Genomic DNA, 57,486 nt, shown 5'->3' with positions numbered 1-57,486 from the left:
ATGGGCACGACTGCACTGGAGCACCCCCCGGCCGGGGTCACAACTCGCGCCCGTCGGCGGCGGGTTGTGGGCCTGGTCATGCTGACGGTGGTCCTCGCGATCACGGGGGCGGTGTCATTGGCCGTCGGTGCGCGCGCCTTGAGTCCCGCGGAGGTGTGGCACGGACTGTTCGCGGCACCGGACCCCGACCAGCGGCTCACCGAGATCAGGCTCATCGTGCGGACCGTACGGGTGCCCCGTACGGTGCTCGCGATCGTGGCGGGCATCGCCCTGGGGGTCGGTGGTGCGCTGATCCAGGGGTACACCCGCAACCCGATCGCCGACACGGGCCTGCTGGGCGTGAACTCCGGTGGGTCGTTCGCCGTGGTCTCGGCGATCGCCCTGTTCGGGCTCACCAACCCGTTCCAGTACATCTGGTTCGCCTTCCTGGGGGCCGCGGTCGCCGGGGTCGTGGTGTTCGGGCTGGCGAGCATCGGCCGGGGCGCCGGCAACCCGCTGACGCTCGCGCTGGCCGGGCAGGGGGTCACCGTCTTCCTCGCGGCGATGACGACGGCGGTGGCGCTCTCGGACCAGAAGTCCCTCAACGCGCTGCGGTTCTGGAACGCGGGCTCCGTGGCCGGGGTCGGATTCGACGTCATCTGGCCGGTGACCGCGTTCATCGTGGTCGGACTGGTGCTGGCCGTGATCACACTGCCGACCGTCAACCTGCTCAACCTGGGCGACGACGTCGCGCGGGGGCTGGGTGTGAACATCGCGCTGAGCCGGACCGTCGGCATCGCCGCCATCACGCTGCTGGCGGGCGCGGCCACGGCGGCGTGCGGCCCCATCGCGTTCGTCGGGCTCATGGTGGCCCATGTGGCCCGGTACCTCACCGGTCCGGACTATCGCTGGCTGGTGCCGTACGCGGGTCTGCTCGGCGCCGTCGTCCTGCTGGTCTGCGACATCGTGGGGCGCGTGGTGGTGCGACCGAGCGAGCTGGACGCGGGCATCCTGGTCGCCCTGCTGGGCGCCCCGTTCTTCGCGGTCCTGGTGTGGCGCGGAAAGTTCAGGAACGCGTGAACGGGGCCGAGGTGAAGGTGAACGAGACGGACCGGAAGCCGTCGTTGACACCGGGCGTGCGGCTCGGCCGGGTGTCGTTCGTATGGCGGCCCTGGCTCGTCCTCGTCACGCTGCTGGTGGCGGCCGTGACGTTCCTGGTGTTCTGTGTGTCCATCGCCGTCGGGGACTTCCCCCTCGGCCTGTCCCAGGTGATCGCGACGCTGCTCGGCCGGGGTGAGCAGGTCGACGAGTTCGTCGTCATGGACCTGCGGATGCCGCGCGCCCTGGCCGGGCTCGTCGTGGGGGTCGCGCTGGGCGTGTCCGGGGCGATCACCCAGTCCATCGCGCGCAATCCGCTGGCGAGTCCGGACGTTCTCGGGATCACCGGCGGCGCCAGCGCGACCGCGGTCTTCCTGGTCACGGTGTCGGGCGGCACCGCCGCGGCGGTCGTCGACTCCGTCGGCCTCTCCGCGGCGGCGCTCATGGGCGGCCTGGGCACGGGTCTGCTGGTGTACTTCCTGGCCTGGCGGCGCGGGATCGACGGCTTCCGGCTCATCCTCATCGGCGTCTCGGTGAGCGCCGTGACGGAGGCGATCACGTCCTGGCTGCTGGTCACGGCCGACATCAGGGACGTGGCGCAGGCCCAGGCATGGCTGGTCGGCTCGCTCGACGACCGGTCGTGGGACGAGGTCGGGGTGGCGCTCTGGGGCACGCTCGCCCTGCTGATCGTCGTGACGTGCGTGGCGTTCCAGTTCAAGCCGCTGCACCTCGGGGACGACGTCGCCGCGGGCCTGGGCGTGCGCTACTCGGCGGTGCGGGCGGTTCTCCTGCTGTGCGCGGTCCTGCTGGCCGGCGTGGCGGTGAGCGCGGCGGGTCCCGTCCCGTTCGTCGCGCTGGTCGCGCCGCAGGTGGCGATGCGTCTGGCGCGCTGTCCCACGCCGCCCTTGGCGGCCTCCGCCCTGGTGGGTGCCCTGCTGCTGATCGGCTCGGACCTGGTCGCGCGCACGGCACTGCCCGTCAGTCTTCCGGTCGGCGTGGTCACCGCGGCGATCGGCGGCCCCTTCCTCGTCCATCTGCTGGTGCGTGCCAACCTCCGCAGATAGCCGGTACAGAAGTCGGGCAAGCCTAGAGAAGGGGGCCCTGTGGTCACTCAGTCCATCACCGGGATCGCGTCGCGGGTCGATGACGCCTCGCGGCTGGCAGCCAGCGGCGTCACGGTCGGGTACGGCGCGCGCACCGTCATCGACGACCTCGACGTGGCGATACCGCCAGGCGTGGTCACCACCATCATCGGCCCCAACGGCTGTGGCAAGTCGACCCTGTTGCGGACGCTGGCGCGCCTGCTCAAACCGGCCCGGGGAACGGTCGTACTGGACGGCGAGGACATCGCCGGGCTCAGGACCAGGGACGTGGCGCGAAAACTCGGCCTGCTGCCTCAGGCGCCGGTGGCGCCCGAGGGCCTGACGGTGGCCGACCTGGTCGCGAGAGGCCGCCATCCGCACCAGAGCTGGCTGCGGCAGTGGTCGTCGGACGACGCCGAGGTGGTGGAACGCGCTCTGGCCATGACCGGGGTGTCCGACCTGGCCGACCGCCCGGTCGACACGCTCTCCGGTGGACAGCGCCAGCGCGTCTGGATCTCGATGACCCTGGCGCAGGGCACCGATCTGCTGCTGCTGGACGAGCCGACCACCTACCTCGACCTGGCGCACGCGGTCGACGTCCTCGATCTGGTGAACGACCTGCACGAATCGGGCTGCACCGTGGTCATGGTGCTGCACGACCTCAATCTGGCCACGCGCTACAGCGACAACCTCGTGGTGATGCGCGAGGGGTCGATTCTCGCGCAGGGGCACCCGCGTGACGTGGTCACCGCCGAGCTGCTGCACGAGGCGTTCGGACTGCGGGCCAAGGTGATCGACGATCCGGTGGGCGACCGGCCGCTGATCGTGCCCATCGGTCGCACGCACGTTCAACTCTCCTAGTTCCCAACAAAGTTATAGGAGTTAGGCTAGGCTTGCCTTATCTCCATGCGATACGGTTTGCCTGCCCTCAGCCAGGGGGGTTGCGGACAGCGCGAGAGCAAGGGGATACCGAATGCTCCTCCAGGGAACGACGCGTAGGAAACCATGGCGCCGGGTGGCGGCGATCCTGTCCGCGGCGGCGCTCGGCGTCGGTCTCCTCGCGGGATGCGGCTCCGACTCGGACACGTCGGACAAGGCCGCCGACACCGGCTCGACCGCCGCGGCCGGCGCCTTCCCGGTCACCGTTGAGCACGCGTTCGGATCCACGACGGTCAAGGAAGCACCCCAGCGGGTCGTCTCCGTCGGCTACACCGACGACCAGACCATCCTGGCCTTCGGCATCAAGCCGGTCGGCATGACCGACCAGTACCCCAACCCCACGGGGCAGACCCCCGACATCAACACCCAGTGGCCCTGGGTGAAGGACAAGTGGGGCGACACCCGGCCCGAGGTCATCATGAAGAACGGTGACGCGGGCCCCAACTACGAGAAGATCGCCGCCCTGCGCCCGGACCTGATCATCGCCGTCTACTCCGAGATCGACCAGGCCGGCTACGACAAGCTGTCGAAGATCGCCCCGACGGTGGGCCGCACCAAGGCCGAGAAGGAGCCCTTCAGCGCTCCCTGGCAGGACAACGCCCTGCACATCGCCAAGGCCCTCGGCAAGGCCGAGGAGGGCGAGAAGATGGTGCAGGACATCCAGGGCAAGCTCGACGCGGCCAAGAAGGAACACCCCGAGTTCGCCGGCCGGACCGCCGTCGCGCTGTCCTGGTACGAGAACTCGGTGGCGCCGTTCACCTCCACCGACGTACGCGGACGACTGGTGACCGGCATCGGCTTCGACTACCAGACCGAGATCGACAAGGTCGCCGACGGCAGCTTCTACACCAAGCTCTCCCCCGAGCGCATCGACCTCGTCGACGTGGACCACATCTTCGTCATCAACGACAAGGCGGACACGGAAGCCCTGAAGAAGTTCAAGCTCTTCGCCAACCTCGACGCCGTGAAGAAGGGCAACGTGTCCTACCTGCTGGACAGCGAGGGCCCGGCCGTCGGCGCGGCCATCTCCCAGGGCACCCTGCTGTCCATGCCGTACGCCATCGACGAACTCGTCAAGTCGGCGGCACAGTGACGACGACGAACGGCACCCGTCGTCCCCGGCCCGCCCGGGGCGCCGTGTGAGCACGACCGGCACGCGTACCGCCCCGGAAACGCTGCGCACGGCGACCGGACGCGAGGCCACCCGATGGGTCGCGGAGCACTGCCGCGAGACGCCCTGGCTGACTCTCGCGACCGCGCTCACCACGGTGGCCGGGGCGGCGCTCCAAGTGCTCCCCGTACTGCTGCTCGGCCGGGTCGTCGACGGGGTCGTCGAGGGCGAATCGCGCTCGGTCCTCGTCACCGTCGGGGTGCTGATGGGGGCCGCCGCACTGCTCGGCGCGGCGGCCACCGCGGTGTCGACCTACCTGATCGGACGGCTGGGCGCGGATCTTCTCGCGCGGCTGCGCGAGGGCGCCGTCCGGGCGGTCCTGGGGATGCCGAGCGCGCGCATCGAGCAGGTCGGCCGGGGCGACGTACTGTCCAGGGTCGGTGACGACGTCGCCGTCGTCTCCCGCGGCATTCGCACGGCCGTCCCCACCATCTTCTCGGCGGGAGTGCTCGTCGCCATCGCCACGTTCGGCATGTTCGGACTGGACTGGCGGCTCGGCCTGGCGGGCGCCGGCGCCCTGCCCGCGTACGCTCTCGCCCTGCGCTGGTACCTGCCCCGGTCGGCCCCGCTCTACCGGGAGCAGCGCATCGCCCAGGCCGACCGCGCGCAGGCGTTGATCAGTGGCCTGAACGGAATCGACACCGTCCGGGCGTACCGCCTGGAGGGGGCCTTCCGCGAGAAGGTGACCCATGAGTCGTGGCGGGTGCGAAATCTCGGTATCGACGTCTTCCGGTTCTTCGGCCGCTTCGTGGGCAGGGAGAACCGCGCCGAGTTCATCGGACTCGTCCTGATCATCGTGGTGGGGTACGCCCTGCTGGAGGCCGATGCCGCCAGCCTGGGCGAGGTGTCGGCGGCCCCGCTCCTGTTCCACCGGCTGTTCACCCCGCTGGGCCTCATCATGTTCACCTTCGACGAGGCGCAGAAGTCGGGGGCGAGCCTGACCCGCCTGGTCGGGGTGCTGGGGGAGCCCACGGAGGGCCGGCTGGTGGGCGACGCGGCCGCCGCGCCGGCGGAGCGCGCACCGTTGCCGGTGACGGTGGAAGGGCTGACGTTCCGCTATCCCGGCGGCGAGGAGCCCGTGCTCAGGGACGTCGACCTGACGATCCCGGCCGGCGGCTCGCTCGCGCTGGTGGGGGCGACGGGCGCGGGCAAGACCACCCTGGCGGCACTGATCGCGGGCATCGGGACGCCTCAGGCGGGGTCGGTGCGCGTCGGGTCGACCGACCTCGCCGGTCTGGACGAGGCCGGGGCGCGGGCCCTGGTGAGCATCCTGACGCAGGAGACGCACGTGTTCTCCGGTCCGCTCGCCGACGACCTGCGACTGGCGGCGCCGGAGGCCACCGACGCCGCCCTGATGGACGCGCTGCGCACGGTGGGCGCCGCCGAGTGGGTCGAGGCCCTGCCCGACGGCCTGGGCACCATGGTCGGCGAGGGCGGCGAGCGCCTGGACGTCACCAAGGTCACCCAGATCGCCCTGGCCCGGCTGGTGTTGAGCCGGTCGCCGGTGGTGGTGCTCGACGAGTCGACCGCGGAGGCGGGCAGTGAGGGTGCCGCCGAGCTGGAGCGTGCCGTGCTGGCCGCGTGCTCCGGCCGGACCACGCTGTTCGTCGCGCACCGGCTGACCCAGGCCATGGCGGCGGACCGGATCGCCGTGCTGGACGCGGGACGCGTCGTCGAGCAGGGACGGCACGAGGAGCTGGTGGCTCTGGACGGCCGGTACGCGCGCCTCTGGCAGGCATGGCGAGAGGGTAGTTAGGTAAGCCTAAGTCAGATCGCTTGCTCTCATGTCCTTGGAAAGGGTGCTGAGTCTTCGATGGAACCGAGCGCTCGTCTCGTACGGCTTTCCCCCACCCGTCTGGCCGATGTGCGCCGGCGGACCGGCGACTACTCCGACAGGACCATCACCGAAGCGTGCGCGATCGGACTCGCCTACTGGGCGACGGGCCGGGGCCCCGACGGCATCGACCTCACCCCTGCCACCCTGTTCGCCGACGTTCTCGGCTGGGTCGACAACGGCGGTGCCCCGCCCGACGGTTGGGAGACCGGCCCCGACGGCCGGAGCATCACCGTCCCGGACGGTGTCGCGCCGGCCGACGCGCAGCTCGCACTGGACGACCTGGCCGACTTCCCGGACCGGCCTCTCGGCACCATCGCCCCGTCCGGGGTGGCGGCGCGGCTCGACCTCCTGGCCCGGTGGAACGACACCCGCGCCGACCGGGTCCGGCCGACCGTCGTGGAGATGTTCCGGGAGCAGGCGCGGACCAGGCCGGACGCCGTGGCGATCGTCGACGAGCACCGCACACTGACCTATCGTCAAGCGGCCGAGCTGTCGGCCCAGTTGGCTCACCATCTCATCGAACGGGGACTCACCTCCGAACAGGTCGTCGGCATCTCGCTGGGCCGCTCGGCCGACATGGTGATCGGGCTGCTCGCCGTGCTCCAGGCGGGGTGCGCCTTCGTGCCGCTCGATCCACAGTGGCCCGCCGCGCGCCGGGCCGTCGTCATCGAGGACGCCCGCGTCGTGGCGCAGCTCAACGACTCGGGCGAGCACGACCCGGCCGAACCGGAAGCTGTGGCCGTGGACCTCGGCGACTGGCGGTACGGCTCCCACCCCACCGAGGGGACCGGGATCACCGTCCCCGGCAACGCCCTGGCCTATGTGATCTTCACATCCGGTTCGACCGGGCGGCCCAAGGGCGCGATGATCCGGCACGAGGCGATCAGCGAACGCCTCCTGTGGCAGGTCGACGAGATCCTGGGCTTCGGCCACGACGACGCGTCGCTGTTCAAGGCGCCCCTGTCCTTCGACATCTCCATCAACGAGATATTCCTGCCGCTGGTGTCGGGCGCCCGGCTGGTGGTGCTGCGGCCCGGCGGCGAACGGGACCCGCACCACCTGCTGAGCGTGATCGCCGAGCAGCGCGTCACCTTCACGTACCTGGTGTCCTCCATGCTGGACGTGCTGCTGGAGATCGCGGGCGACTCGGGGCGGCTGGCCTGCCTGCGGCACGTGTGGTGCGGTGGCGAGGTGCTGACCCCGGAGCTGTACGAGCGGTTCCGCACCAAGCTGGACATCCCCATGTACCACGGCTACGGCCCGGCCGAGACCACGATCGGCGTCTCGCACGTCATCTACCGGGGCGCGGCGGAGCGCCTGTCGACGTCGATCGGCAGGGCCAACCCCAACACGCAGCTGTACGTGCTGGACGACGAACTGCGCCCGGTCCCGGTCGGCGTCGGCGGGGAACTCTATGTGGGCGGGTTCCTCCTGGGGCGCGGATACGTGGGCGCGCCCGGACTGACGGCGTCACGGTTCGTGGCCAACCCCTTCGCGGGCGACGGGTCACGGCTGTACCGCACGGGTGACCTCGCGCGCTTCGCCCCGGACGGGTCGCTGGACTTCCTGGGCCGCGCCGACAACCAGATCAAGATCCGCGGAATGCGGCTGGAGATCGAGGACGTCGAGGTCGGTCTCGCGGAGCACCCCGGCGTACGGCACACCTGTGTCGTCGCGAGGAAGAACACGGCGGGCGGCACCTACCTGGTGGGCTACGTCATCCCGGCCACCGGCCACGAGGACCTCCGGGCGGACGAGGTCAAGGCGTGGGCCGCCGGGCACATGGTGGAGTACATGGTGCCCGCCCACATCGTCGTGATGAAGGAGTTCCCGCTCACCGCCAACGGCAAGCTGGACCGGAACGCACTGCCCGAGCCCACGGTCGCGACGGGCCCGCTCGCACGGCCCACCACCGACAACGAGCGCGCGGTCTGCGCCGCGGTCGCCGCGGTGCTGCGGCTCGAAGAGGTCGGTGTCGACCAGGACTTCTTCCAGCTCGGCGGGGACAGCATCCTCGCCATCTCGCTCCTCGCCGCCCTGCGCGACGCGGGACTGCACGTCACGGCACGGCAGATCTTCACCCACGGCACCGTGGGGGCGCTGGCCGCCGTGGCGAGCCGCGAGGACGTCTCCGTCGTGGACCACCGCGACATCCCGACCGGGTCCGTCGTGGGATCGCCCATCGTGCAGTGGCTCGGGGAGACCACGGACGCGATCGACGGTTTCGTCCAGTCCGTCGTGCTCAACACCCCGGCGGACCTCACCGCCGACGCCCTCGACGCGATCCTCACCGCCGTCGTCCGGCACCACCCCATGCTGCGGGCCAGGCTGGTGCGCGGAGACCGCTGGAGCTTCGACATCCCGGAGGCGGACCTGGCCGTCGCCGCGTGGCAGGAGAGCGACCGTCCACTCGACGAGTGCGTCGCGCTCGCCACCGAGGGTCTCGACCCGGACGGCGGAGTGATGCTGCGTGCCGTGTGGCGCCGCGCCGCACGACAGCTCGTCCTGGTCGCCCATCACGTGGTGATCGACGGTGTGTCCTGGCGGATCCTGATGGACGACCTGTCCACCGCCCACAGGCGGTTCGCCTCGGGCGCGCCCGTCGAACTGCCCCCGGTGGGCACGTCGTTCCGGCGCTGGACCCAGCTGCTGGAGCGTGCCGCGTTCGACGCCGACAGCTCACCCTACTGGCGTCCCCTGCCCGCGGAGGACCAGCCGCTGGGCAGGCGGGCGCTGTCCCCGGCCGACACCGTCGCGACGGAACGCCTGCGGACCGTCTCGGTCGGCCCCGAGGTCACGGCCGAACTGCTGGGCGCCACGCCCGCGAAGTTCCACGCGGGCGTCAACGACGTACTGCTCACCGGTCTCGCCGTCGCCCTCGCCCGGTGGCGCCGCGACCTCGGCCAGGACCAGACGTTCGCACACATCGAACTCGAGGGCCACGGCCGCGAAGGACGGTTCGTCGCCGACACCGCCGGCTTCGAGCCCGACCTGTCCCGGACCGTGGGCTGGTTCACCACCCTGGCCCCGGTGGTCGTCGACCCCGGCGCGGCGGCCGACTTCACCGCCCCCGAGTACCTGACCGCGGCGCTCAAGGCGGTGAAGGAGGACCTCGCCCGGCTCCCGGACAACGGCGTCTCGTACGGCGCCCTGCGCCACCTGACCCGCACCGAGTTCGACACGCCCGCACCGCAGGTGCTGTTCAACTACCTCGGCCGGTTCGACGCGGGCTCCTCCGAGGACTGGCAACTGGCCCGCACCACGGGACAGCTGGGCGAACGGCGCGACCCGCGGATGCGCCTGCCGCGTCCACTGGAGTTCAACGCGATCGCCGAACCCGCCCCGGCCGGCGCCTACGAACTCGTCACCACGATCTCCTGGCCCGAGGCCATGTTCACCGACGAGGACATCGCCACCCTCGCCGAGTACTTCCGGGCGGCCCTGGCCGGACTCGCCGCCCTCGACCGGGGCGGCCACTCTCCGAGCGACTTCGCCCAAGTGCCGCTCACCCAGGACGACGTGGACGCCCTGGACGGCCCGGCGCTGCGGGACATCCTGCCGCTGACCCCGTTGCAGGAGGGCCTGTACTTCCACTCGGTCTTCGACGACGACTCGCCGGGAGCCTACGTCGAGCAGCAACTCCTCACGCTGGACGGCGAGGTGGACCACGGCCGGCTCGCGGCGGCGGCCACCCGGTTGCTCACCCTCTACCCGAATCTGGCGGCCCGCTTCGTCGCCCTCGCCGACGGCCGTGTCGTCTCCGTCCTGGAGAGCGGGGTGGAGGCACCCTTCACCACGCTGGACCGCCCCGGCATCACCGACGAGGAGATACGCGAGTACGCCGCCCGGGACCGCCGCGCCGGGTTCGACCTGGCCACCGGGCCGCTGATGCGGTACACGCTCGTCCGCGGGGGCCCCGGCCGTAACGTCCTGGTGCAGACGGTGCACCACATCGTCGCCGACGGCTGGTCGGTGCCGCCGATGCTCCGCGCGCTGCTGGCCGAGTACCACGCGCCGGGGTCCAGGTACCCGCTCGGCGGATTCGCCGACCACGCGCGACGGCTCGCCGGGCGCGACGACGAGGAGAGCGACCGCGTGTGGCGCGACGAGCTCGCCGGGCTGCCGGGCCCGTCGCTGATCGCCGAGGGGCACACCCCGTCCGACCGGTTCGCCGACACCGCCCTGGTGCCGGAGGCGGACATCGACGCGGCGGCCCGATCGGCCGGGGTGCCGCTGAGCGTCGCGGTGCACAGCGCCTGGGCCGTGACACTGGGCGGCATCCTGCACACCGGGGACGTGGTGTTCGGTTCCACGGTGTCCGGGCGGGACGCGGACGTGCCCGGCATCGAGGACATGGTCGGGCTCTTCATCAACACCATCCCCGTACGCGGCCGTTGGTCCGTGACCACCACCGCGCGCGACCTGCTCACCTCGATGCGGGAGCACCAGAGCGCGGTGCTGCCGCACCAGCACGTGTCGCTGTCGCGGATCGGCCGCCTGGCCGGCGCCGGCTCCCTGTTCGACACCCTGGTGGTGTTCGACGTGGCGGCCGACGTGGACGCCCTGCGCCGGCCCGGCGACACGCTGTCCATCGGCGCCATCCTCAACGAGGGCGCCCCGCACTACCCGTTGACCCTGGTCGTGGAGCGCACGCCCGGCGGCCGTCCGCGCTTCAACCTGATCCACGACCGTGACGTGCTGGGCGAACCGCGCGCAGAGGCGATCCTGCGGGCGTTCACCGGGACGCTGACCGGCCTGCTCACCCGGCCGGAAGCCACGGTCGAGGACCTCGCCCCGCAGGGCTCCCGGCCGCCCGCGCGGATCACCCCCACCACGCTGGCCGGACTGCTCGACGCCGCCGCGCGTCACGACCCGGCCGCCACCGCCGTCACCCAGTGCCGACTCGACGGCGGCACCCGGTCCCTGACGTACGGCGAACTGGCCGAAGCGAAGGACGAGTTGGCCGCCGCCCTGCGTACGGCTGGGGTCGGGCCGGGCAAGCGGGTCGCCGTCGCCGTCCCGCGCTCGGTCGAGCAGGTCGTCGCCCTGGTCGCCGTCGTCAGCGCGGGCGGCGCGTACGTTCCGCTGGACCCGGCGTACCCGGACGAGCGGCTGGAGTACATCCTCGCCGACGCCGTCCCACAGGCCGTCCTCGTGGACCGTGAACAGCGGGACCGCTTCACGCGGCTGCTGGCCGCGTCAGGCGTCCCGGCCCGTGTCCTCGTCCAAGGGGAGGAGATCCGGCCGGACGGCGAGCCGTCGCCGGCGGAGGCCGGCCCGCGGACGAGCTGGCACGACCCCGCGTACGTGATCTACACGTCCGGATCGACGGGCCGCCCCAAGGGCGTCGTCGTCCCGCACTCCAGCGTGGTCACCCTGCTCGCCAACACCCGGCCCGACCTGCGCTTCGGCCCGGACGACGTCTGGGTGCAGTTCCACTCCTTCTCCTTCGACTTCGCGGTCTGGGAGCTCTGGGGCGCGCTGGCGCACGGTGGTGAGCTCCTGGTCCCGGAGTACGGGCTGACCCGTTCCCCGGTCGACTTCCACCGCCTGGTCCGCGAGCGCGGAGTGACCGTGCTCAACCAGACCCCGTCGGCGTTCTACCAGTTCATCGAGGCGGACCGGCACGCCGGTGAGCCCCTGCCCGCACTGCGCCGGATCATCTTCGGCGGCGAGGCGCTCGATCCCCGGCGGCTGCGCGGCTGGATCGAGCGGCACGGCACGGCCTCGCCCGAGCTGGTCAACATGTACGGCATCACCGAGACCACCGTCCACGTCACCCACCGGGTGCTGACCGGCGAGGACTTCCGCACCGACCGCGACACCAGTCCGATCGGCGGCCCGATTCCCGGCCTGGTCACCCATCTGCTCGACGACCGGCTCCAGCCGGTGCCGCCGGGCCGGGTGGGCGCCATCTACGTCGCCGGTGACCAGGTGTCCCTCGGCTACCTGGGCAGGCCTGGGCTCACGGCGGGCCGGTTCGTGGCGAACCCGTTCGCGGACGACGGTTCCCGCATGTACCACACGGGCGACCTCGCCCGCCGCACCCTCGACGGCGAGCTGGAGTTCGTCGGACGCGCCGACGACCAGGTTCAACTCAAGGGCTTCCGTGTCGAGTTGGGCGAAGTGGAGGCCGCGATAAGGGAGCTCGACGGGGTGGTCGACGCGGCGGTCACCGTGGCGGACGGCGGCGACCACCTGGTCGCGCATGTCGTGGGCCCGACGCCCGGCGACCTCACCGAACGGCTCTCCGCCAAGCTGCCCCCGCACATGGTGCCGGGCAGGGTGCTCCCGGTCGACGCGCTGCCCTTGACGGTCAACGGCAAACTGGACCGCAAGGCCCTCGCCGAACGCGCCGCCGTGGCCGACTCCCCGGACACCGGCGACTCCGCGCTCGAAGCACTGGTCGACATCTTCGACGGGACCCTGCCCGTCGCCGCGGTGGACGCCGACACCGACTTCTTCGGCGCGGGAGGCGACAGCATCGTCGCCATCACCGTGGTCAACCGCGCCAGGGCACGCGGCCTGACGATCGCACCCCGGGACCTGTTCCTGCTCCGGACCCCCCGCGCGCTCGCCGAGCACCTGCGGACCACCGCACCGCGGGCCACGGCGACACCCGCGCCCGCCCGCCGCGCCGACGGCCCGATCACTCCGACGCCGATCATCCTGCGCCAACGCGAACTGGGCGGACCGCTCACGGGCTTCGCCCAGGCCAGGACGCTGGCAGCCCCCGAGGGCGCCGGGTTCGCCGACGCCGAGCGCGCGGCGAACGCCGTGGTGGCCGCGCACCCCGCCCTCCGGCTGCGGCTGCGCGTCGAGCACGGTGTGTGGACCCTGAGCACCGAGCCGGCCCGCGAGGTCACCGTCGTACGGACGGACGACCCCGACGCGACCACGGCGGCCGACGCCGCCGCCGGACGGCTCGACCCCGAGTCCGGGAACGTCGTCGCGTTCACCTGGCTGGAGGCCTCCACGACCCTGGTGGTCACCGTCCACCACCTCGCCGTGGACTCGGTGTCCTGGCTGATCCTGCTGGACGACCTGACCACCGCCCTGCGCGGGGAGCCCCTGCCCCCGCCCACCACGTCCTACGCCGAGTACGCCGAGGCGCTGACCCTCCACTCCGCCGAGGCGGTCGACGGCCTCGGCCACTGGCTCACCACGCTCCGCGCCCCCGCCCTGCTGCCCGCCGTCGAGCGGCAGCGCGAGACCTCGGCCGTCCTCCCACCCGACGTGACCGACCGCGTGACCCGCACCGCGCCCGCCGCACTCGGCATCGGACTCACCGAATTGCTGTGCGGCGCCCTGCGCACCGCGCTCACCCGTATCCAGCGGACGCCCGGCGATCTCGCGATCGAACTGGAACTGCACGGCCGGGTCCCGCTCCTCCCGCACCACGACTACACCCGCACGGTCGGCTGGTTCACCGCCATCGCGCCCGTGCGCCTCACGGCACACACCGACCCGGTCGCGGCGGCCCGCGAGGTCGCCGAGCGCCGACCGGACGAGAGCGCGCACATCGACTACGGTCGACTCCGCCATCTCAACCCGCAGACCGCGCCGCTGCTGAACACCCGCCCACAGGTGCTGTTCAACTACCTCGGCCGGGGCAGCGAGTCCCAGGCGCTGCGCATCACCGGCGGCGATCGGAACAGCCCGTACGCCGTCGAGGTCAACGCGTGGCTCGACGACTCCACCGGCAGCCTCCACGCCGCCTTCACCCTCGCCGAGGGCATCCCCGACACGATCACCGAGCACTGGCTGACCGCGCTGGAAGCCGTCGCGGACACCGCCGCGACGGCCGAGCGCACCGCACCGGTGACCCCCCTCCAGCGGGGCCTGTTCTTCCAGGCCCAGCTGGCGGGCACGGCCGGACACTACGTCGCGCAGAGCTGGTTCACCTTCGACCGGCGCCTGGACACCGGCGCGCTGTCCGAGGCCATGGCGTACGTGATGGCGCGGCACCCGGTCGTGGGCGCCGGCTTCGCCACCGACGACGACGGCAACCCGGTCCAGGTCCTCAAGGCGGGCCGACGCGTCGACGTCCGCACGGTCGACCTGGCCACGGACGCGGACGTCGAGGCCCTGCGCGCCCGGGACCGCGACACCGGATTCGACCCGGCGGACCCTCCGCTGATCCGGCTGACCGTGGTGCGTCTGCCCGACGACCGCGACGGCCTGCTGCTCAGCTACCACCTGCTGCTGTGGGACGGCTGGTCCCGCGAGATCGTCCTGCGCGACCTGTTCGACGCCTACCGGGCCGTCCTCGCGGGCGAACCGCTCGACCCGGCCCCGGCCACGCCGAGCTTCGAGGACCACGCCCGCGCGCTCGCGGCCAGGGACACCGCCGGAGCGGAACGCTTCTGGGCGGAGCACCTGGCCGGCCTCCCCGGCCCGACGCTGCTCGCCGGACCGGCACCGTCCCTGTCGGACGACCTGCCCCGCGCGCTCGTGCACACCCTGTCCGCCGAACAGTCCGATCTGCTCCGGGACGCGGCAAAGGCGCACGGCGTCACGCTGAACTCGGTGCTGACCGGGGCGTTCGGCCTCATGCTGGGCGCCCGCACCGGCCGCGGCGACGCCGTGTTCGGCGTGACCGTCTCCGGCCGGGAGGGCGAGGGGCTCTCCGACATCGTGGGCGTGCTGCTCAACACCGTGCCCCTGTGGACGCGGCCCCGGCCGGACCACACGGTCGGGGAGTACCTGTCCGCCGTGCAGGCGGCCCGTGTCGCGGCGATGGAGCACGAGCACCTCGGACTCGGGGAGATCCAGCGGGCCGGCGGTCACGACATCCTGTTCGACAACCTGTTCGTCCTCCAGAACTTCCTGGATCTGGACGCGTTCGACGAGATGTACGCCCGGCACGGCATCACCTCGGTCAAGGCCGACGACTCCACGCACTACCCGTTCACCTGGGTCGTCACGCCCGGAGACCGGCTCACGGTCAAACTGGAGTACCGCGACGACGACACCGGGCACGCCCGCCGTCTCCTCGACGACTACCTGCGCGTACTCGAAGACCTGACCCGCTCCACCGGACCGGTGGGCGCGCTGCCCGGCCCGGGCCCGGAACCCGAGCCCGCCGAACGCACCGACGTCGGCACGGACACCGTCGTCGACCGCTTCGACCGGGCGGCCGACCGCGCCCCGGCACGCGTCGCGCTCGTCGCCGACGGCGCCACGCTGACCTTCGCCCAACTGCGGGACCGCAGCCGCGCGGTGGCGGGCGTGCTCGCCGCGCGCGGCATCGGACCCGAGACGACGGTGGGCCTTGCGATACCGCGCTCGCTCGACTCGATCGTGGCGCTCTTCGCCGTGCTGCGCGTCGGTGCCGCGTACGTGCCGCTGGAGCTGGACCACCCGGACGAGCGCATCGGCGCCATCGTCGACGACGCCCGCCCGGCCGTCGTCCTCACCGTCAGCACCGTGTCGCCCCGGCTGGCCGGGCTGACCGCCGACCTGATCGAGCTGGACCGGCCACTGCCCGCCGCCGAGCCGTTCGTGACGTTCGCGCCCGACGACCCCAACCGCCTGCGGCACCCCGCGTACACGATCTACACCTCCGGATCGACCGGGAAGCCCAAGGGTGTCGTGACCGAGTACGCCGGGCTCACCAACATGCTGATCAACCACCAGCGCCGGATCTTCGAACCCGTGCTGGCGGAGCACGGCCACCGGGTCTTCCGGATCGCGCACACCGTGTCGTTCGCGTTCGACATGTCGTGGGAGGAACTGCTCTGGCTCGCCGACGGGCACGAAGTGCACATCTGCGACGAGGAGTTGCGCCGTGACGCGCCCCGGCTGGTCGCCTACTGCCTGGAACACGGGATCGACGTCGTCAACGTGACCCCCACCTACGCGCAGCAACTCGTGGCGGAAGGTCTCCTCGACGACCCGGAACGGCGGCCGGCCCTGGTGCTGCTGGGCGGCGAGGCCGTCACCCCCACGCTGTGGCGGCGGCTGGCCGAGACCGAGGGGACGGTCGGCTACAACCTGTACGGACCCACCGAGTACACCATCAACACCCTCGGCGTCGGCACCTTCGAATGCCAGGACCCGGTGGTGGGCGTGGCGATCGACAACACCGATGTGTACGTGCTGGACCCGTGGCTGCGGCCCCTGCCGGACGGAGTCCCCGGCGAACTGTACGTCTCGGGCATCGGCATCGCGCGCGGCTACCTCGGGCAGCCCGCCCAGACCGCGCACCGGTTCGTCGCCTGCCCGTTCGGCGAACCCGGCGAGCGCATGTACCGCACCGGGGACCTGGTGGTCCGGCGGCCCGACGGCAACCTGGCGTACCTGGGCCGCACCGACCAGCAGGTCAAGATCCGGGGGCACCGGGTCGAACTGGGCGAGGTGGAGGCCGTGTTCGCGGCACACCCGGCGGTGCGGTTCGCCGCCGCGGTCGCCCAGCCCGACCCGGGGGTCGACGGGGCGTACCGGCTGGCCGCGTACCTGGTCCTGGAGGGCGCCGAACTGGCGGCGGTCGCCGCCGAAGTCGGCGCCGGACTCCCGGACTTCATGCGCCCCACCCACTACGCCCGGGTCGACGGCATCCCGCTGACGGTCAACGGCAAGGCCGACACGAAGGCGTTGCCGGAGGCCAGGCCCCTCGGCGCGCTGACCACGGCGGGGGAGCGGGGGCCCGAGACGGAGACCGAGACCGTGGTGTGCGAGTTCTTCGCCGAGGCACTGGACCTGGACGACGACGAGGTGAGCGCCGTGAGCGACTTCGTGTCCCTCGGCGGACACTCCATGCTGGCGGTGCGGCTGAACGGGCTGCTCCGCCGAGAGTACGGCCCTGTGATCACGATCCGCGACCTGTTCACCCTGCGCACCCCGGAAGCGATTGCCCGCCACATCGATGACAACTCCTGACACGCGACGACCCCGCACCGGGTCCGACATCCTGCGCACCGCACTGCGCCGCAACATCGGTGCCATGGCCGGGGGCACCGTCCTCATGGGCATGTACCAGGCCGGTGAGACGGCCTTCCCGATCGCCCTCGGCCTGATCGTCGAACACACGCTGCGGGACCGGAGTCCCGCGGCGCTGGGCCTGTCCATCGCCGCCCTGGCGGTGATCATCACGACCGTGTCGCTGTCCTGGCGGTTCGGGATGCGCATCCTCCAGAAGGCCAACACGACGGAGGCGCACCGCTGGCGGGTGCGGGTCGCGGCCTGCGGGCTCCAGCCGGTGGCCAGGGACGCCGGCCTCAAGTCCGGCGAGGTGCTGACCATCGCCACCGAGGACGCCGACCAGACCGCCGACATCATCGAGGTGGTGCCGCTGCTGGTCAGTTCGCTGGTCGCGGTGGTGGTGGCGGCCGTGGCGCTGGGCCTGGCCGACCTCAGGCTCGGCCTGCTGGTGATCGTGGGAACGGTCGCGATCCTGTCGGTCCTGAGCGTGCTGTCCCGGCGGATCGGCACCAGTACCCAGGAACAGCAGGCCCGGGTGGCGCGGGCGGGCGCGAAGGTCGCCGACCTGATCACCGGCCTGCGCCCGCTGCACGGATTCGGCGGCAACCACGCGGCGTTCCGGTCCTATCGGAAGGTCAGCACCGAGGCGAGGCTCCAGGCCGTCACCGTCGCCAAGGTGAACGGCGCGTACGCGGGCACCGCGCTCGCACTCAACGCGGTCCTGGCCGGCGCGGTGACGCTGATGGCGGGCTGGCTGGCGTTCAACGGCCGCATCAGCATCGGAGAGCTCGTCATGGCCGTGGGCCTGGCGCAGTTCATCATGGAACCGCTCAAGCTGTTCTCGGAGATGCCCAAGTACGTGATGATCGCGCGCGCGTCGGCCGAGCGGATGGCGCTCGTGCTCACCGCGCCACCGGTGACGACGCCAGGGCAGGAGCGCCCCGCGGCGGGCGGGGACCTGGAGGTCGACGGCGTCCGGCACGGGTCCCTGCGCAAGCTGAGGTTCCGGGTGCCGGCCGGCGAGTTCGTGGCGATCGCCGCCTACCAGCCGCGTGCGGCCGCCGACCTCGCGTCGATCCTCGCCGTGAACGTCCCACCCGACGCGTACGAGGGTGTGGTCCGGGTCGGCGGCAAGGACCTCGAGGACCTGTCGGTCGAGGCGGTCCGTGAGCTCATGCTGGTGAACCCGTACGACGGCGAGATCTTCGCGGGCACCCTCCGCACGAACATCGACCCCTCGGGTACCAGCCGGACGGTCGCCGAGGCCGTCGAGGCGTCCATGCTGACCGATGTCGTCGCCCTCCACCGCGAAGGACTCGACTACGGCGTCCGCGACCGCGGCGCGAACCTCTCCGGGGGGCAGCGCCAGCGGCTGTCCCTGGCCCGGGCGCTCGCCGCGGACACCGACGTCCTCGTGCTCCACGACCCGACGACGGCCGTCGACGCGGTCACCGAGCAGCTCATCGCGCGCAAGGTCGCCGAACTGCGCCGGGGCCGCACCACCGTCGTGCTCACCAGCAGCCCGGCCCTCCTGGACGTCGCCGACCGGGTGCTCGTCCTGGACGACGGCGTCATCACGGCCGAGGACACCCATCGCAACCTCCTCGCCGCCGACGAGGACTACTGCCTGGCGGTGGCCCGGTGACCGGGTCGGCGGTCCGGCCGGAAGCGGTCTGGGCGAGTGCCCAGGCGACATCCCGGAGCAGGGCGCCCCGCCAGCCCGCCCGGTCGTGGCCCGACGCGGAGCGTGACACGCGCACGGTCGCGCCGGCCTGTTCGGCGAGGGTCTCGGTCAGCTCGCAGTGGGGCAGCATCCGGCTCTCGTGTTCCCCCACGTCGAACGCGACCCGCAGACCGGCCAGGCCGGGGCGTTCCCGCAGCCGCGCGGCGATGGTGCCGCCGCACGGGCCGGCCAACGGGTCCGCCCGGTCCGGGGCGTCGGGCGTCCACCAGAACGCCCCCGACTGGCAGGCGACGCGCGACACCAGCTCCGGGAACTCCAGGGCCGCGTACAGGGCGCTCAGCCCCCCGAGGCTCTGTCCGGCCACCACCAGCCGGTCCCGGTCGGCGGGCACGCCGGACTCCGCCACCAGCGGCAGCAGTTCGTCCCGGACCGCCTCCCACAGCTCGGGCCGGCACGCGAACTCGGTCTGCCTGTCCTTGGCGGGCAGGAAGACCAGGGTGACCGGGGGCATCTCACCACGGGCGACGGCCGAGTCGAACGCGGTCATGGCCGGGTGCAGATACAGCCAGTCGTCCCCGTCCAGCAGCAGCACCACCGGCCCACCGCCGCCGGCCGGGTGGACGCGCACGGTGCGCCGCCCGCCGAGCCGTCCGCCGGCCCAGCGGATCCGGGTGCGCGGGAGGGGCAGCACGTCGTCGGCGCCGACGGCCGGCCAGTGCGGCTGGGCCGGGGCGTCCGGTGTCGCCGCGATGGACCGGTCGCCGCCCGCACCGACCGGGTTGAACGGGTCGGCGCACGCCACGTCGCCCACCAGGAACTGGTAGGTCACCCGCAGCCGCGCGGGCATGGGCACCTCGGCGTACCAGCAGTCGGTGTCACCCCACCGGCGCAGGGGTACCGGCTCCGACCAGCTCTCGAAGCCGATGCTCGCCGCGGACCCGCGCCACAGGAACAGGGTCGTCCAGCCGCCGTCGGCGGCAGGTATCGAGACGGGCGCCCTCGCTCCCGCCCAGAACGCGTCGGTGCCGGGTGCGCCGGGCAGTCCGAACGCGACGAAGGCGCCCTCCCCGTCGGCCGTGAGGCCCCGCATGAACGTCTCCTTGTGAGGGGGAACGAGAGAAGCTACGCTCAATCAATTAGGCGAGCCTAACCTAAACTTGGCATTCCCGGGAGGCACTCGACATGAGCACCAATCCCTTCGACGACGCCGACGGCCGCTTCCTGGTCCTGGTGAACGACGAGGGCCAGTACTCCCTCTGGCCGTCCTTCGCCGAGGTCCCCGGAGGATGGACGACCGTCTTCGAGGAGAACACCCGGCAGGCGTGCCTGGACCACATCGAGGCCCACTGGACCGATCTGCGCCCCCGGTCCCTGGCGGCGTCCACCGACGGGTGACCACCCACCGGGCCCGTGACCTCGGCCTCGTCATCGGACGCGTCGCCACCGGACCCCGTAACGCGATCACCGACGTGCCGGGCGTCCGAGTCGGCCACACCACCGTCCGCCGGTCCACCGACGTGCACAGCGGCGTCACCGCCGTCGTCCCCGACGCCGTCGGCCCCCGCACACCGCTGCCCGCGGGGGTGTTCACCGGCAACGGCTACGGAAAGCTCATCGGCACCACCCAACTCGCCGAACTCGGCACGCTGGAGACGCCGGTGCTGCTCACCTCCACGCTGTCCGCCTTCCGCGTCGCCGACGCCCTCGTCGGCTGGATGCTGGAACGGCCCGGCTGCGAGGAGGTGCGGAGCCTCAACCCGGTCGTGGGGGAGTGCAACGACGGCCTCCTGTCCGACATCCGCGCACGGCCCGTGCGCGAGGAACACGTCCGCGCCGCCCTCGACACGGCATCCGGCGGGCCGGTCGCCGAGGGCTGCGTCGGCGCGGGGACCGGTACGGTGGCCCTGGGGTTCAAGGCCGGTATCGGGACCTCCTCACGCACGCCGTCCCTGGGCGGCCGACGCTGCACCGTGGGCGTCCTGGTGCAGGCGAACTTCGGCGGCACACTGCGCGTTCTGGGACGCACCGTCACACCCGCGGCCATGGGCCTCGACGCCGACGACACGGCGCCGGGCGGAGACACCGGATCCTGCATGATCGTGGTGGCCACGGACGCCCCTCTCGACGCCCGCCGGCTCACCCGTGTGGCGCGGCGCGCGGTATTCGCCCTGGCCCGCACCGGCGCGGCCTACGACCACGGCAGCGGCGACTACGCGGTGGCCTTCGGCACCCGTCCGGACGGCGGCGTGCCCGTGGCCGATGCCGAACTGGGGCCCCTTTTCGAAGCGGTTCTCGACGCGGTCGAGGAGGCGGTGCTCAACTCCCTGCTCGCCGCGAGGACCACCACCGGCTTCGGCGGACGGACGGTGCGGGCCCTGCCGGCGGACCGTCTGCTCGACGCCCTCATGGCTCCCGCGTTGTCACCGCCGCCCGCCGGCCCGCCGCGCCCGGCGGGCTGAGCCGGGGCGAGGCGGATCAGCGGCCCGTCGTGCCGTCGAGGAGTTCGCGGAGGATGTCCGCGTGGCCCGCGTGACGGCCCGTCTCCTCGATCATGTGGGTGAGTGCCCAGCGGACGCTGGGAGCGGGGCGGCCGGGCCGCGGACGGGGGACCGGGGCTTCCGGATCGGCGCACCGGTCCAGCACGTCGTTCGCGCGCTCGACCGTCTCCCGGTAACGGGCCACGACGTCGGCCACGCTGTCCGTCGGCGCCGCCCGGAACGTCGCCTGCCAGTCGGTCACCGTGTCCCCGAGGAACATCGACCGCTCGACGAACGTCAGATGGTTGAGCAGGCCGAGGAGGTTCGTGCCCGACGGCACCGCGGCTGTGCGTACGTGCGGTTCGGGCGCGTCCTCGACCTTCGCGGCGACCGATGTCCGCAGATAGTCGAGGAAGCCGCGCAGGACCTCGGTCTCGCCGCCACCGGTCCGGGGCGGCGGTGTGTCGCCGCGACGGCCGCGGCGCCGGGTGCCGGTCACAGTGCTCTCCTTCCTGCGCCGCGAGTCAGGAGGCGCGGCGAACGATGAGGACGTGGTCGGTGACCTCGGCGGTCTGTCCGTCCGGCCCGGTCGCGATCCGGCGCGGCGCGTCGGCCCGCTCGACCGTCCATGCCGACGCGTCCAGACCGATGCCCGCGGCGACCTCGTGCGGGCTCGGGTACCGGATGTCGGGGTCCTGGTTCCAGGACCACGGCGCCGTCGACCCGTGGTCGACGACCAGCAGCCGCCCACCCGGGCGCAGGGCGTGCGCGGCCGAACGCAGGACGCCTGCCCGGTCCAGGTCGAAGGGGGTGTGCAGGTAGTGGGCGCAGACGAGGTCGAAGCCGCCGGGCGGGAACGACGCGTGCAGGTCGTACCGCAGGGCGTCGACGCGCTCGTCCAGGCCGTGCGACCGGGCGAGGGCGGAGAGCCGCTCCACCGCCACGGCCGATATGTCGACGGCGGTGACGTGCCACCCCTGGCGGGCCAGCCACAGCGCGTCGCCGCCGTTGCCGCAGCCGAGATCCAGCGCGTCACCGGGCGGCAGGCCGGTCACCGTCTCGGTGAGACGGGCATTGGGCCGCGGGCCGCCGGCTGCCGGCCGGGCCGCGTGGACGCCGTCCCAGAACGCGACCGCATCGGTACTGGTCATCAGGACTCCTTCTGTGGGCAGGCCCCCAGTCTCGGCAGACACGTCACGGCTTGGCACGGAATCTTGCGGTTATGGCAAGGTGGCCCGATGGACCACAGGACGGACGACGACGTGCTGGACGCCGTGGGACCACGGCTCCGTGCGCTGCGCCGCGAGCGCGGAATCACCCTCGCCGACCTCGCGGCGACGACCGGAGTGTCGGAGAGCACCCTGTCCCGGCTGGAGAGCGGGCAGCGCCGGGCGACCCTGGAGCTGCTGCTGCCACTGGCCCGCACCTACGACGTGCCGCTGGACGACCTCGTCGGTGCTCCGCGGACCGGCGACCCCCGGATCCACCTCAAGCCGATCACACGGTTCGGGATGACCTTCGTACCGCTGTCCCGGCGGCCGGGCGGGGTGCACGCGTTCAAGATGATCATCCCGGCCCGGCCGGAGCCACTGGAACCGACCCCGCAGACCCACGAAGGCTTCGAATGGCTGTACGTGCTCAACGGCCGCCTCCGTCTCGTGCTCGGCGAGCGCGACCTGACCCTGCCGCCCGGTGAGGCGGCGGAGTTCGACACCTCCATGCCGCACTGGCTGGGCAGTGCCGACGGCGGCGTGGTGGAACTCCTCATCCTCTTCGGCCTGCAAGGGGTGCGCGCCCACGTGCGCACCGACCCCCACCGGCGGTGAGGGCGGATCCTCCGCGGACCCCGAGGTGCTCTCAGGGCAGCCGTTCCATCTTGCTGGCGACCAACTGGCCGGCCTCGTAGCCGTCGAGGCGGGCCGTCCGAGCCGCCGCCGCGGAGGCGGGGACCGTCACATCGGCCTGATCGCCGGTGAGATCGACCGAGGAGTACGGCCGCTGGTCGACGTAGACGTCCACGCGATCGACGTTCGCCGCCTTCACCTTGAGCTTCAGGGAGCCGTCGACCGGAACCGCGTCCGTGACGGACACGGTGTGCGGCAACCGTTCCTTCAGGAGCATGCCCGCCCGGTCGAAGAGATCGGTGTTGTCCTCCAGGAGGTCCCGGCGGGTCATCCGGTGCCGTTCGTCGGGGACGACGCCGAGGTCCTCCACGGGAGTGCCGGACAGGGCACCGACCCGGAGGGTGCGCCGGATGGACACCCGCATGCCGGCTCCCTTCGGCAGCGGCGCGTACGGCGTCGCCCGGTCGCCCGCGAGGAGGTCGGAGAGGAGTTTGTGGGTCCAGACGTTGGCCCCGCCGGCGCCGGTGTTCTCGTCGGTGCCCAGCACGGGGCCGATCCGGTGGTCCTGGAAACCGGCGGCGAAGATGTCGGTGGCCGAATAGCAGCGGGCGTTGGTGATGAGAACCACCGGCCCGAAGTACTGCTGCCCGATCGCGTTCGCGCCGTCCTCGGGGCTGAGGGGGATGGCACTCGAGAAGGTGGCCCCCGTCTCGACGGCCTGCTCCATGGAGGGAACCCAGGCGCCCAGGTTCAGACCGGAGGTGCCCTGGTGCCTGCGGCAGATGCGCAGGTTGAGCGGAGTGTTGATGAACTGCACCGGCTCGGGGACGATCCGGCGGGGGGTGAGGACCTGAAGGGCGAACTCGGCGGCGTGGATGTGGCCTCCGCCGTTGTCCCGGACGTCCACGATGAGTCCGTTCTGGGGCAGTTGCCCGAGAAGCCGCACGAACTCCCGGAGGAACGCCACCGGGTCGTCCACGCTGAAGGTGAAGATGCGGATGTGGCCGAACCGTCCGGAGGACGTCGTCACCTCCTGGGCCTTGAACACCTTGGGCATCGTCGTGGCGATCTCGCCCCGGCGCAGCCCTGGTACCGGTTCGTCGGCCCGCACCGCCTCTTCCTGGCTGACGACGCGAGGGGCGAAGAGCAGCACCTTGGCCCGCCCGGCCTCGTCCGCGTCCAGGTCCAGGCCCTGGGCCAGGGCGGCGGTGCTGATCGCGTCCGCGTCCACCATGGGCGGCAGGTTCTCCACGATCCGCCAGTTCTCGCGCAGCTCACGCGGTGTGCCGTCGGCGTCGATGTAGCTGACCGTCACCCACTCCTCGAAAGGAGGCAGGTGGATGCGCAGCGGCCGTACCGTCAGCGACTGGATGCCGCGGCTGCGCCGGGCGGGAGCGTTGCTGCCGGCGAACCGGGCCGCGTTCAGGTCCACGGCCGCCGAGATGGGAATGCCGCTCCAGTGGGTGATCTCGACGCCGGGTGCGAAACCGGGCGCGGTGAAGCCCTCGGCCACATGAGTGACCATGAAGTGCGGGCCCTGCGCGTCGGTGTACTGCTCGACGAGGAACGGCAGGAAGGCGATCCGGCCCGTGAACGGCTCGGGGAGCAGGTAGTTGGTGTGCAGGTCCCTGACCGAGTGGAAGATCTCCGACATCTCGGCGTGGAAGAGCCACTCCGGAGGCATCGTCTGCCGTGTCTGCCGCTCCAGGCGCCCGCGCAGCACCCGTAGGCGCTGGACAGGGTTCACGGCGTGCATCGCCGTCTTGAGCGGCAGATGCACGTAGTTCTGATCCAGCAGGACGAGTGCCTGATCGACGATGAGGCGGCGCTCCTCCAGGGTCAGCGTGCCCGCGCCTTCGAGGAAGCTGCTCAACGGAAGCGAGGCGGCCAGGTGGGAGCGGACCGGTTCCGCGGCGTCCCGGATGAAATCGGGTGTCCGGTCTTCGGCGAGGTCCGTCATGATGTTCCTCCGTGCCAGTAGCCCGCGTCGGCCGTCATCGACGCAGCTGTCGTGTCCGACGCTACGGAACCCCTGTCAACGCACCGTCACCCTGGCGTCATCGACTCCGGGGACGCGCTCGGAGAACAGCGGTTGCAGAGGGCCGACGAGGGACAGAAACTGGTACTGACGGCCCCCTCGGAGGGTGCGCTCACGCGACACACGGTGAGCGAGGCGATGAGGTTGGTGCCTGGCGCCCAGCTGCGGTTGCTCGGCCAGTTCCGGCTGGAACTCGGCACCGAGACCGTCGAACTGTGCCGCAACGCCCAGCGGTTGCTGGCATTCATGGGGTTGAGCGGCCGGGTGTCCCGCACGGTCCTGGCCGGAACGCTGTGGCCCGAGGCAACCGAGGAACACGCCCGGGGCAGCCTGCGCACCGCCTTGTGGAAGCTGCCGCGCGGCGATCATCCCCTCATCGGGTGCTGCGGCGACTCACTGCTGGTCGCCCCGGCCCTGCGCGTCGACGTCCACACCCTCACACGAACCGCGCTCGACGTCCTGGAGGACCGTGCCCCGCCTTGCCCCAGCCTGCCACCCCTGGAGCTCCTGACGGGGGAGGACCTGCTGCCGGGCTGGGACGAGGACTGGGTGCTGGTGGAGCGTGAACGCCTGCGGCAACTGCGGCTGCACGCGCTCGACACGCTGGCCGAGGCCCTGGTACGGCAGGGCAGCCCGGCCCTGGGGATGGAGGCCGCCTGGGCCGGCGTACGCGCCGAGCCCCTGCGGGAGAGCGCGCATCGGGCCATCGTGTCGGCACACCTCGCGGAGGGCAACATCAGCGAAGCGGTGCGCCACTACGAAGCGTTCCGCAGGTTGTTGAACAAGGAACTGGGCGTCGCGCCCTCGCCAAGGTTCGCCCGGATGCTCCCCGAACACCTCTCCCGGCGAGGCAGGCCCCGAAGCCGGGACCTGCCTCGCCGTGACTGCCTTCGAGGATGGTTTCAGTGAGTTTCAGTGAGCGGCCTCAGGGCCATACGCCCGAGAAGTCGATGTCGCGTGCCCACTCGGGATGGTCGATGAGCGGGTTCCGGTTGCCCTGGATCTCCGCGATGGCCGCGTTGCGGTGCAGCTCGTACTCGCCGACCGCCTCGCTCTCGTGCCACCGCAGCAGGACCGGCAGCCGTTCCTCGGGGAACTCGCGCGCCGCGTCGCCGACCTGGCCCGGGTAGCGGAGCAGGAAGTACAGGGTGGCGCGGGCGACCGCGCCCTTGCCGACCTCCGGTTCGAATCCCGTGCTCTCGCGCATCCCGCAGGCGTCCCGGATCACTTCCTCGAAGTCGGGGTAGCCGGGGTGGTCGTCGTAGGGGAGGTTGCCGCGGAAGCTGTTGCAGCCCACCTCGCACGCGAACAGATGGTGCAGGTCGCCCCGCATCGGCTCGCGCTCCCTGAACCACGACTGCGGCACCACGTGCTCGCAGTTGAACGGCAGGGACGCCTCCAGGGCCTCGAACTCCGCCCGGAACTCGGCCGGCCCCGCCGTGCTCTCCTGCAACAGCAGTTCCTGCACCAGGGCGAGCCGGGCCTCCGCCACGGCGGCGTCGGCACGTATGAGCTCCTCGGCGGAGAAGCCCTTGCCCGAGTAGATGCTGCGCAGCCGGCCGTCCTTGTGCAGGTCGACCCACGGGTAGACCAGCCTCATCGGCTTGTACCCGGGGCGGGGTTCGTGGGTCTCCGTCAGCAGTGCGGTCAGCTCGCGGCGCAGCGCGTCACCGTCGCCGGTGTCGACGCCCGCGTAGTACGCGTCGCGTGCGGCGATGTCGGCGGTCCGGTCGTAGTAGGGCCGGGTCCGCGTGAGCCGGTGCTGGACCAGGGCCGCCTCGACGTCCTTCTCCACCGCGGACACGATGTCCGCTCGCCCTGTCGGTGACGGCTGAACTGCCGTCTCCGGCGGCGGTGCGAGCGCGGAGGGCCGGGCGAAGGGCGCGGCCCGCGAGGACGAGGAGGTGTCGAAGCCGACGGTGATCCGCACCGGGACGGTGAGCTCGACGGTCTCGTCGGCCACCCGCGTCCGTTCCGGTGCCGGAGCCGGTGGGCCGCCGGTCACGGGCCGGAGGGCCTCACCGTTGATGGACGGCATGGCGGGGGCGCTCTCCGTGGGGGACGGAGCGAGCCCCGTGGTGAACACCTCGTCCCGCAGCCGGGCGGCCTCACCGGACAGCGGCACCTCGTGCAGAGCCCGCAGCACACGGCTGATCCGCACCCCTTCGTTGGCCCTCCAGGCCAGCTGCTGCTCGCCCATCTCGGGCCGCCACACCGTGCCGTCGACGCTCAGCGGCCGGCCCTCGGCGTCGGTCTTCGGGACCGCCGAGTGGTGGAGCGCCACGACCTCCCACTGATCGTTGAAGACGGCGGAACCCGACGAACCCTCGCGGGTGTCGGACTCGTAGTGCAGGAACCGCTCCAGCACGTCGACGATCTGGTTCTCGCGCAGGGCGATCTGCTTGGGCTCGCCCCGGGGATGCTGGATGATGTTGACGAACTCCCCGACGAGGACCTTCCCCTCGGCCTCGCTGAGGACCAACCGGCCGAACGACGACAGCGCCTCGCCCTGAGTCCCGCGCGGAGCCACCGCGACGAGGCTGTAGTCCAGCGCCCGGTCGGTGACGAAGAACCGGAGCGGATCCAGCTCGAAGACCGCCGGCACGAGCGGGCTCCCGTCGATGCCGTCCTGGAACGCGAACGCGACCTTGCTGCGGTTCGCCTCCCCCGGGCCGCGCAGTACGTGGTTGTTGGTGAGCAGCAGGGAGGGGGACACCATGAAGCCGGTGCCGTGCCCGCCCCCCGGCCCGCTGATGGTGACGCGGCCGACCGAGCGGGAGGCCTGGACGCCCTTCTCCAGGAACGCGACGGGGGTCAGGTTGTTGCGCCCGATGATGCGCTCCAGTCCCAGCACTTCGCTGGTGAAGCTCTCCGGGGGCAGTTGCAGCGTGCTTCCCGCGCTGCTGGCGGGTGTCGTCGGCGTCCGCTCGATCGCCCGGACCATGGCCCAGTCGGCGCCGAGACGTGCCAGCCGCTTCTCCACCCGCTCGGGTGTGTCCGCGTACAGCGGACCGCGCGTCGCGAGGACGGATCGGTTCCTCTCCCGTCGTTCGGTTCGGTTCGCATAGCGTGCCGCGGCCATCGTCAGCTGTGACAGATAGTCCGACTCTCGTTCGGCAGCGAGTTCCGCCGTGGCCATGATGCGCCTCCTGGCCTGTACGGATGGTGGCGGTGGTGTCTGGGACACGGTTCTTCTGGGGGGCAGGCGGGACGGCGTCCGGGAGGGCGTCGGCTCTGCCGGGAACGCGCGCGGAAGGGTGTACGGCGCGCTGCTGTTCGTCAAGTGCTTCCTGTTATCGATGCTTGCAGACGGGTGGTGTACGCGCAAAGGAGGGGACGCTCATGTTGCCCGGGGGAGCCCGCCGGTGACGGCCCAACTCCCGGACTCCCCGGGCCGGGTGGGGACGGACCGATTCGGCGGCTAGAGTGCGGGGGCGACGTGATGAGGGGGCATGGTGGCCAAGGTCAATATCAGTCTCGACGCCGAACTCGTGGTGGAAGTGATGGTCCTGGCCGGGGTGGGCTCACCCCAGGACGCGATCGAACTGGTCGTGCGGGACTACATCGCCCGTGGCCATCGCACGGAGGCCCGCACCGAACTCAGGGACGAGAACCTGCGCGAGCTCGACGTCAAACCGCAGGAGCCGCAAGCCTGACGGCCCGGGACTCCGTATATCGCGGGCGTATCGAAATCCGCATACGGCGCCGCAACGGCCCTCCGGCTCCAATGGGGGCATGAGCCACAACGCATCCCTGTCAGGGCCGCCCCGCCGCACGCGCGGGATCGTGTTCCTCGGCCTGGCGGTCCTGGGCGTGGCGGGCGCCCTGTACGTCGTGCGGCGGCCGCTGATGATGTCCGCCCCGAGATGCATGGCCGGGCGGTGGCACGGCTGCTTCGACACGTTCAACGGCGTGGTGCTCATGACGTTGGTCGCGCTGCCGCCGGCCGGGCTGGTGGTGTGGGCGCTGGCGCGCCGGCGCCGGGCCGCCGGTGGCACATCGGCGTGGCGGCTGTCGCTGGCCGAGGTGGGCATGGTCCACGGGACGGTGCCGCTCGTGTGGTTGACCATGATGCCGGGCGCCGAGCCCGGCACGGCTCCCGCCCGGGTGAGCCTGGTGCCGCTGCGGGATCTGCCCACGATGGGGTCGTTGGGGATCATGGGCAACCTGCTGATCTTCGCGGCGCTGGGATTCTTCGCCCCGATACGGTTCGCCGCGCTCGCCTCCGTACCGCGGATCCTGGCGCTCGGGGCGGGCTGTTCGATCCTGGTCGAAACCGCCCAGTACGTCCTGCGGCTGGACCGGGTGTCCTCCGTGGACGACGTACTCCTCAACGCCACCGGCGCCGTGCTTGCCGCGCTGGCGTCGCGCCGCTGGTGGCGTACCGGGGCGGACGCGCCGTCGGACCCCGCGCCGCCCACGCCGGTACCGGTGAGCTGAGCCGTGCGTCCGGTGTGCGCGGGTCTCCGCATACGTCGGCGATACGTCGTGCTGCTTAGGCTTCGGACATGCGCGTACTGATCGTGGAGGACGAGCCCTACCTGGCAGAAGCAGTCCGTGACGGCCTGCGGCTGGAGGCGATCGCCGCCGACATCGCCGGCGACGGGGACTCCGCCCTGGAACTGCTCGGCGTCCACTCCTACGACCTCGCGGTCCTCGACCGCGACATCCCCGGCCCCTCCGGCGACGAGGTCGCCCGGCGCATCGTCGCCTCGGGCAGCGGCATGCCGATCCTCATGCTCACCGCGGCCGACCGGATCGACGACAAGGCGTCCGGCTTCGAGCTCGGCGCCGACGACTACCTCACCAAACCGTTCGAGCTGCGAGAGCTCGTGCTGCGGCTCAGGGCGCTCGACCGCCGACGCGCGCATGCCCGCCCCCCGGTCCGCGAGATCGCGGGCCTGCGGCTCGACCCGTTCCGCCGGGAGGTCTTCCGCGACGGACGCTACGTCGCCCTCACCCGCAAACAGTTCGCCGTGCTGGAAGTCCTCGTCGCCGCTGAGGGCGGGGTCGTCAGCGCCGAAGAACTGCTGGAGCGGGCCTGGGACGAGAACGCCGACCCCCTCACCAACGCCGTGCGCATCACCGTCTCCGCCCTCCGTAAACGGCTCGGCGAACCGTGGATCATCGCCACCGTGCCGGGCGTGGGCTACCGCATCGACACCGGCCCCGTCAGTACCCATGCATAGAAGCCCAGGGCTCAGCGTCCGACTGAAACTCACCCTCAGCTACGCCGGGTTCCTCGCCGTAGCCGGCGGTCTCCTGCTGGCCGTCGTGTGGCTGTTCGTGCTGCGCTACGTCCCCGACAGCCCCAAGGGCCTTCTCGGCATCGCACCCAACCGCTACCTCCTCGTGCGCACCTTCGCCCCCGCCGCGGCCCTGGCGATGGCCTTCCTGCTCGTGTTCGGCCTCGTCGGGGGTTGGATCCTCGCCGGCCGGATGCTCGCACCGCTCACCCGGATCACGGCCGCGGCACGGAGGGCCGGGAACGGATCACTGTCCCACCGGATCCGAATGAAGGGCCGCCGGGACGAATTCCGTGAACTCTCCGACGCGTTCGACGCGATGCTCGAACAACTGGAGTCCCACGTCGGCGAGCAGCAGAGGTTCGCCGCGAACGCCTCCCACGAGCTGCGCACCCCGCTGGCGATCTCACGGACACTCCTCGACGTCGCCCGCAAGGACCCCACGCGGGACCGGGGGGAACTCATCGAGCGGCTGCACAGAGTCAATACACGGGCGATCGATCTCACCGAGGCCCTTCTCCTGCTCAGCCGCAGCGACCGCGGGAACGTCACCCGCGAGAGCGTCGATCTCTCCCTCGTCGCCGAAGAGGCCGCCGAAACCCTGCTCCCCCTCGCCGAACAGCGCGGGATCACGCTCGACGTCACCGGCGGAGCGGCACGGACCAGCGGCTCCGCCGAGCTGCTGCTGCGGATGGTGACGAACCTCGTCCAGAACGCCGTCGTCCACAATCTGCCCGCCGGCGGCACCGTGACGGTCCACACCGGGACGCGGGGCGACACGAGTGTGGTGCGGGTCGAGAACACGGGTCGTCCGCTCCCACCGGAACTGGTACCGACCCTCACCGAACCCTTCCGGCGCGGAACGGAACGCGTACGCACCGACGAGCACGCCGGAGTCGGCCTCGGCCTGGCCATCGTGCACAGCGTCGTCCGCGCCCACGACGGCACCCTCGACCTCGCCCCCCGCCCCGACGGCGGCCTCCTCGTCACGGTCCGGCTCCCCGGCACGCCGTAGGCCCGGTCCGGCTCCTCCGATGACGCCGTTGCAGTGAGAACGTCCCCGGGTGCCGCAGGCACCGCAGCGGACGGGGAACCCACACGCATACCCATCGACCCGAGGAGAGCACCGTGACCACCACCTACACCTTCGACGTCTTCTCCAGCGTCGACGGCTTCGGCGCCGCCGGTGGCGACTGGACCGGCTACTGGGGCAAGCAGGGCCCCGAGCTGCTCGACCGGCGCCTCGCCCTGTACCGCGAGGAGCAGCGGATGGTCTTCGGGGCCCGCACCTATCGGATGTTCGCCGAGATGGTGGCCGCGAGCACCGAGGGGTCCGACGTACGTGACCCATGGGTCACCCGGATGAGGAACCTGCCGGCCACGGTGGTGTCGACCACCCTGGAAGGCCCCCTCGACTGGCCGGACGCGAGCGTGGTGAGCGGTGACGCCGTCGAGGTCGTCGCCCGGCTCAAGGAGGAGTCCGAGGTACCGCTGCGCTCCCACGGCAGCCTGTCGATGAACCGGGCGCTGATGGGGGCCGGTCTGGTCGACCGCGTCCAGGTGACACTCTTCCCCGTGATCACCGGCCGGACCGGACTGGACCCGATCTTCCGGGGCGCGGCCGACTTCGACCTCGAACTGATCGAGCACCGCACCCTCGACGGCCACATCCAGGAGCTCGTCTACCGGCCCACCCTGCACGGCTGAGACCGGCCACGCGACACACCGCGGCCCGCGGCGACCCCCTCAGCGCCAGTCGCCGATGAGCCAGGCGACGAGGCGAGGGCGGCCCGTATACGGGTCGCACGGCAAGAAGGCCTCGGTGGAGACGATGTCGGTCGTGAAGACCTGCTCGAGCTGCACGACCGACCGGGACAGATCGTCGGACACGTCGCCGGGTTCCCCGATCACCGCCACATCGTGGGTGGGCACCGTCGGGGAGGTGGAGCAGCCGACGAGAGGGAGCGGCTGACCGAGATACCAGCCGCCGACGAACACGGCGTACAGCATCGCAACAGCGCCCAGACGGCGCGGAGTTATCCAGGTTGGCACGCCCGCAGTGTTCCACACGCGCACTCCGTGTGGCCGGGAGCCCGGTCGGTCAGCGGGCGGCGAGGAGCTCCAGCGTGTCGATCACACGGTTCGAGAAGCCCCACTCGTTGTCGTACCAGGCGACCACCTTGACATGACGGCCGTCGACGCGGGTGAGGGCCGAGTCGAAGATCGACGAAGCCGGGTTGCCCGTGATGTCGGACGACACCAGGGGGTCGTCCGAGTACTCGAGGACACCGGCGAGCGGCCCCTCCGCCGCGGCGCGGTACGCCGCCAGCACGTCGTCGCGCGTCACCTCACGGGCGACCGTCGTGTTGAGCTCGACGATCGAGCCCACCGGAACCGGCACCCGGATCGAGTCGCCCGACAGCTTGCCGTCGAGGTTCGGCAGCACGAGACCGATCGCCTTGGCGGCGCCCGTCGTGGTCGGCACGATGTTGACGGCGGCGGCGCGGGCACGGCGGGCGTCGCGGTGCGGACCGTCCTGGAGGTTCTGCTCCTGCGTGTAGGCGTGCACGGTCGTCATGAAGCCGTGCTCGATGCCGGCGAGTTCGTCGAGCACCGCGGCCAGCGGCGCGAGCGCGTTGGTCGTGCAGGAGGCGTTCGAGACGACGGTGTGCGCGGCCGGGTCGTACGCGTCGGTGTTGACCCCGAAGGCGAGCGTGACGTCGGCACCCTCCGACGGCGCGCTGACCAGCACCTTCTTCGCTCCGGCGGTGAGGTGCGCACGGGCGGCCTCGGCCTTGGTGAAACGGCCGGTCGCCTCGAGCACGACGTCCACGCCGAGTTCGGCCCAGGGCAGCCGGGCCGGTTCGCGCTCGGCTAGCACCGTGATGCGGCGGCCGTCGACGACGAGGGCGTTCCCGTCGACGGTCACCGGGCGACCGAGCCGGCCGGCCGTCGTGTCGAAGGCGAGCAGCCGGGCGAGGGTGGAGGGCTCCGTGAGGTCGTTGACGGCGACGACGTCGAGGTCGCTGTCGCGTTCGAGCAGTGCGCGCAGCACATTGCGTCCGATGCGGCCGAATCCGTTGATCGCGATACGAGTCATGAGTGGTGTCCCTTCGGTTCGCCACCAGCGTCGCCCGCGGCAACCACCGGGGACAGCGGCGTGATCGCCACGGTTCAAAAGGATCGCGCCATGCGCGTGGCGGGCTACTCGCCCTGGGCGAAGGTGCGCCGGTACTCGCTCGGCGTGGTGCCGAGGATGCGCTGGAAGTGCAGCCGCAGATTGGCTCCGGTGCCGAGGCCGACGTCGGCGGCGATCCGCTCGACGCTCCGCTGTGAACGTTCGAGCAGCTCACGGGCCAGGTCGAGGCGGGCGCGCATGACCCACTGCATCGGCGTGTAGCCGGTGTCCTCGACGAAGCGCCGCGAGAACGTGCGCGGCGAGACCGCCGCGTGCCGGGCCAGCACCTCGAGGGTGAGGGGCTCGCCGAGCCGGTGCAGCGCCCACTCGCGGGTGGCCGCGAACCGCTCGCCGAGCGGCTCGGGCACGCTGCGCGGCACGTACTGCGCCTGTCCGCCGCTGCGGTAGGGTGCCGCCACCAGGCGCCGGGCCGCGTGGTTCGACGCGGCGACCCCGAGGTCGCCGCGCAGAATGTGCAGGCACAGGTCGATGCCCGACGCGGCGCCGGCCGACGTCAGCACGCTGCCCTCGTCGACGAACAGAACGTTCTCGTCGACCCGGACGAGCGGATGCTTCGTCGCCAGCGCCCGTGTGTAGTGCCAGTGGGTGGTGGCCCGCCTGCCGTCGAGCAGCCCGGTGGCGGCGAGCGCGAACGCGCCCGTGGAGATGGCGGCGAGCCGCGTGCCCCGGTCGTGCGCGGCGGTCAACGCGTCGAGGACGGCCCGCGGCGGGTCGTCGCGGTCGGGGAACCGGTAGCCGGGGATGAAGACGATGTCCGCCCACGCGAGCGTGTCCAGGCCATGGGCGACGTCGTAGGACAGACCGTCGCCGCCCGCCACGGGACCGGGTGCCGCCCCGCAGACCCGCACCTCGTACGGCATGCTCGCGCGGGTCGTGAACACCTGTGCGGGGATGCCGACGTCGAGCGGCTTCGCGCCCTCCAGCACCAGGACGGCGACGCGGTGAAGACGGGGGTCCGGCACGGAAAGAGGGTACGAGGGGCGTGACGCCGATTCCACCGGCGCAGGCTCGGACAAGGGCAGCGGTGTCCGGTTATCGCCCATCCGCGGTAAATGCCTGGACCGGCGCCGTCTCCTGCCGGAAGACTTCCGAGTTCCGACCTCGGGAGTGTGATGGGGACAACAGATACGCGAGGGCCGACGCCGGGCAGGAGCGCGGTCGTTCTCGCACTTCGCCGCTATGGCCGGGAACTCCTACGACTACGACGGCTGGCCCTGCCCGCGCTGCTGTTACCGGCCGTGGGCAACATCGGCATCCGCTACGTCGCCCCCCTGCTGATCGCGAAACTGGCGGGACAGGCCGCCGACGACGACGGTGGTCTCACCCTCGCCTCGGCGCTGCCGTACGTGCTGGGCTTCGGCGCGACGCTGCTGCTCGCCGAGGCCGTGTGGCGGATCGGGCAGCACTGCCTGAACCGCGTGGACGCCCTCGGCATGGAACACCTGTACGTCAGCGGCATGGATGAACTCCTCGCCAAGGACGCGGCGTTCTTCCACGACAACTTCGCCGGCTCCCTGACCAAGCGGGTGCTCAGCTTCGGCAAGCGCTTCGAGGACTTCGTCGACACGCTGACGTACCGGATCGTGGGCAGCCTCGTCCCCCTGGTGTTCGGCGCCGTGGTGCTGTGGAGCTACGAACCGCTGCTCGTCGTCGGCCTCCTCGTGATGATCGCGCTGACCGTGGTGGCCGCGACGCCGCTGATCCGTCGCCGGCAGCGACTCGTCAACGACCGCGAGGCGGCGATCGCCCGGGTCTCCGGCCATGTCGCCGACAGCCTCATGAACATGGAGACCATCCGGGCCTTCGCGGCCGAGCGCCGGGAGGCCGAGGAACACCGCAGGCGCGTCGCGGACTCCCGGCGCCTGACGCTGAGGTCGTGGGACTACGGCAACTTGCGCGTCGACACCCTGATCGCCCCCATGTCCGTACTGACCAACGTCCTCGGCCTGCTGGTCGCCATCGCCTTCGGGGGCTCGGGCCAGGGAGTGGAGGAGATCGTCGTCGCCTTCACCTACTACTCCAACGCGACCCAGATCATGTTCGAGTTCAACCAGATCTACCGGCGTCTGGAAAGCTCGATGACCGAGGCCGCGCAGTTCACTGAGCTGCTGCTGGACCCGCCCACCGTGCTCGACCCCGAGCGGCCCGAACCGCTCGCGCCTCGGGACACCGGCATCCGCTTCGAGGCGGTGACCTTCGCCCACAACGGTGCGAAGCCGATCTTCCAGGGCCTCGACCTGGACGTGCCGGCGGGCGCACGGATCGGTCTGGTCGGCAGGTCCGGCGGCGGCAAGACCACGCTCACCCGGCTTCTGCTGCGGATGTCGGACCTCGACGACGGACGCATCCTGATCGGTGGTCAGGACATCGCCCGACTGCGCCAGACCGACCTGCGCTCACTGATCGCGTACGTTCCGCAGGAGCCCGCCATGTTCCATCGCAGCCTGCGGGACAACATCGCCTTCGCCCGGCCCGGCGCCACCGACGAGGAGATCCACGCGGCGGCCGAGGCCGCGCACGTCACGGAGTTCGCCGACCAACTCCCCGACGGTTTCGCCACCCTGGTGGGGGAGAGGGGAGTGAAGCTGTCGGGCGGTCAGCGCCAGCGGGTCGCCCTCGCCAGGGCGGTCCTTCGCGACGCCCCGATCCTGCTGCTGGACGAGGCGACCAGCGCCCTGGACTCGGAGAGTGAGATCCTCGTCCAGGACGCCCTGTGGCGGCTGATGGACGGTCGCACGGCCCTTGTCGTCGCCCACCGCCTGAGCACCGTCGCCGGCATGGACCGTCTCGTCGTCCTCGACCGGGGAACGGTCGTCGAGCAGGGCACTCACGGGGAACTGCTCGCCGCGGACGGCGCCTACGCCAAGCTGTGGCAGCACCAGTCGGGCGGCTTCCTCGGTGAGAGCGCCGATCCGGCCGTCGGCGACGATGCACCCGGACTGGGTCCGGCGGGCCTGCCGGGACCGGCCGACCCGGCGGCGGACCCCGACCGGAAGGAGGCTCCGCAGGCCCGCACTCGCGCCGGCACCGGTCCGGCGTGATCCAGCGGGCACCTCTATCGCGGACGCATCAGGGCAAGGTCCTCGCCCCAGGCGTCCAGCACCTCACCGTGTCCGGCCTCGCGGGCCGCCGCCTCGACGAGGGCGAAGACTCGCCGTTGCCGGGACACTTCGCCCGTGGCCGAGATGTCGGCCACGGCACGGAGCAACACGTCGGTCTCCCAGCCCGGCAGTGGATGCCGGGCGAGTTCCCACTCCAGGTACTTGTTGTAGGGGCGGGGGCGACGGTCGAGAGCGAAGAGCAGCTCGAGGAGAAACCGCATGCTGTCGGCGGCGTCGAGGCGAGCGGCGAGGGCGTGGCCGTCGCGGTGATTCTTGACGGAGCGGTAGAGGGAGTTGGCGTAGGCGTCGAGCCATTCACCGGAGACCCGGAACGCCTCGTCGGCGGCCAGACGGGCCTTGTCGGCGAGGATGCGCGCGATGCCTCCGTCGAGCCTGTCGAGCACGGTCCGGGCGCGGGCGAGTGCGTAGCGTTCGAAACCGGGCATCCCGGCCGCACGGAACTCGGTGAGCGTGACGACGACGAGGTCGAGCTCGGCCGTGCGGTGGCCCGCGAACCGGGTGAGTCCGGTCGTGGTGCCGTCGGCGAGGACCACGTACAGGTCGTGGTCGGAGTGCTCGGTGATCATGTCGTCATGGGCGCGGGAGCCCTTGAGGACGAGCCCGACGACGGCCGGATCGGCGACGGCCAGTTCGACGAACGCGTCATAGGTGAGCGGCTGCTGGGCAGTCATGGTGTGGATCTCCGTGGGGTGATGAGGGCACGCCTGCCGGGACGGCCCTCGTGACGAGGCGTCCTGCACGGTCCGCGGCGGCACACGGCCGCCGCCCACGGGATCAACGCACACGCACACTCTAGCGCCCGGGCTTCGATGACACGTCCGGGCCATGACGTACGTGCCCCGGAGCCGGCCGGGGGCGTCCTCCACCGGTTGTCCCCGCCGGCCCCGGATCCGTCGGTCAGGTCACGCGCCGCTGTTCCTCCTCCGGCTCCTCCTCGTCCGGCAGGTGGACGTCGTCCACCGCGATGTCCACCTCCACGACTTCCAGGCCGGTCATCCGCTCCACGGCCTCGATGACGTTGGCACGCACGTCCCCGGCCGTGTCCGTGATCGAGGCTCCGTACTCGACGACCACGCGCAGGTCGACCGCCGCCTGGCGTTCCCCGACCTCCACACTGACTCCCTGGCTGACACCGCTTCCCCGGCCGGGCACGCGCTCGCGCATGGCTCCGAACGCCCGGGCCATCCCGCCCCCGAGGTTGTGGATCTCGGGAATCTCACGGGCGGCCGTGCCCGCGATCTTCGCCACGACGGCGTCGGCCACGGTGGTGTTCCCGCGGATGCCCGGAGGGACGTCGGCCCCCCTGCGTCCCTGCAGTGTCGTCTCCCTCTCGCCCAGGGACTTCGCCTTCGGGTCGGTACGGTTCGAGGTCTCGGTCATGACGGTCACCTCGCGATCGTCGGTGCGTCTTCGCTGGGTGTTCCCTGTCCACCTTAGTTCGAAGTGGCATACGGGACTAATGGTGATAAATGGGATGTGCGGATTCCTGTCGGCCGGCCGCAACGTCCAGGTGGAGAGGCGTTGCGCGGGCATATTCGCTTGCCGTCGGCCCGTCCGGGCCGATAGGAAGATCACATGCTCAAAGGCGGCAAGGTGGGGCTCCGGGCCCGGCACGAGGACGACATCCCGATCCTGCGGGCCGAGCTCTACGACGACGTGGTCAACGCCTCGCGGGCCGAGGGCGGGCCGTGGCGGCCGATCACCCCTGGCTCGAAGGACCCGCGCCTCGTGGTGGACGACAAGGAACAGGGGCACGTGCCCTTCTCCGTCGTGGAGCTGGACGGCGGCACGCTGGTCGGCACCGCGAATCTCTGGGGCATCGACAACCACAACAGGTCCGCGCACATCGGCCTCGGACTGCTCCCGTCCTCCCGCGGGAAGGGCTACGGCACCGACGTGGTCGCGGTGCTGTGCCACTACGGATTCGTCGTGCGCGGCATGCAGCGGCTTCAGATCGAGACGCTGTCCGACAACGCCGCGATGCTGCGCGCCGCCGAGCGCAACGGCTTCGTCCGCGAGGGCGTGCTGCGCTCCTCCGCCTGGGTGCTGGGCGAGTTCCTGGACGAGGTGCTGCTCGGGCTCCTCGCCCAGGACTGGAAGCGGGACTCGCGGCTCTAGGCCGCCGTCCGATCGTGCATAGGATCGTCGGCATGCCTCTGCGACCGGTTCAGGTGAACATCAAGGCCCTCGACGCCGCGGCGGTCGGCCGGTTCTGGGCGGAGGCGCTCGGCTGGACTGCCTACCATCCCGGCGTGACCACGTATGTGGGACCCGGCGGCGGCCTCGTGTGGCCGGACCCGGTCGCCGTCTGTGTCGACGTCGTTCCCGTCCCGGAACCGAAGACGACGACGAAGAACCGTGTGCACCTCGATCTCGCCACCACCTCCGCGGCCCATCAGGCGGAGTTGGTCGCGCGCCTCCGGGCTCTCGGTGCGACGCCCGCCCATGTGGGCCAGGGCTCAGTGCCGTGGACGGTGCTCGCCGACCCCGAGGGCAACGAGTTCTGTGTGCTGGAGCCTCGGGAGATCTACCGGGACACCGGGCCGATCGCCGCGGTGGTGGTCGACTGCGCGGATCCTCGGGCCATGGCCCGTTTCTGGGGCGAGGCGTTGGACTGGACCCCGCACGAGGTGAACGACGACCAGGCGGTGCTGCGCTCCGCCAAGGGCGTCGGCCCGTACCTGGAATTCCTCCGCACCCCCGGCGCGAAGACCGTGCCGGACCGCGTCCATCTCGACCTGCTGCCGTACCCCGGTGACGACAAGGCGGCGGAGGTGGCCCGGCTGCGGGCCCTCGGCGCCACCGACCTCGACCTCGGCCAGGGCGACGTCCCGTGGACGTGCCTGACCGACCCGGAGGGCCACGAGTTCTGCGTCCTCGCCCCGTCCTGACACGGGCAACCTTCGGAGCGCCTCGCGCATCGAATGTGTATGAACTCCAGGCGCACGGTGTGTGGGGCGGCGCCGACCGCCGTGGTGCTCGCCCTGACGGCCGGTGCGACGGCCGCGGCCGCCGATCCGTCCCCTCTGCCGACACGGGCACAGGCGGCGATCACCGCCGACCAGCGGATCAACGTGGGGCCGGAGGCCCAGTCGGTCGGTGTGGCCTGGACCTTCTGGGACGGCGGGGCTCAGGTTCCCATTCCCACCGACGAAACGCTCGTCATCGACGCGCGCGATCTGACCGGCACCGCGAACGTCACGGTCCACGACCCGAGGTGCGAGGCCGACGGGCAGGTCATCACCTGCGTGAACAAGGAGCCCGCGCAGAGCCGGTCCGTCGAGTTCACCCTGCGCGGGGTCGCGGGCGCCACGCTCGGCGACAGCGGCACGATCACCTACACCGTCACCGCCGGGCGCGCCACCGGCACCACGGCAACGGCGAAGGTGGTCGTCGGTGTCCCGAAGCTGGTCGTCGGCAAGGTGCCGGACGTGACGCACGCCGCCGTCGGGTCCCGGATCGACATCCCGCTCCGGCTCCGTAACACGGGGCCTCTGGCCACGGACCGGCGCATCATGCTGCGCTGGGAATCCGTCGGCGGCCTGGTCTTCGACCGGAAGTTCTCCAACTGCACGTACGGTTCGGGCGGCGAGCCCGCCGAACCGGGCAGCCGGGTATCCGTCACCTGCGTCTTCTCAGCGCCCGTGGCCGCCGGTGCCACCGTGGAGCTGAGCAGCCCCCTGACCGCCACGGTCGGCAAGCGCGTCCTGACCGGCGTGGTCGACTACTCGGCGGGCTTGCTGAAGCCGGGCGTACGACCCGGCGAGGGCCGGCAGGGCACCGGACCGGCGCTCGGCCTGGTGCCGGTGTCCGGAGCGGGAGGCGGGTTCGAGCAGGAGGGCGAGGGCCGGTTCACCGTCGCGGCCGACAATTCCGCGGATCTCGCGGCCACCGCCACGGTGAGGCCGGGCCGGGGGCCGCGCGGATGGACCCTGGACATCAACGCCGTGAACCACGGCCCTGCCTCCGCCCACGGCGTCGACGACAAGGCCGTCGCCCTGGTCGACGTCGTCCTGCCCAAGGGCACGGTCGCGACCGGCACCGCCTACATCGAGGGGGAGGAGAGCCCCTACGGCCGCTGCCTCCTCCGGGTCAGCAGTGACGAGACGGCACCGTTCGAGGCCGGTCACCGCCATTACGTGTGCCCCGTACCGTTCGGTGTCGCCGCCGGGCAGAGCCAGTTGTTCAAGCTGTGGGTGAAGCCGTCCGAGGACTACGACGGCGGCAAGGGCACGGCGACCGTGCGCCCCGGCCCGGCCGGCTTCCCCCTCAACGACCCGGACGCCTCCAACGACAGCACGACCTTCGCCTTCCGCACGGCGACCGCGACAGCGCCGTCCGCCACGGGTCCGGCGGCTCCCGTGGCGCTCGTCACCACCGTCGGCGTCGGAGCCCTGCTGCTGGGCGCCGTCGTCCTCGTGGGTCGGCGCCGCAGGGGCTCCCGCTGACACCCGGTCCGTCGCGTGCCCGGTCGCGGAGTGTTCGAGGTGGTCAGGACTCGGCGTCGCCGTTCTCGCGTACCGCGATCCTCGCCAGTTTCGTCAGCATCATGCCGTTGCGGATCGAGACGATGTAGTCCACGGGCAGCCCGTGCATCCGGGTGCCGGGGCCACGCAGGGGGTGCCATTCGAGAAGGAAGAGAGTGTTCCCGCCCCAGGGAATCAAGTGCATGGCGATGCGCGCGGCGCCGAAGGGATCTGCCTTCGCCTCCAGTTCCAGACGGCGTTGCGGCTCGCAGATGCGTACGACGCAGGTGTCGTCGAGGGCCAGCGGGCCGACGCCGACTCGCACGCGCAGACGCGCCCCTTCGCTCGGCCAGTGCGGATCCGCGGTGATGACCTGTTGGGTGCCCGAGACCCATTCCCCGTAGCGGTGACCGTCGGACAGCAGGCCCCAGACCTTGGACGGCGAGCTGAGGATCAGGCGGCGATTGCGGGCCACGGCGACCACGCTCCTTCTTTCCGGTCGGGGCCCGCGCCCGAGATCGTGCTGTCAGTGGTGGTACGGCTCCTCGACACTAGCCGCGCCGGTTACGTCCAGCACCCGCAGCGGTTGTCCGCGTCGTCGCCGGTACTCCGACAGTGGGCCCGGTCAGCTCTGCCGGGCGTGCACCGGGTTGTTCGCGACCTCCTCCGGGCACTTCCGGTGGGGCTCGCGCGCTCGCCGGTCGCGCCGCCAGTCGAACGCCGCCAGGGCCAGCGACGCCAGCATCGCCACAAGGGCGGCGCTCAGCGCGACGACAACGGCGCCCCGGTAGTCGTCGCTCCCGGCGAGTACCAGGTAGAAGAGCCCCGGCAGGGCGGCGGTGCCCACCGCCGCGCCGAGCCGCTGCCCGGTCTGAAGGGCGCCACCTGCCGCGCCCGCCATCCGCACGGGTACGTCCCGAAGGGTCATGGTGATGTTGGGGGAGACCACGAACCCTCCGCCGACACCGCCGAGGAACAGGACGGGGGCGGCGATCCAGGGGGCGATGTCCAGGGGCGCGAAGCGCAGCAGCAGAGCGGTGCCGGCCAGGCCGACGATCACACCCACGAGCCCCCACACGGTGAGCAGGCGCCCGAGCCGGTCCACCAGCCGGCCCGCGATCACGGCCGCACCCGCCGAGCCGAGGGCGAACGGGGTGACGGCGAGGCCGGACCGGAGGGGCGAGAAGCCCAGCCCGTGCTGGTAGAAGAGGGCGAAGACCAGCCAGACGCCGCTGAAGCCGACGAAGTAGAGGGTGCCGACGCCGGCGCCGACGGCGTAGCCGCGCACCGTGGTGAACAGGCGCGGGTCGAGCAGCGGTCCGATCCCACGGGCGACGAGGCGGCGCTGCCGGCGGACGAAGACGGTGAGGACCAAGGCGCCCGCCGGGAACATCCACCACAGCCGGCTCAATCCGCCGGACTCCGCCTGGACCAGCGGATACATGAGCGCGAGGACGCCGAGGCCGAGGAGCAGGACCCCGGGCACGTCCACATGTCCCCGGCCGGACCGCCGGGTACGGGGCAGCAGACGGCGTCCGAGCAGGACGGCGAGGATGCCGATGGGGACGTTGACGTAGAAGATCCAGCGCCAGCCCTGCGGATGATCGGCCAGCGCGAGGATCGCGCCGCCGACGAGGGGGCCCGAGGCGGAGGAGATACCGACGGTGGCGCCGAAGTAGCCGAAGGCACGGCCGCGTTCGCCGCCGCGGAACAACTGCTGGATGAGCGCCGAGTTCTGGGGCGCCATGAAGCCCGCCGCCACCCCCTGGGCGAGGCGGGCCACGACCAGCAGGGTGATGTCGGGAGCGGCCCCGCAGGCCGCGCTGAAGAGCACGAAGCCGCCGAGGGCGAGCAGGAAGATCCGGCGGCGGTCCAGGGCGTCACCGAGCCGGCCGGCGGTGACGAGAGCGAGGGCGAAGGTGAGGGTGTAGCCGGACACCACCCACTGCACCTGCGCGGGAGAGGCGTGCAGGTCGTTCTGGACGGTGGGCAGCGCGACCGCCACGATCGTGACGTCCAGCAGGCTCATGAAGCCGGCCACCAGGGTGACCCACAGGGCCCGCCACCGGCGTGGATCCGGCCGGTACTCGTCATCCCGGGCACCGGGGTCCCGGTCGCCCGCCCCTGACGCCGACGCAGTCACATGGAGTCCTCTCGCAGGCCCGTACTCCGGCTCGGGGCGGGGTCAGGGCAGCAGCCGCTGCTCCTTCGCCACCGCGACCGCGCCCGCCCGGGTGTCGACGCCCAGCTTGTCGTAGATCCGGCGCAGATGGGTCTTGACCGTGGCCTCGCTGATGAACAGGGCCCGGGCGATCTCCTGGTTGCCGAGGCCGCGGGCGAGGTGGGCGAGGATGTCGCGCTCGCGTGCGGTGAGGGAGGGCCGTGGGCTGCGCAGGTTGGCCATGACACGGCTGGCGACCGGTGGTGAGAGCACGGTGCGGCCCAGCGCGGCGGCGTGGATGGCGGCGAACAGTTCCTCGGGACGCTCCGCCTTCAGCAGGTAGCCGGTGGCGCCGGCCTCGATCGCGCGGGTGATGTCGGCGTCCGTGTCGTACGTCGTCAGCACCAGCACGCGCGGGCCGGGCCCGGCGGTGAGGCGGCGGGTGGTCTCCACTCCGTCGAGGCCCTCGCCGAGCTGGAGATCCATCAGCACCACGTCCGGCCGGAGCTTGGCCGCCAGTGCCAGGGCCTCCTCCCCGGTACCCGCCTCACCGACCACGTCGATGCCGGGAGCGCTGTCCAGCAGGGCGAGCAGCCCGGCCCGGACGACGGCGTGGTCGTCACAGACCAGGATGCGCACCGCGGGGGAGCCCGGGGCGGATTCGGGGACGGTCATCGTGGGTCCTCCAGGGGTACGGCGGCGGACAGGACGGTGCCCTCGCCCGGCGCGGACTCCACCGTCAGCGTGCCGCCGAGCTGCCGCAGGCGGGCCCGCATCGCGGGCAGACCGTGGCCCCGCAACCCGGCCGGGCGGCGGGGCGGCGCCGCCGGGTCGAAGCCGCGGCCGTCGTCCCTCACGTCCAGCAGGACCTCGTCGTCGAGGACGGTCAGCGTGAGGATGGCCGTGTCGGCGGACGCGTGCTCGCGGATGTTGGCCAGGGCGCCCTGGGCGATGCGCAGCAGCGCCGACTGGACGCGGTCCGGCAGCCGCGGAGCCCGCCCGCCGTCGTCGACGTGGACGCGGACGGCGAGGTGCTCACCGCTCTCCCGCTCGGCCAGCGCGCGCAGTGCAGCCTCCAGACCGCCGCCGCGGACGAGGTCGGTCGGCGCGAGGTCGTGCACGAAGCGGCGGGCCTCGGCGAGGTTGTGCTCGGCGACGGACGCGGCGGACCGGACGTGGCCGCGCGCCTTGCCGGGATCGGACTCCCACACCCGTTCGGCCGCCTGAAGCAGCATGCGCTGGCTGGACAGCCCCTGCGCCAGGGCGTCGTGGATCTCCATGGCGAGCCGCTGCCGTTCGGCCAGCGTGCCCTCGCGGCGCTCGGCGGCGGCGAGTTGGCGGCGGGTGCGGATCAGGTCGTCGATCAGGACGCGTTGCCGCTCCGCCTGCCGCTCGGACCGCAGGAACACACCCGCCGCGATGGCGGCGACAGCCGGCGGTGCCAGCAGCAGATTCGGGTCGAAACTCCCGGCCAGCCGCAACTGCGCCGCGACGACGAGCGCCGTCAGCACCGTGACCAGGACGAGCGCCGCCCGGGTCGGCAGCATGCGCAGACCGGTGTAGAAGAGCGGTACCGCGCACCAGGAGAAGCTGGGCGCGAGCACGACGAGCACCATCCACACCACGACGACCAGCCCCAGCCGGACCGCGCGCCGGCGGGCGAGCCCGGCTCCCGGTTCGCCGAGCATCGGCTGGAGGAGCTGCAACAGGGCCAGGGCGACCGACAGGGCGACGATCCACGGAGTGCGCGGCTCACCCGGGTGATTGATCAGGAACCGGGCCAGGGCCCCGCCGAGCAGGAGGAAGAACGCCGCGTGCATCACGGCGCCGAGCCACCGGGCGTCCGGGTCGTACGGCTTCGGCATACAGGCGTGCTTCCTTCCCCTGACCCCGTGGCGGGCCGTGAACCTCCATTGTCGCCATCGCCCGCCGGGGGCCGGGTCAACCGATCGGATGACCCGGCCGTCGTCCGTTCCGCGGCGCACGAGCAGCCGGAACGCCGACCGTGCGGACTGGCTGCCGGGCCCAGGCTGAAAGCGGGGGACGGCGGGACCACGACGTTCCGCCTCCCCGCCCATGTCCGCCGAGAGCGCACAGAACTCCGAGGAGCAGTCCCGTGATCAAGAACATGTCCCGTCGTGCCCGCGTCGCCACCGGCGGTGCCGTCCTCGCCGCCGTCGCCGCGGGAGCCATGGGCGCGGTGTCCGCGAACGCCGCGGCCCCCGCCTCGCCCGCCGCCCCCGGGACCTCCGCACGGCCCGCCGCCACGACCACCACCACGCACCTGACCGTCGACGCCGCCACCCGGGCGGCCCGGGCGGCACTGGACGCCGCCGAGAAGGAGAACCAGCGGATCACCGTCGCCGTCGTCGACCGCAACGGCAACACGATCGTCACGCTGCGCGGGGACGGTGCGGGCCCGCAGTCCTACGAGTCGGCCGAGCGCAAGGCGTACACCGCCGTCTCCTGGAACGCGCCCACGTCCGAGCTGGCCGAGCGGCTGAAGAACGCCCCGAACCTCAAGGACATCCCGGGCACCCTGTTCCTCGGCGGCGGCGTCCCGGTCACCGCCAGGAACACGCCGATCGCCGGCATCGGCGTCGCGGGCGCGCCGTCCGGCGAGCTGGACGAGAAGTTCGCCCGGGCCGGCGCCGAGGCCGTCGGCAACTGAACACCTTGAGCCGGACGGAGATCTTTCACCTCGGGCAAGTCGGGTACCCGCCACCCCGCACACACAGAAGGCCGGCCCGCTCCGCGTGGCCGGCCCCGTGAGGAGCCCACCAGGAGGGATCAATGAGCACGGTCAAGCAGGCGGTCGACGTGGACGTCCCGCTGCGCAGGGCCTACGACCAGTGGACCCAGTTCGAGGACTTCCCCCGCTTCATGGAAGGCGTCGACGAGGTCACGCAGCTCGACGATCGGCACAACCACTGGACCACCAGTATCGGCGGGGTCCGGCGCGAGTTCGACACGGAGATCGTCGACCAGCTCGTGGACGACCGGATCACCTGGCGGTCCATCGGCGGCGAGACCCAGCAGCGCGGTTCCGTCCGGTTCGAGCCGCTGGACGACACGCACACCCGCGTGGAGCTCACGATGGAGGTCGAGCCGACCGGCGTCGCCGAGAAGAGTGCCGACGCCCTCGGCGTCATCGGCCGACGGGTCGAGGGAGACCTGAGCCGCTTCAAGGACTACGTGGAGAGCGGCGGCAGCACCGGGGGCTGGCGCGGACGCATCCGGCCGGACGACCCGGGCGCCGGCCACTGACGACCTGAGTCCATGTCACACATCGGCGGGGCCGGGGGGAGGGGGGTAGATCAGTGATCCGTCCCTGACGCGCGCGTGCTCGTTCAGGACGGCCGGCTGCGCCGATGTGCTCGACAGGATGTGCACGACCTCCACGCCGGCGACGATCAGCGCGTCGCTGATCAGCCGCCGATGGCACCGCCACGGCACGGCTTCGCTGCACATGATCGCCGGCCGTTCGTGTTCGGCCAGTTCCAGCAGTGCGGCAAGGCCTTCCGTGAACGCGTCGGTGCTCATGTAGTCGGCGTAGTCACGGAAGGCCTTGACCCGCCAGGCCCCGTTCGCGCTCGCCACGCCTCTGGGCGTGTGCCGTCGGCCTCCCAGTTCGCGGATCCAGCGGTACCCGATGTCCGGTGGCAGGGCGTCGACGACGGCCGACTGGTTCCACTGCGGGTGCTTCCTCGACGAAGGGAACGACCGGACGTCGACCAGGCAGGTGACGCCGTTCCCGCGCAACAGGTCGAGCACCTCGTCGAAGCCGCGTGTCGAGTGCCCGATCGTATGGACGCGAGCTGTCATGGTGGTGCCCTGAACATCCTGCGGTGACGTACCCGGCACGTGGCCGGATCATGGTGTGCCGAGTCCCCTCGGCCACGCTCCCCAAACTGCGGATTGGTCCAGACCTATTGACGTAAGGTCTGGACCAGAGCACTGTCATGCCTACGACACCTCACCGCACCCCCACCGGGAGGACCGCATGCTCCGCCGCGCCCTGCGCCTGCTCGCCACCGCGTTGGCGACCGCCTGCCTCACCCAGCTCCCCGCTGCCACCACCGCCTCGGCCGCCGACACCTGCGCGGTGAAGTCGAAGCCGTCCGGCAAGGTGCTCCAGGGATACTGGGAGAACTGGGACGGCGCCGCCAACGGGGTCCACCCGCCCTTCGGCTGGACCCCGATCACCGACTCCCGCATGGCGGCCCACGGCTACAACGTGATCAACGCGGCCTTCCCGGTCATCCGCAGCGACGGAACCGCCCTGTGGGAGGACGGCATGGACGTCGGGGTCAAGGTGGCCACTCCCGCCGAGATGTGCGCGGCGAAGGCCGCCGGCCAGACGATCCTGCTCTCGATCGGCGGCGCGACGGCCGGCATCGACCTCAACTCCACCGCCGTGGCGGACAAGTTCGTCGACACGATCGTCCCGATCCTGAAGAAGTACAACTTCGACGGCATCGACATAGACATCGAGACGGGCCTGATCGGCAGCGGCAACATCAGCCAACTGTCCCCGTCCCAGTCCAACCTGATCCGCATCATCGACGGGGTCCTCGCCCGGATGCCGTCCAACTTCGGCCTGACGATGGCCCCGGAGACGGCGTACGTCACCGGCGGCAGCGTGGTCTACGGCTCGATCTGGGGCGCGTACCTCCCCATCATCAAGAAGTACGCCGACAACGGCCGTCTGTGGTGGCTGAACATGCAGTACTACAACGGCAGCATGTACGGCTGCTCCGGCGACTCCTACTCCGCCGGCACCGTGGCGGGCTTCGTCGCACAGACGGACTGCCTCAACAAGGGCCTGGTGGTGCAGGGTACGACGATCAAGGTGCCGTACGACAAGCAGGTTCCGGGCCTGCCCGCCCAACAGGGCGCGGGCGGCGGTTACATGTCACCGTCCCTCGTCGCCCAGGCCTGGCGGCACTACGGCACCTCGCTCAAGGGCTTGATGACCTGGTCGATCAACTGGGACGGCTCGAGGAACTGGACGTTCGGCGACAACGTGAGGTCACTGCAAGGCCGTTGATCCCCGGATTGCGCGTGGGCGGGGGCGAGTGGCACACCACCCGCCCCCCACCCAGGCCCTCGGCCGACGCCCCACCTACCTCCGCCCCCACCACCGAGCGCCCAGCACCCCGCCACCGACCACCGCCAAGCCCACCATCACCCCGGCGGCGATCACGCGCCCCAACCCGAAGCCGGCCCCGCTCACCGGAACCACCGCGGCAGCCAGCACCACGCCGGCCCCCGCACAGGCCGCCACCGCCTCTCCCCACACCCGCGCGACCCCTCGCCCCCACCTCCACGGCCACGTCTCGCTCGTCACCAGATAGGCGACCAGCAGCCCCACCACACAGGCACCCTCCCACCACGCCGGATCCCCGAACGCCGCGATCACCACAACGCCCCCCGCCAGCACGGTCGTACGGTGCTGACGCAGCACGTGGGACCACCGCGCCAACTCCAGCGACGGCCGTCGGTCCACCGCCGGTGCCGCCCACACCGCGAAGGCGACCGCGCATCCGAGCAGCACCGCTCCCCGCCCCCCGCCCACCGTCACCCACGGCCGCCACGCCGCCACGACGGCCGCCACCCCCAGCACCCGCACCGGCGCGGTGCGGACCCAGTACCCCACGTACTCCCGGAAGCCGGCCCGCGCCTCGACCGTCGTCATCGCACCCGCCCGTTCCCGCCGACCCGCCCCGACAACAGCGGCGCCAGTGCCGGATCCAATGACTCACCCACGACGTGCCGCAGCACCGGCACCCCGCTGTCCCGCAGGGCGAAGCGCATCGCGTCCCGGTCCGCGTGCCACAGCCGCAGCCCCAACTCGCCCGCCACATCGCCGGGTTCGACCTGGGGGTCGCCGCTGGGGATCTCCACGACGACCGGTCTGCGCCCCCGCGCCTGAAGATCCCGCAGCACCTTCAGCATCCGTGCGTCGCTCAACGGCGTGAACACATACACGAGTGCCCCCTCCGGCAGCGCGGGCGGTGGCACCCGCTCGAGTCCGGGCCCGTCGAACCGCCGGTCCTTGCGCACGTCGAGGACGCTTTCGACGATGCGGTAGAACGCCGCGTCCCCGGTGCCCGGCGCCAGCCATCGTGTGGCGCCTCCGGTGGAGACGACCCCCACCCGGTCGTGGGTGCGCAGATACGCCCGGGCGAGTCCGGTGGCGGCACGCACCGTCTCGTCCAGGGACGACGCCCCGGTCGTCGGGTCGACGACGTCCCCGAACGCGTCGAGCAGCATCACCGTGTCGGCGGCCCGCTCGGCCGCGAACCGGTGCAGCTGCACGGCCCCGCGCCGGGTCGTCGACGGCCAGTGGATGCGCCGCTGCCGTTCCCCGGGCACCCAGGGCCCCACTCCGATGACCTCGACCCCTTCCCCGGCCTGCGGTGAGGCGTGCTCGCCGAGCCGCTGCGGCAGCCGCGCCGGGATCGGCGTGAACCGGGACTGAGCGGCGTGCGGGAACACGGACACCTCGGCCGCCTCGACCCGCACGGTACGGCGTACGGTGCCCCCGGCGTCGTACACGTCGAGGTCCACCGGGCCGAGCGACCAGCGGCCCCAGGTCAGCGCGGTGTGGTGAAGCGTCACCGTGGACCGGCCGACGACGACCTCGTCCAGCCGCAGGCCCGGTCCGAGCGTGAGGCCGGGGTCGAGCCGGACGGCGCCGCCGTCATGGGCCACCGAGATGCGGACGGTGACGGTGTCGCCCTCGAAGCAGCGACCCGGTTCGACGGTGGCCGACGTCTCGATACGACGGGCGTGGGCACGTGGCAGGGCGAGCGCGAGCAGGACCAGCGGTGCCGCCGCGAGCGCGAGCAGCCATGCCCGCCCCGTGAGCAGCGCGGCGGACAGCGCGACGACGGCGACGGTCAGCAGCCGCAGCGTCCGCTGTCCCGGGCGCGGCCCACCGGGCGGCGGGGGCGGCGGTTGCGCGGGGGAGGTGCGTCCCTCCAGAGCACGGACGACGGCGGCGCTCGGCCGCGGCTCGGGTGCGGGCGTGGTCACGACGACACGGCGGCCGTACGCCGCGTCGTCGGCGTGCCGACACTGCCGACGATCTCCCGCAGCACGTCGTCCGTGGACACCTCGCGCACCCACAACTCGGGCCGCAGGGAGACCCGGTGGGCCAGCGCGGGCACCGCGAGGGTCTTGACGTCCTCCGGGACGACATAGTCGCGGCCGTCCAACACGGCACGGGCCCGCGCGAGTTGGACGAGGGCCAGGCCGCCGCGCGGCGAGGCGCCGATGCTGATCTGGGGGTGGTCGCGGGTCGCGCCGACGAGCGCGACGGCGTACTCCAGCAGGTCGTCGTCGATCTCGACGCGCTCCACGACGGCCCGCCACGCCACCACGTCGGCCGGCTCCGCGAGGGTGTCGAGCACGGCCTCGGGCGAGGCCCGGTCGATCCGGGCCCGCAGGATCGCCAGCTCCTCCCGGGCGGCCGGATATCCCATCCGCACCCGCAGCTGGAACCGGTCGAGCTGGGCCTCGGGCAGGGAGTACGTGCCCTCGTACTCCACCGGATTGGCGGTCGCGATCACCAGGAACGGGTCGGCGAGCGGCCGCGTCTCGCCGTCCACGGTCACCTGCGACTCGGCCATCGCCTCCAGCAGCGCGGCCTGTGTCTTGGGCGGGGTCCGGTTGATCTCGTCGGCGAGCAGGAGGTGCGTGAAGACCGGGCCGCGGTGGAACACCAACTCGCCGCTCCGCTGGTCGTACAGCCGCGCACCGGTGACGTCCGACGGCAGCAGGTCGGGCGTGAACTGGATCCGGCGGAAGTCCAGGCCGAGCGTGGTGGCGAAGGACCGCGCGAGGAGTGTCTTGCCGAGCCCCGGCAGGTCCTCGACGAGGACGTGCCCGCCGGCCAGCACGCCCAGCATCACGAGTTCGAGGGCCTCCGACTTGCCGACGACGGCACGGCCGATCTCGCGCAGTACGGCACCGGCCTGCTCGCCGACCTGTTCGGCGGTGCGGGGACGGGGCGTGGAGGGAGTCGTCACGTGGCTCTTTCCTTACGAGTACGGGGGGTAGGGGTGCGGGGCGCGCCGAGCGTTTCGAGGCGGTCGACGAGGCGGCGCAGGACCTCGACGGGTACGTCGCCGTCGGGCCCGGTGGGGGGCGGCTCGCTCCCCAGCCACGCCCACAGTTCGGGACCGATCAACTCGGCGGCACGCAGCGGCTGGTGGTCGAGCGACACATGGTGGTGCTCGGCGAGCGCGGCGGCGTACAGACGGCGCAGTTCGGGCCGGAGCACCGCGCGGTAGTAGAGGGCGCCGTCGGGCCCCGTGGCGGTCCGTACGTTCCGTCGCCACTCGCCCATGCCCGGCGCCCGGGTCCCCAGCAGCCGCACCTCGTCCCGGCGCGCGGAGTCGAGGGCGCCCGCCCCGGCGACGTACCGGGCGACGACGAGCCCGACGACGACGAGCAGGGCCACGACGGCACCGGCCGCCCGGAGTCCGTCGAGGAGCAGGACGAGCAGGACACCGGAGCCGGCGACCGAGCCGCCCAGCAACCCGAGTCGGCGCAGGCTGAGCATGTCCCGCCCCGAGGCACTCTCCGCGAGCCGGTTCACCGTCCCGCCTCCGCGGTTCGGAGCAGCGAGGCGATCTCCTCCAGCGCGTCGGCCGCGGCCTCGCGGTGCGCGGCGCCCATCGGGTGCGAGGAGTAGCGCGCCTCGCGGAACAGCGCGGTGAGACGCGGCGCGGCCGGGCCCGGGGCGAGGCCCGCCCCGGCGGCTCGCAGGAGCAGGTCGGCGGGGCTGTCGGAGGCGCGCCGCGGCACGCCGGACGCGACGAGGGCGTCCTCCATCGCGGCGTAACAGGCGATGACGGCCGTACGGGCGTCGCCGGCGTCGGCCAGAGCACGGCGGCCCGAGTGCACGGCGGACAGGAGCAGGCGCGCGTCGTCGTCCTCCGCCGGAGTGCCCGCGGGGCCGGGGCGCCGCGGCATGGCCAGCCGGTGCCGTCGTAGCCGGCGCGCGACGGCCACCGTGACGACCACGACGGCGACCGCGGCCAGCAGACCGAGCAGGAGGTACAGCGGCAGGGACAGGTCGGGTCCCGAACTCTCCTCGGCCGTGCCCGGGTTGAGGTCCGGCGGCGCGGAGGGCAGCGCAGGGGGGTTCACCGGTCGGTCGGGCGGATCGCTGTCAGGGGGGAACCGGTGCAGGACCAGGGTCAGGACACCGATGACGACCGGCCCGGTGACCAGCAGAGGGGCGGCGGCGTCCCGCAGCCGCTCCTCACCCGGGGACAGCACGGTGCGGTCGGCCCCGATCCGGGGGCCAAGACGCCGGACGGCCAGGGTGACTCCGACCGTCCAGGCGACGGACAGTCCGATCGCCACGAGGCTCCAGTGGCCGAGCGGTCCCTCGCCGGAGCGCAGCAGCCCCTCGGCGGGCCGCAGCGCGAGCGCGGCCAGGGTCAGCGCCCCGACGACTCCGGCGGCGACGACCGCCCCGTGCACCCTCCGGTGCCCATGCTCCATCCCGTCCCCCCGCTGAACCCATCGCCCCCGAACGCCAGTTCACCGCATCTTGGCACATGGCCGGCCGCCCGCCCCGGCACGTGGCCCTCACGGCCCGCCGACTGTCGTAGCGCAGGCTACGGGGAGTGGGTTGCGGTGATCAGTCGGCCCGGTGCCGGGACCGTGTCGATCAAGGGTGCGGCAGGTTTTCGCGATTTCAGGACGACACCCCGTACCAAGTGGCCATCGCGGCGGCGCGGTTGCGCAGGGAGGTGCGCAACCACTGCGGGGCCAGGGCTTCCGCGTGCGTGGCGAGCTGCCACAGCGCCCATTCGGCGTGCCGTGCATCCTGGAAGGTCACCTCCAGCCGCAGCCGGCCGTCCGCGTCGGCCTCTTCCGAGAGGACGGCCAGCGCGGTGCCCACCAGGTCCTCCCGCCGCGCCGGGTCCACCCGTACCAGCACGGCGACTTGGTCACCGCCGGCCCGAAACCGGGTGCTGCGCTCCTGCCAGGCCCGGTCCAGATCGACCCGGTCCGGCCGCTGCGCGGGTTCGTCGAGCTCCTCGGCGGCCAGCACCCGGGACAGCCGGTACGTTCGGTCCGCGCCGGACCTCGTGGCCAGCAAGTAGCCCTGGTCGCGTACGGTGACCAGGCCGATCGGGTCCACCGTGCGCCACTTCGGGGCCTGGTCCGCGGCCGCGTAGTGGATGCGCAGCCTGTGTCCGGCGAGCACCGCGCGCCGGACCTCGGCCGCTATGGCGTCGGGCACCTCCTCGGCGACCGTGCGGCGCGCGAGGAGGTCGGTCTCCGGGTCGATGAGCAGCCGCCGCGTCGCGTCGGCCGCCGTGTCCCGATGGCTCTCGGGCAGCGCGTCCACCACCTTGAGCATGGCCGAGGCGAGCGCCGAGCCGAGGCCGAGCACCTGCCCGCCGCGCCGTGAACCGGCGACCAGCAGGGCGAGCGCCTCGTCGTGGTTCAGCCCGGTGAGCTCGGTCCGGAAGCCGGGCAACAACGCGAAGCCGCCGTTCCGGCCGCGTTCGGCGTAGACCGGGACGCCCGCTGCGGACAGCGCCTCCATGTCGCGCAGCACGGTGCGGGTGGACACCTCAAGCTCGCGGGCCAGCGTGGCCGCGGACAGCCGGCCGTGCCGACGCAGCAACAGCACGAGCGAGACCAACCGGTTGGCGCGCATTCGAAAACTCTACCGAAATACATGACACAAGGTGTCATGCTTTCGCTGCGAGGCTCTCCGCACGACGTCAGAGGTGAACGGCTGCCGAGCCGATGGACGTTCGTACTGTCGATGAATCGATTGGAGACATGTGGCCATGGAGCGAACGACGGTCAACCCGTGGACGTGGTCGGCGGAGCTGGGCTACAACCAGGGCGAAGTCGTCACCGGGCACACCCGGACCCTGTACTGCGCCGGACAGACCGCGATGAGCGGCGACGGCGAACCGCTGCACGACGGTGACATGGCTGCGCAGTTGGCACTCAGCCTCGACAACCTGGAGGCCGTCCTCGGCCAGGCCGACATGACCCTGGCGAACCTCGTCAGGCTCAACGTCTACACCACCGACGTCGACCTGCTCTTCCGGCACTACGGTGTGCTGGCGTCGCGGCTGGGCGCCGCGGGAGTTGCGCCGACCACCACGATGCTCGGCGTGACACGCCTGGCGATCCCCACCCTGATGGTCGAGGTCGAGGCCACCGCCGTCGCCTGACGCGACCGCACCGGCACGAGCGGCAGGGAGGCGACCATCAGGCCACCTCCCATGTCGCGAAGATGTGCAACGCCGCCCCGATCTGCGCCGCGGTGCGCTCGTCGGACACCCCCGCGATTCTCACGAACACCACGGACGACCCCGGATCGGCTGCGACGAACAGGGTCAGAGGCACCCGGCCGAGCAGAGGGTAGTCGTACCAGGCGTCTCGCTCGACATCCGTCGTGGGCAGCGCGGTCTCGACGGCCTGCCAGTCGGAGTCGCCGAACTCGTAGCCGGCGAAGGCTCCCACCGACTCGCACAGGGGCCGCAGGTTCGCGTCGATGATCCAGCGGTCGTCCGCGAGGTACTCATGATCCGGGGTGGTCATCCGTGTGCTTCCGTTCGTCTGCCGGGGCCGCGCCGGGCGATGGCACTGCCATGGTGGCAGCAACCCTCCGCCGGCGGTCCGGGGCGATCGTCGTCAGCCCGGCCCGCCGCCGAGGCTGATCTCGTTGCCCTCCGGATCCCGGTGACGGGGATGCCGGCGAAGAGGTCCAGGGCCCTGCCGTCCTCCACGGGGAGTCGAAGTGTCGTACGTACCGACTCCCGCGCGGCGCCGGGGGCGCGTGTCGTTTCCGTCCAAGACGGCTGCCGTGGCGCGGTCTACGGTGAACCCGACGGCTTGCCCCAGCAGGAGGAGAACAGCATGCGTGACCTGGTCTACACCGGTTTCATGTCGCTCGACGGCGTCGTGGACTCGCCCGGCGGTCCGGGGGAGGGGCACCGCAGCGGCGGCTGGGTGTTCAAGGACCTCGAGTTCGTCGAGGAAGCCTGGTCGCTGAAGGGCGAGGAGCTCGCCGACACGACGGCGCTGATGTTCGGCCGCCGCAGCTACGAGGCGTTCGCACCGGTCTGGCCGGGATCGGAGGACCACGCCGCGTACAAGGAGCTGCCCAAGTACGTGGTGTCGGGGAGCCTGTCCGAGGACGCCCTCGTCGACGGGTGGGGGCCGACGACGATCCTGCGCTCGACCGAGGACGTCGCCGCGCTGAAGGAGGGCGAGGGCGGCGCGATCTTCATCCACGGGAGCGCGGAGCTGGCCCGGCGGCTGTCGGACGCGGGCCTGATCGACCAGTACAACCTGCTCGTCTTCCCCGTGCTGCTCGGCGCCGGCAAGAGCCTGTTCGGCCGGGCCGACCGGGACAAGCAGATGCTGAGGCTGAGGGAGTCGGAGACCTACTCGAACGGGATCCTCAAGCTGGTCTACGACGTCGAGCGCTGACCCGTGTCGAGGGCGATCGCACCGCCTGCGCCGTCGCGCAGCTGCCCGGCGGTGCGTCCGACATAGGAGCGCAGCGCCCTGGCCAGATGCGGCTCGTCGAAGTAGTCGAGCTTGGCGACGACGTCGGCGGCCTGCTCGCCGGCCGCCAGCAGCTCCGCCGCCGTGCGCGCCCGCTCGATCTGCCTGACCGCGCCCCGCGTCAGCCCGGTCGCGGCACGGAACCGGCGCTCGACCGTGCGCCCGGAGACGGCCGGGCACTGTCCTCGCAGCACCTCGGTGACGAGCGGGTCACGGACCACGGCCCCGGCCCGGACGAGCCGCTCGACCAGCGCCTCGGCGTCGTCGGGCCCGGGTGTCTCCCAGCGCGCGCCGTCCAGCCGGAACGAACGGCGGGAGGTGTCGGGGAGCCCGATGCCGCCGTCGACCAGCGCCGGCGTGGGCACGGCCCGCAACGACGTGCCCACGGCGAACTCGATGCCCGTGAACGTCGCACCCTCCGGCACCGGCGCCGTCCCGCTCCGGGTCTCGGGACCGGTGACGCCCGCGTGCGCCTGCCCGTCCTGCTCCCAGAACACCAGGCCCAGCCGCACCCCCGCGACGGACGTCATCGCCGCGACCTGCTCACTCGTACACGTCCACACGGTGTCGACCCACGGAGAGTCGGACCCGCGCGTCTCGAACCGTAGCCCCACACGCGCAGGATACGCCGTGCCGCCCACCGATCGCCGGTCGCGTCCGGCGGTCAGCCGGCTCACGCCGCCGTGCCCCGATGGCCGCGGAGGAGGCGCGATGCAGTATGTGGTGCTGGGGCGCTCATCGCGTTTGTGGTTGGCGGCTTTCGGCCTGACCGTCCGAGCCGGGGAGGCGCACAATGCCAGGTGCATGCCACAAGGAGGTCGCGCCGTGAGTCCCCTGCCTTCCGAGAGATCCCGCCACACTGTTGCCCGGGTCGTCGTCGTACTGATGCTGCTCATGGGCTTGTCCGCCACTGTCGGATCGGCCGCCCACGCGGAGGAGCGGGCGGGGCACCAGGCGGCCATCGCGGTGCGTGGCGGTGACACCCTCTACAGCACCGGCGCCCGCTGCACCGTGGGCTTCAACGCCCGCTCCGGCTCCACGCTGTACGCACTCGTCTCGGGCCGGTGCGCCCAGGGAGCCCAGACCTGGTACGCCGACGCCGCCCTGACCATCGTCGTCGGTGTCACCGCGGGAGTGAGCTACCCGGGCAACGACTACGCGAGCGTTCGGTACACGAATACGCAGGTCGCCTACCCGGGCGAGGTCTCCCTGGGTAGCGGCGCCGGCGTCCGGGACATCACCGACGCGGCGAACCCGGTCGTCGGTCAGTCGATCTGCCACGTCGGGCGGACCACCGGATACCGCTGCGGGATCGTCCAGGCCGTGAACATCACCGTCAACTACGGCGGGGGAGCCGTCTTCGGACTGTTCCGGTCCAACATCTGCTCCGAGCCGGGGGACACCGGCGGTCCGGCCTTCTCGGGCGGAACGGCCCTCGGCATCATCGTCGGCGGCAGCGGGAACTGCAGTTCAGGGGGCTTCACCTACTACCAGCCGGTGCCCGAGTGGCTGGCGGCGTACGGCCTGAGTGTGTACTGAGGCGGGAGCGTGACCATCCCCCGGTCACCCCTCCCCCGAAAGTCCACAAACACACAGAATTCCCCCTCACAGTGGTCCCACACATCTTCCCCCCAAGATCGTTCTTAAGGCATA

49 protein-coding genes are annotated in these 57,486 nt (G+C 72.0%); 26 read left to right on the top strand and 23 right to left on the bottom strand.

What is annotated here, in order from left to right; all coding sequences use genetic code 11:
* The 7 genes from ACZ470_RS35435 to ACZ470_RS35405 all read left to right on the top strand — a co-directional run bounded on the left by ACZ470_RS35435 (position 1) and on the right by ACZ470_RS35405 (position 18,674).
* Complete coding sequence (locus ACZ470_RS35435) at positions 1-1,059, top strand: FecCD family ABC transporter permease (RefSeq protein WP_468434031.1); 1,059 nt, start codon at positions 1-3, stop codon at positions 1,057-1,059.
* Positions 1,060-1,076: 17 nt separating this feature from the next.
* A complete protein-coding gene (locus ACZ470_RS35430; protein ID WP_468434087.1) occupies positions 1,077-2,141 on the top strand; it encodes a FecCD family ABC transporter permease in 1,065 nt (354 codons plus the stop codon).
* 39 nt (positions 2,142-2,180) lie between these two features.
* The gene (locus ACZ470_RS35425; protein WP_468434029.1) at positions 2,181-3,020 is read left to right on the top strand and encodes an ABC transporter ATP-binding protein; all 840 of its coding nucleotides are present in this window, start codon (positions 2,181-2,183) and stop codon (positions 3,018-3,020) included.
* Positions 3,021-3,132: 112 nt separating this feature from the next.
* A complete protein-coding gene (locus ACZ470_RS35420) occupies positions 3,133-4,191 on the top strand; it encodes an iron-siderophore ABC transporter substrate-binding protein (protein WP_468434026.1) in 1,059 nt (352 codons plus the stop codon).
* A gap of 46 nt (positions 4,192-4,237) precedes the next feature.
* The gene (locus ACZ470_RS35415) at positions 4,238-6,025 is read left to right on the top strand and encodes an ABC transporter ATP-binding protein (protein WP_468434024.1); all 1,788 of its coding nucleotides are present in this window, start codon (positions 4,238-4,240) and stop codon (positions 6,023-6,025) included.
* A 57-nt stretch (positions 6,026-6,082) separates the two neighbouring features.
* Entirely contained in the window at positions 6,083-16,987 is a 10,905-nt protein-coding gene (locus ACZ470_RS35410; protein WP_468434022.1) for a non-ribosomal peptide synthetase, read from the top strand.
* Entirely contained in the window at positions 16,974-18,674 is a 1,701-nt protein-coding gene (locus ACZ470_RS35405) for an ABC transporter ATP-binding protein (protein WP_468434020.1), read from the top strand. The genes ACZ470_RS35410 and ACZ470_RS35405 overlap by 14 nt, the downstream gene beginning before the upstream one ends.
* On the opposite strand, the gene ACZ470_RS35400 is transcribed toward ACZ470_RS35405, so the two are convergent.
* Positions 18,604-19,803 carry an alpha/beta hydrolase-fold protein gene (locus ACZ470_RS35400; RefSeq protein ID WP_468434018.1) on the bottom strand — a complete coding sequence of 400 codons (1,200 nt, stop codon included), beginning with the start codon at positions 19,801-19,803 and terminating at the stop codon, positions 18,604-18,606. The two genes, ACZ470_RS35405 and ACZ470_RS35400, sit on opposite strands and share 71 nt — an antisense overlap.
* 92 nt (positions 19,804-19,895) lie before the next feature.
* On the opposite strand from ACZ470_RS35400, the gene ACZ470_RS35395 reads away from it, so the two are divergent.
* On the top strand, positions 19,896-20,108 hold the full coding sequence (locus ACZ470_RS35395) for an MbtH family protein (protein ID WP_468434016.1): 213 nt from the start codon (positions 19,896-19,898) through the stop codon (positions 20,106-20,108).
* Entirely contained in the window at positions 20,105-21,172 is a 1,068-nt protein-coding gene (locus tag ACZ470_RS35390) for a P1 family peptidase (protein WP_468434014.1), read from the top strand. Before ACZ470_RS35395 ends, ACZ470_RS35390 begins: the two co-directional genes overlap by 4 nt.
* Before the next feature lie 16 nt (positions 21,173-21,188).
* Here ACZ470_RS35390 and ACZ470_RS35385 read toward each other — a convergent pair whose 3' ends face one another.
* Positions 21,189-21,689 carry a DinB family protein gene (locus tag ACZ470_RS35385; RefSeq protein ID WP_468434012.1) on the bottom strand — a complete coding sequence of 167 codons (501 nt, stop codon included), beginning with the start codon at positions 21,687-21,689 and terminating at the stop codon, positions 21,189-21,191.
* A gap of 25 nt (positions 21,690-21,714) precedes the next feature.
* Positions 21,715-22,341: a class I SAM-dependent methyltransferase gene (locus tag ACZ470_RS35380; RefSeq protein WP_468434010.1), complete on the bottom strand. Its 627-nt coding sequence runs from the start codon at positions 22,339-22,341 to the stop codon at positions 21,715-21,717.
* An 87-nt stretch (positions 22,342-22,428) separates the two neighbouring features.
* Here ACZ470_RS35380 and ACZ470_RS35375 point away from each other — a divergent pair, with 87 nt between their 5' ends.
* On the top strand, positions 22,429-23,016 hold the full coding sequence (locus ACZ470_RS35375; protein ID WP_468434009.1) for a helix-turn-helix domain-containing protein: 588 nt from the start codon (positions 22,429-22,431) through the stop codon (positions 23,014-23,016).
* A gap of 31 nt (positions 23,017-23,047) precedes the next feature.
* On the opposite strand, the gene ACZ470_RS35370 is transcribed toward ACZ470_RS35375, so the two are convergent.
* Positions 23,048-24,994 carry a S41 family peptidase gene (locus tag ACZ470_RS35370; protein ID WP_468434006.1) on the bottom strand — a complete coding sequence of 649 codons (1,947 nt, stop codon included), beginning with the start codon at positions 24,992-24,994 and terminating at the stop codon, positions 23,048-23,050.
* A 216-nt stretch (positions 24,995-25,210) separates the two neighbouring features.
* Between ACZ470_RS35370 and ACZ470_RS35365 the strand changes: the two genes are divergently transcribed.
* Positions 25,211-25,981 (top strand): AfsR/SARP family transcriptional regulator, encoded by a 771-nt coding sequence (locus tag ACZ470_RS35365; protein WP_468434004.1) that lies wholly within the window; start codon positions 25,211-25,213, stop codon positions 25,979-25,981.
* A gap of 16 nt (positions 25,982-25,997) precedes the next feature.
* On the opposite strand, the gene ACZ470_RS35360 is transcribed toward ACZ470_RS35365, so the two are convergent.
* Positions 25,998-28,211 (bottom strand): endonuclease, encoded by a 2,214-nt coding sequence (locus ACZ470_RS35360; protein WP_468434002.1) that lies wholly within the window; start codon positions 28,209-28,211, stop codon positions 25,998-26,000.
* Positions 28,212-28,527: 316 nt separating this feature from the next.
* On the opposite strand from ACZ470_RS35360, the gene ACZ470_RS35355 reads away from it, so the two are divergent.
* The 5 genes from ACZ470_RS35355 (at position 28,528) to ACZ470_RS35335 (ending at position 32,025) form a co-directional block, all read left to right on the top strand.
* Positions 28,528-28,728: a type II toxin-antitoxin system VapB family antitoxin gene (locus ACZ470_RS35355; RefSeq protein WP_468434086.1), complete on the top strand. Its 201-nt coding sequence runs from the start codon at positions 28,528-28,530 to the stop codon at positions 28,726-28,728.
* Between the two features lie 79 nt (positions 28,729-28,807).
* On the top strand, positions 28,808-29,512 hold the full coding sequence (locus ACZ470_RS35350; protein WP_468434000.1) for a VanZ family protein: 705 nt from the start codon (positions 28,808-28,810) through the stop codon (positions 29,510-29,512).
* A gap of 68 nt (positions 29,513-29,580) precedes the next feature.
* Positions 29,581-30,261, top strand: coding sequence for a response regulator transcription factor (locus tag ACZ470_RS35345; protein ID WP_468433998.1), 681 nt, complete (start codon positions 29,581-29,583; stop codon positions 30,259-30,261).
* Positions 30,254-31,333, top strand: a complete 1,080-nt coding sequence (locus ACZ470_RS35340; protein WP_468433997.1) for a sensor histidine kinase — start codon at positions 30,254-30,256, stop codon at positions 31,331-31,333. Before ACZ470_RS35345 ends, ACZ470_RS35340 begins: the two co-directional genes overlap by 8 nt.
* Positions 31,334-31,446: 113 nt before the next feature.
* Entirely contained in the window at positions 31,447-32,025 is a 579-nt protein-coding gene (locus tag ACZ470_RS35335) for a dihydrofolate reductase family protein (RefSeq protein WP_468433994.1), read from the top strand.
* Between the two features lie 39 nt (positions 32,026-32,064).
* On the opposite strand, the gene ACZ470_RS35330 is transcribed toward ACZ470_RS35335, so the two are convergent.
* From ACZ470_RS35330 to ACZ470_RS35320, 3 genes are all read right to left on the bottom strand, one after another.
* The gene (locus ACZ470_RS35330; RefSeq protein ID WP_468433993.1) at positions 32,065-32,370 is read right to left on the bottom strand and encodes a hypothetical protein; all 306 of its coding nucleotides are present in this window, start codon (positions 32,368-32,370) and stop codon (positions 32,065-32,067) included.
* 49 nt (positions 32,371-32,419) lie between these two features.
* Positions 32,420-33,418 carry a type I glyceraldehyde-3-phosphate dehydrogenase gene (gap, locus tag ACZ470_RS35325; RefSeq protein WP_468433991.1) on the bottom strand — a complete coding sequence of 333 codons (999 nt, stop codon included), beginning with the start codon at positions 33,416-33,418 and terminating at the stop codon, positions 32,420-32,422.
* 104 nt (positions 33,419-33,522) lie between these two features.
* Positions 33,523-34,479 carry a GlxA family transcriptional regulator gene (locus tag ACZ470_RS35320; protein ID WP_468433989.1) on the bottom strand — a complete coding sequence of 319 codons (957 nt, stop codon included), beginning with the start codon at positions 34,477-34,479 and terminating at the stop codon, positions 33,523-33,525.
* 150 nt (positions 34,480-34,629) lie between these two features.
* Here ACZ470_RS35320 and ACZ470_RS35315 point away from each other — a divergent pair, with 150 nt between their 5' ends.
* Positions 34,630-36,558 (top strand): ABC transporter ATP-binding protein, encoded by a 1,929-nt coding sequence (locus ACZ470_RS35315; protein WP_468433987.1) that lies wholly within the window; start codon positions 34,630-34,632, stop codon positions 36,556-36,558.
* Between the two features lie 14 nt (positions 36,559-36,572).
* Here the strand turns inward: ACZ470_RS35315 and ACZ470_RS35310 are convergent, their stop codons facing one another.
* Complete coding sequence (locus tag ACZ470_RS35310) at positions 36,573-37,310, bottom strand: hypothetical protein (RefSeq protein ID WP_468433985.1); 738 nt, start codon at positions 37,308-37,310, stop codon at positions 36,573-36,575.
* Between the two features lie 226 nt (positions 37,311-37,536).
* Complete coding sequence (locus ACZ470_RS35305) at positions 37,537-38,019, bottom strand: Asp23/Gls24 family envelope stress response protein (protein WP_468433983.1); 483 nt, start codon at positions 38,017-38,019, stop codon at positions 37,537-37,539.
* Between the two features lie 195 nt (positions 38,020-38,214).
* On the opposite strand from ACZ470_RS35305, the gene ACZ470_RS35300 reads away from it, so the two are divergent.
* Genes ACZ470_RS35300 through ACZ470_RS35290 form a run of 3 tightly spaced genes read left to right on the top strand, consistent with a single transcriptional unit; the run spans position 38,215 to position 41,087 of the window.
* On the top strand, positions 38,215-38,757 hold the full coding sequence (locus ACZ470_RS35300; RefSeq protein WP_468433981.1) for a GNAT family N-acetyltransferase: 543 nt from the start codon (positions 38,215-38,217) through the stop codon (positions 38,755-38,757).
* A 32-nt stretch (positions 38,758-38,789) separates the two neighbouring features.
* On the top strand, positions 38,790-39,530 hold the full coding sequence (locus ACZ470_RS35295) for a VOC family protein (RefSeq protein WP_468433980.1): 741 nt from the start codon (positions 38,790-38,792) through the stop codon (positions 39,528-39,530).
* Between the two features lie 39 nt (positions 39,531-39,569).
* Positions 39,570-41,087 (top strand): hypothetical protein, encoded by a 1,518-nt coding sequence (locus ACZ470_RS35290; protein ID WP_468433978.1) that lies wholly within the window; start codon positions 39,570-39,572, stop codon positions 41,085-41,087.
* A gap of 43 nt (positions 41,088-41,130) precedes the next feature.
* Here ACZ470_RS35290 and ACZ470_RS35285 read toward each other — a convergent pair whose 3' ends face one another.
* From ACZ470_RS35285 to ACZ470_RS35270, 4 genes are all read right to left on the bottom strand, one after another.
* Positions 41,131-41,580 carry an SRPBCC family protein gene (locus ACZ470_RS35285; RefSeq protein WP_468433976.1) on the bottom strand — a complete coding sequence of 150 codons (450 nt, stop codon included), beginning with the start codon at positions 41,578-41,580 and terminating at the stop codon, positions 41,131-41,133.
* 150 nt (positions 41,581-41,730) lie between these two features.
* The gene (locus ACZ470_RS35280) at positions 41,731-43,248 is read right to left on the bottom strand and encodes an MFS transporter (RefSeq protein WP_468433974.1); all 1,518 of its coding nucleotides are present in this window, start codon (positions 43,246-43,248) and stop codon (positions 41,731-41,733) included.
* Between the two features lie 42 nt (positions 43,249-43,290).
* Complete coding sequence (locus ACZ470_RS35275) at positions 43,291-43,941, bottom strand: response regulator (RefSeq protein WP_468433972.1); 651 nt, start codon at positions 43,939-43,941, stop codon at positions 43,291-43,293.
* Positions 43,938-45,131 (bottom strand): sensor histidine kinase, encoded by a 1,194-nt coding sequence (locus ACZ470_RS35270; RefSeq protein ID WP_468433970.1) that lies wholly within the window; start codon positions 45,129-45,131, stop codon positions 43,938-43,940. Before ACZ470_RS35270 ends, ACZ470_RS35275 begins: the two co-directional genes overlap by 4 nt.
* 263 nt (positions 45,132-45,394) lie before the next feature.
* Between ACZ470_RS35270 and ACZ470_RS35265 the strand changes: the two genes are divergently transcribed.
* A complete protein-coding gene (locus ACZ470_RS35265) occupies positions 45,395-45,937 on the top strand; it encodes a GlcG/HbpS family heme-binding protein (protein ID WP_468434084.1) in 543 nt (180 codons plus the stop codon).
* 122 nt (positions 45,938-46,059) lie between these two features.
* Positions 46,060-46,533 (top strand): SRPBCC family protein, encoded by a 474-nt coding sequence (locus ACZ470_RS35260; protein WP_468433969.1) that lies wholly within the window; start codon positions 46,060-46,062, stop codon positions 46,531-46,533.
* 15 nt (positions 46,534-46,548) lie between these two features.
* On the opposite strand, the gene ACZ470_RS35255 is transcribed toward ACZ470_RS35260, so the two are convergent.
* Positions 46,549-47,091, bottom strand: a complete 543-nt coding sequence (locus ACZ470_RS35255) for a DUF488 domain-containing protein (protein WP_468433967.1) — start codon at positions 47,089-47,091, stop codon at positions 46,549-46,551.
* Between the two features lie 178 nt (positions 47,092-47,269).
* On the opposite strand from ACZ470_RS35255, the gene ACZ470_RS35250 reads away from it, so the two are divergent.
* Positions 47,270-48,316: a chitinase gene (locus tag ACZ470_RS35250; RefSeq protein ID WP_468433965.1), complete on the top strand. Its 1,047-nt coding sequence runs from the start codon at positions 47,270-47,272 to the stop codon at positions 48,314-48,316.
* 75 nt (positions 48,317-48,391) lie between these two features.
* Here ACZ470_RS35250 and ACZ470_RS35245 read toward each other — a convergent pair whose 3' ends face one another.
* The 6 genes from ACZ470_RS35245 to ACZ470_RS35220 all read right to left on the bottom strand — a co-directional run bounded on the left by ACZ470_RS35245 (position 48,392) and on the right by ACZ470_RS35220 (position 53,959).
* Positions 48,392-48,964: a hypothetical protein gene (locus tag ACZ470_RS35245; RefSeq protein ID WP_468433964.1), complete on the bottom strand. Its 573-nt coding sequence runs from the start codon at positions 48,962-48,964 to the stop codon at positions 48,392-48,394.
* Positions 48,961-50,307, bottom strand: coding sequence for a DUF58 domain-containing protein (locus tag ACZ470_RS35240; RefSeq protein WP_468433962.1), 1,347 nt, complete (start codon positions 50,305-50,307; stop codon positions 48,961-48,963). Before ACZ470_RS35240 ends, ACZ470_RS35245 begins: the two co-directional genes overlap by 4 nt.
* A complete protein-coding gene (locus ACZ470_RS35235) occupies positions 50,304-51,302 on the bottom strand; it encodes an AAA family ATPase (RefSeq protein WP_468433960.1) in 999 nt (332 codons plus the stop codon). Before ACZ470_RS35235 ends, ACZ470_RS35240 begins: the two co-directional genes overlap by 4 nt.
* On the bottom strand, positions 51,299-51,874 hold the full coding sequence (locus ACZ470_RS35230) for a hypothetical protein (RefSeq protein ID WP_468433958.1): 576 nt from the start codon (positions 51,872-51,874) through the stop codon (positions 51,299-51,301). The genes ACZ470_RS35235 and ACZ470_RS35230 overlap by 4 nt, the downstream gene beginning before the upstream one ends.
* Positions 51,871-52,788 carry a DUF4129 domain-containing protein gene (locus tag ACZ470_RS35225; protein ID WP_468433957.1) on the bottom strand — a complete coding sequence of 306 codons (918 nt, stop codon included), beginning with the start codon at positions 52,786-52,788 and terminating at the stop codon, positions 51,871-51,873. The genes ACZ470_RS35230 and ACZ470_RS35225 overlap by 4 nt, the downstream gene beginning before the upstream one ends.
* A 196-nt stretch (positions 52,789-52,984) precedes the next feature.
* Positions 52,985-53,959: a helix-turn-helix transcriptional regulator gene (locus tag ACZ470_RS35220; protein ID WP_468433956.1), complete on the bottom strand. Its 975-nt coding sequence runs from the start codon at positions 53,957-53,959 to the stop codon at positions 52,985-52,987.
* Between the two features lie 136 nt (positions 53,960-54,095).
* Here ACZ470_RS35220 and ACZ470_RS35215 point away from each other — a divergent pair, with 136 nt between their 5' ends.
* Positions 54,096-54,491, top strand: a complete 396-nt coding sequence (locus tag ACZ470_RS35215) for a RidA family protein (protein ID WP_468433954.1) — start codon at positions 54,096-54,098, stop codon at positions 54,489-54,491.
* A gap of 37 nt (positions 54,492-54,528) precedes the next feature.
* Here the strand turns inward: ACZ470_RS35215 and ACZ470_RS35210 are convergent, their stop codons facing one another.
* Positions 54,529-54,861, bottom strand: coding sequence for a hypothetical protein (locus tag ACZ470_RS35210; RefSeq protein WP_468433952.1), 333 nt, complete (start codon positions 54,859-54,861; stop codon positions 54,529-54,531).
* Positions 54,862-55,179: 318 nt separating this feature from the next.
* On the opposite strand from ACZ470_RS35210, the gene ACZ470_RS35205 reads away from it, so the two are divergent.
* Positions 55,180-55,755 carry a dihydrofolate reductase family protein gene (locus ACZ470_RS35205; RefSeq protein WP_468433951.1) on the top strand — a complete coding sequence of 192 codons (576 nt, stop codon included), beginning with the start codon at positions 55,180-55,182 and terminating at the stop codon, positions 55,753-55,755.
* On the opposite strand, the gene ACZ470_RS35200 is transcribed toward ACZ470_RS35205, so the two are convergent.
* Complete coding sequence (locus ACZ470_RS35200; protein WP_468433949.1) at positions 55,737-56,447, bottom strand: helix-turn-helix domain-containing protein; 711 nt, start codon at positions 56,445-56,447, stop codon at positions 55,737-55,739. The genes ACZ470_RS35205 and ACZ470_RS35200 overlap by 19 nt on opposite strands.
* A 211-nt stretch (positions 56,448-56,658) precedes the next feature.
* Here ACZ470_RS35200 and ACZ470_RS35195 point away from each other — a divergent pair, with 211 nt between their 5' ends.
* Positions 56,659-57,372 (top strand): S1 family peptidase, encoded by a 714-nt coding sequence (locus tag ACZ470_RS35195; protein ID WP_468433948.1) that lies wholly within the window; start codon positions 56,659-56,661, stop codon positions 57,370-57,372.
* The last annotated feature ends 114 nt before the right edge of the window (positions 57,373-57,486 follow it).

Source organism: Streptomyces sp. NPDC031111 (genome assembly GCF_055570675.1).
Note: the sequence above shows the minus strand (reverse complement) of the source record. Positions and strands in the feature narration are given on the sequence as shown.

Excerpts from the sequence above, each read along its gene's own strand:
- ACZ470_RS35435 (WP_468434031.1), top strand. The coding sequence starts at position 1 with ATGGGCACGACTGCACTGGAGCACCCCCCGGCCGGGGTCACAACTCGC.
- ACZ470_RS35420 (WP_468434026.1), top strand. The coding sequence starts at position 3,133 with ATGCTCCTCCAGGGAACGACGCGTAGGAAACCATGGCGCCGGGTGGCG.
- ACZ470_RS35410 (WP_468434022.1), top strand. The coding sequence starts at position 6,083 with ATGGAACCGAGCGCTCGTCTCGTACGGCTTTCCCCCACCCGTCTGGCC.
- ACZ470_RS35405 (WP_468434020.1), top strand. The coding sequence starts at position 16,974 with ATGACAACTCCTGACACGCGACGACCCCGCACCGGGTCCGACATCCTG.
- ACZ470_RS35400 (WP_468434018.1), bottom strand. The coding sequence starts at position 19,803 with ATGCGGGGCCTCACGGCCGACGGGGAGGGCGCCTTCGTCGCGTTCGGA.
- ACZ470_RS35395 (WP_468434016.1), top strand. The coding sequence starts at position 19,896 with ATGAGCACCAATCCCTTCGACGACGCCGACGGCCGCTTCCTGGTCCTG.
- ACZ470_RS35380 (WP_468434010.1), bottom strand. The coding sequence starts at position 22,341 with ATGACCAGTACCGATGCGGTCGCGTTCTGGGACGGCGTCCACGCGGCC.
- ACZ470_RS35375 (WP_468434009.1), top strand. The coding sequence starts at position 22,429 with ATGGACCACAGGACGGACGACGACGTGCTGGACGCCGTGGGACCACGG.
- ACZ470_RS35370 (WP_468434006.1), bottom strand. The coding sequence starts at position 24,994 with ATGACGGACCTCGCCGAAGACCGGACACCCGATTTCATCCGGGACGCC.
- ACZ470_RS35365 (WP_468434004.1), top strand. The coding sequence starts at position 25,211 with ATGAGGTTGGTGCCTGGCGCCCAGCTGCGGTTGCTCGGCCAGTTCCGG.
- ACZ470_RS35360 (WP_468434002.1), bottom strand. The coding sequence starts at position 28,211 with ATGGCCACGGCGGAACTCGCTGCCGAACGAGAGTCGGACTATCTGTCA.
- ACZ470_RS35350 (WP_468434000.1), top strand. The coding sequence starts at position 28,808 with ATGAGCCACAACGCATCCCTGTCAGGGCCGCCCCGCCGCACGCGCGGG.
- ACZ470_RS35345 (WP_468433998.1), top strand. The coding sequence starts at position 29,581 with ATGCGCGTACTGATCGTGGAGGACGAGCCCTACCTGGCAGAAGCAGTC.
- ACZ470_RS35340 (WP_468433997.1), top strand. The coding sequence starts at position 30,254 with ATGCATAGAAGCCCAGGGCTCAGCGTCCGACTGAAACTCACCCTCAGC.
- gap (WP_468433991.1), bottom strand. The coding sequence starts at position 33,418 with ATGACTCGTATCGCGATCAACGGATTCGGCCGCATCGGACGCAATGTG.
- ACZ470_RS35315 (WP_468433987.1), top strand. The coding sequence starts at position 34,630 with ATGGGGACAACAGATACGCGAGGGCCGACGCCGGGCAGGAGCGCGGTC.
- ACZ470_RS35310 (WP_468433985.1), bottom strand. The coding sequence starts at position 37,310 with ATGACTGCCCAGCAGCCGCTCACCTATGACGCGTTCGTCGAACTGGCC.
- ACZ470_RS35305 (WP_468433983.1), bottom strand. The coding sequence starts at position 38,019 with ATGACCGAGACCTCGAACCGTACCGACCCGAAGGCGAAGTCCCTGGGC.
- ACZ470_RS35300 (WP_468433981.1), top strand. The coding sequence starts at position 38,215 with ATGCTCAAAGGCGGCAAGGTGGGGCTCCGGGCCCGGCACGAGGACGAC.
- ACZ470_RS35295 (WP_468433980.1), top strand. The coding sequence starts at position 38,790 with ATGCCTCTGCGACCGGTTCAGGTGAACATCAAGGCCCTCGACGCCGCG.
- ACZ470_RS35290 (WP_468433978.1), top strand. The coding sequence starts at position 39,570 with ATGAACTCCAGGCGCACGGTGTGTGGGGCGGCGCCGACCGCCGTGGTG.
- ACZ470_RS35275 (WP_468433972.1), bottom strand. The coding sequence starts at position 43,941 with ATGACCGTCCCCGAATCCGCCCCGGGCTCCCCCGCGGTGCGCATCCTG.
- ACZ470_RS35270 (WP_468433970.1), bottom strand. The coding sequence starts at position 45,131 with ATGCCGAAGCCGTACGACCCGGACGCCCGGTGGCTCGGCGCCGTGATG.
- ACZ470_RS35265 (WP_468434084.1), top strand. The coding sequence starts at position 45,395 with ATGTCCCGTCGTGCCCGCGTCGCCACCGGCGGTGCCGTCCTCGCCGCC.
- ACZ470_RS35260 (WP_468433969.1), top strand. The coding sequence starts at position 46,060 with ATGAGCACGGTCAAGCAGGCGGTCGACGTGGACGTCCCGCTGCGCAGG.
- ACZ470_RS35255 (WP_468433967.1), bottom strand. The coding sequence starts at position 47,091 with ATGACAGCTCGCGTCCATACGATCGGGCACTCGACACGCGGCTTCGAC.
- ACZ470_RS35250 (WP_468433965.1), top strand. The coding sequence starts at position 47,270 with ATGCTCCGCCGCGCCCTGCGCCTGCTCGCCACCGCGTTGGCGACCGCC.
- ACZ470_RS35245 (WP_468433964.1), bottom strand. The coding sequence starts at position 48,964 with ATGACGACGGTCGAGGCGCGGGCCGGCTTCCGGGAGTACGTGGGGTAC.
- ACZ470_RS35225 (WP_468433957.1), bottom strand. The coding sequence starts at position 52,788 with ATGGAGCATGGGCACCGGAGGGTGCACGGGGCGGTCGTCGCCGCCGGA.
- ACZ470_RS35220 (WP_468433956.1), bottom strand. The coding sequence starts at position 53,959 with ATGCGCGCCAACCGGTTGGTCTCGCTCGTGCTGTTGCTGCGTCGGCAC.
- ACZ470_RS35215 (WP_468433954.1), top strand. The coding sequence starts at position 54,096 with ATGGAGCGAACGACGGTCAACCCGTGGACGTGGTCGGCGGAGCTGGGC.
- ACZ470_RS35210 (WP_468433952.1), bottom strand. The coding sequence starts at position 54,861 with ATGACCACCCCGGATCATGAGTACCTCGCGGACGACCGCTGGATCATC.
- ACZ470_RS35205 (WP_468433951.1), top strand. The coding sequence starts at position 55,180 with ATGCGTGACCTGGTCTACACCGGTTTCATGTCGCTCGACGGCGTCGTG.